Source organism: Streptosporangium sp. H16 (assembly GCF_051918855.1).
Taxonomy (GTDB): Bacteria; Actinomycetota; Actinomycetes; order Streptosporangiales; family Streptosporangiaceae; genus Streptosporangium.
In genome coordinates this window covers 281,703-339,373 of the sequence record NZ_JBPXMD010000001.1, presented here as the reverse complement: position 1 = coordinate 339,373, position 57,671 = coordinate 281,703, and the positions used below count along the sequence as shown (strand labels likewise).

At 71.3% G+C, this 57,671-nt stretch carries 46 protein-coding genes, 2 pseudogenes and 1 riboswitch (2 of these 49 cut by a window edge); of the genes and pseudogenes, 16 read left to right on the top strand and 32 right to left on the bottom strand.

Annotation, left to right across the window (positions count from 1 at the left end):
- Nucleotides 1-369 carry the 5' portion of a riboflavin synthase gene (locus ACTOQ2_RS01510; RefSeq protein ID WP_440065116.1) on the bottom strand. The gene continues 276 nt to the left of window position 1, outside the view, so only the first 369 of its 645 coding nucleotides appear in the window; it begins with the start codon at nucleotides 367-369; the stop codon falls past the left edge of the window.
- Nucleotides 370-781: 412 nt separating this feature from the next.
- Nucleotides 782-912: riboswitch (FMN riboswitch) on the bottom strand.
- Between the two features lie 132 nt (nucleotides 913-1,044).
- Nucleotides 1,045-1,860: an oxygenase MpaB family protein gene (locus ACTOQ2_RS01505; protein ID WP_440081948.1), complete on the bottom strand. Its 816-nt coding sequence runs from the start codon at nucleotides 1,858-1,860 to the stop codon at nucleotides 1,045-1,047.
- A gap of 342 nt (nucleotides 1,861-2,202) precedes the next feature.
- On the opposite strand from ACTOQ2_RS01505, the gene ACTOQ2_RS01500 reads away from it, so the two are divergent.
- The 5 genes and pseudogenes from ACTOQ2_RS01500 (at nucleotide 2,203) to ACTOQ2_RS01480 (ending at nucleotide 8,192) form a co-directional block, all read left to right on the top strand.
- On the top strand, nucleotides 2,203-3,204 hold the full coding sequence (locus ACTOQ2_RS01500) for an ABC transporter permease (protein ID WP_440065119.1): 1,002 nt from the start codon (nucleotides 2,203-2,205) through the stop codon (nucleotides 3,202-3,204).
- Between the two features lie 18 nt (nucleotides 3,205-3,222).
- The gene (locus tag ACTOQ2_RS01495; protein WP_440097806.1) at nucleotides 3,223-5,016 is read left to right on the top strand and encodes an ABC transporter substrate-binding protein; all 1,794 of its coding nucleotides are present in this window, start codon (nucleotides 3,223-3,225) and stop codon (nucleotides 5,014-5,016) included.
- A 123-nt stretch (nucleotides 5,017-5,139) separates the two neighbouring features.
- Nucleotides 5,140-6,120: an ABC transporter permease gene (locus tag ACTOQ2_RS01490; protein WP_440097805.1), complete on the top strand. Its 981-nt coding sequence runs from the start codon at nucleotides 5,140-5,142 to the stop codon at nucleotides 6,118-6,120.
- Nucleotides 6,121-6,134: 14 nt separating this feature from the next.
- Nucleotides 6,135-7,136: an ABC transporter ATP-binding protein gene (locus ACTOQ2_RS01485; RefSeq protein WP_440097804.1), complete on the top strand. Its 1,002-nt coding sequence runs from the start codon at nucleotides 6,135-6,137 to the stop codon at nucleotides 7,134-7,136.
- Between the two features lie 71 nt (nucleotides 7,137-7,207).
- A pseudogene (locus ACTOQ2_RS01480) lies at nucleotides 7,208-8,192 on the top strand (ABC transporter ATP-binding protein).
- A gap of 180 nt (nucleotides 8,193-8,372) precedes the next feature.
- Here ACTOQ2_RS01480 and rpe read toward each other — a convergent pair.
- Nucleotides 8,373-9,029: a ribulose-phosphate 3-epimerase gene (rpe, locus tag ACTOQ2_RS01475; protein ID WP_440065127.1), complete on the bottom strand. Its 657-nt coding sequence runs from the start codon at nucleotides 9,027-9,029 to the stop codon at nucleotides 8,373-8,375.
- Between the two features lie 333 nt (nucleotides 9,030-9,362).
- Between rpe and ACTOQ2_RS01470 the strand changes: the two genes are divergently transcribed.
- Genes ACTOQ2_RS01470 through ACTOQ2_RS01460 form a run of 3 tightly spaced genes read left to right on the top strand, consistent with a single transcriptional unit; the run spans nucleotide 9,363 to nucleotide 14,364 of the window.
- Nucleotides 9,363-10,976, top strand: coding sequence for an outer membrane protein assembly factor BamB family protein (locus tag ACTOQ2_RS01470; RefSeq protein WP_440097803.1), 1,614 nt, complete (start codon nucleotides 9,363-9,365; stop codon nucleotides 10,974-10,976).
- A complete protein-coding gene (locus ACTOQ2_RS01465) occupies nucleotides 10,973-11,827 on the top strand; it encodes a hypothetical protein (RefSeq protein WP_440097802.1) in 855 nt (284 codons plus the stop codon). The genes ACTOQ2_RS01470 and ACTOQ2_RS01465 overlap by 4 nt, the downstream gene beginning before the upstream one ends.
- Nucleotides 11,821-14,364, top strand: a complete 2,544-nt coding sequence (locus ACTOQ2_RS01460; RefSeq protein ID WP_440097801.1) for an outer membrane protein assembly factor BamB family protein — start codon at nucleotides 11,821-11,823, stop codon at nucleotides 14,362-14,364. Before ACTOQ2_RS01465 ends, ACTOQ2_RS01460 begins: the two co-directional genes overlap by 7 nt.
- A gap of 40 nt (nucleotides 14,365-14,404) precedes the next feature.
- On the opposite strand, the gene ACTOQ2_RS01455 is transcribed toward ACTOQ2_RS01460, so the two are convergent.
- The 9 genes from ACTOQ2_RS01455 to ACTOQ2_RS01415 all read right to left on the bottom strand — a co-directional run bounded on the left by ACTOQ2_RS01455 (nucleotide 14,405) and on the right by ACTOQ2_RS01415 (nucleotide 27,105).
- On the bottom strand, nucleotides 14,405-14,629 hold the full coding sequence (locus ACTOQ2_RS01455) for a twin-arginine translocase TatA/TatE family subunit (RefSeq protein ID WP_440097800.1): 225 nt from the start codon (nucleotides 14,627-14,629) through the stop codon (nucleotides 14,405-14,407).
- Nucleotides 14,630-14,745: 116 nt separating this feature from the next.
- Nucleotides 14,746-16,599, bottom strand: a complete 1,854-nt coding sequence (gene asnB, locus ACTOQ2_RS01450; RefSeq protein WP_440097799.1) for an asparagine synthase (glutamine-hydrolyzing) — start codon at nucleotides 16,597-16,599, stop codon at nucleotides 14,746-14,748.
- A gap of 162 nt (nucleotides 16,600-16,761) precedes the next feature.
- The gene (locus tag ACTOQ2_RS01445; protein ID WP_440097798.1) at nucleotides 16,762-18,393 is read right to left on the bottom strand and encodes an RsmB/NOP family class I SAM-dependent RNA methyltransferase; all 1,632 of its coding nucleotides are present in this window, start codon (nucleotides 18,391-18,393) and stop codon (nucleotides 16,762-16,764) included.
- Between the two features lie 5 nt (nucleotides 18,394-18,398).
- Nucleotides 18,399-19,328: a methionyl-tRNA formyltransferase gene (gene fmt / locus ACTOQ2_RS01440; protein WP_440097797.1), complete on the bottom strand. Its 930-nt coding sequence runs from the start codon at nucleotides 19,326-19,328 to the stop codon at nucleotides 18,399-18,401.
- A gap of 5 nt (nucleotides 19,329-19,333) precedes the next feature.
- Nucleotides 19,334-19,882 carry a peptide deformylase gene (gene def / locus ACTOQ2_RS01435; protein ID WP_440065134.1) on the bottom strand — a complete coding sequence of 183 codons (549 nt, stop codon included), beginning with the start codon at nucleotides 19,880-19,882 and terminating at the stop codon, nucleotides 19,334-19,336.
- A gap of 247 nt (nucleotides 19,883-20,129) precedes the next feature.
- Nucleotides 20,130-21,506 carry a hypothetical protein gene (locus ACTOQ2_RS01430; protein ID WP_440097796.1) on the bottom strand — a complete coding sequence of 459 codons (1,377 nt, stop codon included), beginning with the start codon at nucleotides 21,504-21,506 and terminating at the stop codon, nucleotides 20,130-20,132.
- A gap of 40 nt (nucleotides 21,507-21,546) precedes the next feature.
- Nucleotides 21,547-23,190, bottom strand: coding sequence for a hypothetical protein (locus tag ACTOQ2_RS01425; RefSeq protein WP_440065136.1), 1,644 nt, complete (start codon nucleotides 23,188-23,190; stop codon nucleotides 21,547-21,549).
- 64 nt (nucleotides 23,191-23,254) lie between these two features.
- Complete coding sequence (locus ACTOQ2_RS01420) at nucleotides 23,255-25,249, bottom strand: primosomal protein N' (protein WP_440098071.1); 1,995 nt, start codon at nucleotides 25,247-25,249, stop codon at nucleotides 23,255-23,257.
- A 389-nt stretch (nucleotides 25,250-25,638) separates the two neighbouring features.
- A complete protein-coding gene (locus ACTOQ2_RS01415) occupies nucleotides 25,639-27,105 on the bottom strand; it encodes an amidohydrolase (RefSeq protein ID WP_440097795.1) in 1,467 nt (488 codons plus the stop codon).
- Nucleotides 27,106-27,412: 307 nt separating this feature from the next.
- Here ACTOQ2_RS01415 and ACTOQ2_RS01410 point away from each other — a divergent pair, with 307 nt between their 5' ends.
- On the top strand, nucleotides 27,413-29,263 hold the full coding sequence (locus tag ACTOQ2_RS01410) for a hypothetical protein (RefSeq protein ID WP_440097794.1): 1,851 nt from the start codon (nucleotides 27,413-27,415) through the stop codon (nucleotides 29,261-29,263).
- Nucleotides 29,264-29,268: 5 nt separating this feature from the next.
- Here the strand turns inward: ACTOQ2_RS01410 and ACTOQ2_RS01405 are convergent, their stop codons facing one another.
- Nucleotides 29,269-30,849 (bottom strand): hypothetical protein, encoded by a 1,581-nt coding sequence (locus ACTOQ2_RS01405; protein WP_440097793.1) that lies wholly within the window; start codon nucleotides 30,847-30,849, stop codon nucleotides 29,269-29,271.
- Between the two features lie 230 nt (nucleotides 30,850-31,079).
- On the opposite strand from ACTOQ2_RS01405, the gene ACTOQ2_RS01400 reads away from it, so the two are divergent.
- Entirely contained in the window at nucleotides 31,080-31,553 is a 474-nt protein-coding gene (locus ACTOQ2_RS01400; protein WP_440097792.1) for an ATP-binding protein, read from the top strand.
- Nucleotides 31,554-31,575: 22 nt separating this feature from the next.
- Here ACTOQ2_RS01400 and ACTOQ2_RS01395 read toward each other — a convergent pair whose 3' ends face one another.
- The 16 genes and pseudogenes from ACTOQ2_RS01395 to pyrR form a co-directional block, all read right to left on the bottom strand.
- Entirely contained in the window at nucleotides 31,576-32,022 is a 447-nt protein-coding gene (locus tag ACTOQ2_RS01395) for a type II toxin-antitoxin system VapC family toxin (RefSeq protein WP_362845400.1), read from the bottom strand.
- A gap of 5 nt (nucleotides 32,023-32,027) precedes the next feature.
- Nucleotides 32,028-32,327 carry a FitA-like ribbon-helix-helix domain-containing protein gene (locus ACTOQ2_RS01390; protein WP_440097791.1) on the bottom strand — a complete coding sequence of 100 codons (300 nt, stop codon included), beginning with the start codon at nucleotides 32,325-32,327 and terminating at the stop codon, nucleotides 32,028-32,030.
- A 160-nt stretch (nucleotides 32,328-32,487) separates the two neighbouring features.
- Nucleotides 32,488-33,675: a methionine adenosyltransferase gene (metK, locus tag ACTOQ2_RS01385; RefSeq protein ID WP_440065146.1), complete on the bottom strand. Its 1,188-nt coding sequence runs from the start codon at nucleotides 33,673-33,675 to the stop codon at nucleotides 32,488-32,490.
- 258 nt (nucleotides 33,676-33,933) lie between these two features.
- Nucleotides 33,934-34,302 carry a hypothetical protein gene (locus ACTOQ2_RS01380; protein ID WP_440097790.1) on the bottom strand — a complete coding sequence of 123 codons (369 nt, stop codon included), beginning with the start codon at nucleotides 34,300-34,302 and terminating at the stop codon, nucleotides 33,934-33,936.
- A 113-nt stretch (nucleotides 34,303-34,415) separates the two neighbouring features.
- Nucleotides 34,416-35,648 carry a bifunctional phosphopantothenoylcysteine decarboxylase/phosphopantothenate--cysteine ligase CoaBC gene (coaBC, locus tag ACTOQ2_RS01375; protein WP_440065149.1) on the bottom strand — a complete coding sequence of 411 codons (1,233 nt, stop codon included), beginning with the start codon at nucleotides 35,646-35,648 and terminating at the stop codon, nucleotides 34,416-34,418.
- Nucleotides 35,649-35,656: 8 nt separating this feature from the next.
- Entirely contained in the window at nucleotides 35,657-35,920 is a 264-nt protein-coding gene (rpoZ, locus tag ACTOQ2_RS01370) for a DNA-directed RNA polymerase subunit omega (RefSeq protein WP_030909981.1), read from the bottom strand.
- Between the two features lie 12 nt (nucleotides 35,921-35,932).
- Nucleotides 35,933-36,505, bottom strand: coding sequence for a guanylate kinase (gene gmk, locus ACTOQ2_RS01365; RefSeq protein ID WP_440065464.1), 573 nt, complete (start codon nucleotides 36,503-36,505; stop codon nucleotides 35,933-35,935).
- 193 nt (nucleotides 36,506-36,698) lie between these two features.
- Nucleotides 36,699-37,022, bottom strand: coding sequence for an integration host factor, actinobacterial type (gene mihF, locus ACTOQ2_RS01360; RefSeq protein ID WP_030909986.1), 324 nt, complete (start codon nucleotides 37,020-37,022; stop codon nucleotides 36,699-36,701).
- Nucleotides 37,023-37,469: 447 nt separating this feature from the next.
- Nucleotides 37,470-38,183: an orotidine-5'-phosphate decarboxylase gene (gene pyrF / locus ACTOQ2_RS01355; protein ID WP_440065151.1), complete on the bottom strand. Its 714-nt coding sequence runs from the start codon at nucleotides 38,181-38,183 to the stop codon at nucleotides 37,470-37,472.
- Nucleotides 38,180-39,154, bottom strand: coding sequence for a dihydroorotate dehydrogenase (locus ACTOQ2_RS01350; RefSeq protein ID WP_344749601.1), 975 nt, complete (start codon nucleotides 39,152-39,154; stop codon nucleotides 38,180-38,182). The genes pyrF and ACTOQ2_RS01350 overlap by 4 nt, the downstream gene beginning before the upstream one ends.
- The gene (locus ACTOQ2_RS01345) at nucleotides 39,144-39,989 is read right to left on the bottom strand and encodes a dihydroorotate dehydrogenase electron transfer subunit (RefSeq protein WP_362845387.1); all 846 of its coding nucleotides are present in this window, start codon (nucleotides 39,987-39,989) and stop codon (nucleotides 39,144-39,146) included. Before ACTOQ2_RS01345 ends, ACTOQ2_RS01350 begins: the two co-directional genes overlap by 11 nt.
- Before the next feature lie 56 nt (nucleotides 39,990-40,045).
- Nucleotides 40,046-43,342: a carbamoyl-phosphate synthase large subunit gene (gene carB / locus ACTOQ2_RS01340; protein ID WP_440097789.1), complete on the bottom strand. Its 3,297-nt coding sequence runs from the start codon at nucleotides 43,340-43,342 to the stop codon at nucleotides 40,046-40,048.
- A gap of 340 nt (nucleotides 43,343-43,682) precedes the next feature.
- A pseudogene (carA, locus tag ACTOQ2_RS01335) lies at nucleotides 43,683-44,786 on the bottom strand (glutamine-hydrolyzing carbamoyl-phosphate synthase small subunit); the annotation flags it as partial.
- A 241-nt stretch (nucleotides 44,787-45,027) separates the two neighbouring features.
- A complete protein-coding gene (locus ACTOQ2_RS01330) occupies nucleotides 45,028-46,347 on the bottom strand; it encodes a dihydroorotase (RefSeq protein WP_440065154.1) in 1,320 nt (439 codons plus the stop codon).
- Entirely contained in the window at nucleotides 46,347-47,276 is a 930-nt protein-coding gene (locus tag ACTOQ2_RS01325; RefSeq protein WP_344749604.1) for an aspartate carbamoyltransferase catalytic subunit, read from the bottom strand. The genes ACTOQ2_RS01330 and ACTOQ2_RS01325 overlap by 1 nt, the downstream gene beginning before the upstream one ends.
- Entirely contained in the window at nucleotides 47,273-47,854 is a 582-nt protein-coding gene (gene pyrR / locus ACTOQ2_RS01320) for a bifunctional pyr operon transcriptional regulator/uracil phosphoribosyltransferase PyrR (protein ID WP_440065156.1), read from the bottom strand. Before pyrR ends, ACTOQ2_RS01325 begins: the two co-directional genes overlap by 4 nt.
- A gap of 331 nt (nucleotides 47,855-48,185) precedes the next feature.
- Here pyrR and ACTOQ2_RS01315 point away from each other — a divergent pair, with 331 nt between their 5' ends.
- The 4 genes from ACTOQ2_RS01315 (at nucleotide 48,186) to ACTOQ2_RS01300 (ending at nucleotide 53,458) form a co-directional block, all read left to right on the top strand.
- Complete coding sequence (locus ACTOQ2_RS01315; protein ID WP_440065157.1) at nucleotides 48,186-49,430, top strand: arginine deiminase; 1,245 nt, start codon at nucleotides 48,186-48,188, stop codon at nucleotides 49,428-49,430.
- Between the two features lie 228 nt (nucleotides 49,431-49,658).
- Entirely contained in the window at nucleotides 49,659-51,083 is a 1,425-nt protein-coding gene (locus ACTOQ2_RS01310; protein ID WP_440065158.1) for an amino acid permease, read from the top strand.
- 514 nt (nucleotides 51,084-51,597) lie between these two features.
- Nucleotides 51,598-52,092, top strand: a complete 495-nt coding sequence (gene bldD, locus ACTOQ2_RS01305; RefSeq protein ID WP_329424589.1) for a transcriptional regulator BldD — start codon at nucleotides 51,598-51,600, stop codon at nucleotides 52,090-52,092.
- Nucleotides 52,093-52,309: 217 nt separating this feature from the next.
- Nucleotides 52,310-53,458, top strand: coding sequence for a PP2C family protein-serine/threonine phosphatase (locus ACTOQ2_RS01300; RefSeq protein WP_440097788.1), 1,149 nt, complete (start codon nucleotides 52,310-52,312; stop codon nucleotides 53,456-53,458).
- 174 nt (nucleotides 53,459-53,632) lie between these two features.
- Here ACTOQ2_RS01300 and ACTOQ2_RS01295 read toward each other — a convergent pair whose 3' ends face one another.
- Nucleotides 53,633-54,082: an SAV_6107 family HEPN domain-containing protein gene (locus tag ACTOQ2_RS01295; RefSeq protein ID WP_440097787.1), complete on the bottom strand. Its 450-nt coding sequence runs from the start codon at nucleotides 54,080-54,082 to the stop codon at nucleotides 53,633-53,635.
- A gap of 406 nt (nucleotides 54,083-54,488) precedes the next feature.
- Nucleotides 54,489-55,292 carry a L,D-transpeptidase family protein gene (locus ACTOQ2_RS01290; protein WP_440097785.1) on the bottom strand — a complete coding sequence of 268 codons (804 nt, stop codon included), beginning with the start codon at nucleotides 55,290-55,292 and terminating at the stop codon, nucleotides 54,489-54,491.
- 119 nt (nucleotides 55,293-55,411) lie between these two features.
- On the opposite strand from ACTOQ2_RS01290, the gene ACTOQ2_RS01285 reads away from it, so the two are divergent.
- Together ACTOQ2_RS01285 and ACTOQ2_RS01280 are read left to right on the top strand one after the other, a co-directional pair.
- Nucleotides 55,412-55,888, top strand: coding sequence for a YbaK/EbsC family protein (locus ACTOQ2_RS01285; RefSeq protein ID WP_440097784.1), 477 nt, complete (start codon nucleotides 55,412-55,414; stop codon nucleotides 55,886-55,888).
- 95 nt (nucleotides 55,889-55,983) lie between these two features.
- Entirely contained in the window at nucleotides 55,984-56,532 is a 549-nt protein-coding gene (locus ACTOQ2_RS01280) for a GNAT family N-acetyltransferase (protein ID WP_440097782.1), read from the top strand.
- 222 nt (nucleotides 56,533-56,754) lie between these two features.
- Here the strand turns inward: ACTOQ2_RS01280 and metF are convergent, their stop codons facing one another.
- Nucleotides 56,755-57,671: the 3' portion of a methylenetetrahydrofolate reductase [NAD(P)H] gene (metF, locus tag ACTOQ2_RS01275; protein WP_440065165.1), read on the bottom strand. It continues 16 nt past the right edge of the window; 917 of the gene's 933 nt are visible here — the last part of the coding sequence; its start codon lies beyond the right edge, outside the window — the gene reads right to left on this strand; the stop codon is at nucleotides 56,755-56,757.

Genomic DNA, 57,671 nt, shown 5'->3' with positions numbered 1-57,671 from the left:
GGAGATCCGGACGACCTCCCAGTGCTCGGCGGGCTCCCGCGACAGCAGGACACCCGTCCCGTCCACGTGGCCCTGCACGATGTGGCCGCCCAGCCGCTGGTCGGCGCGGACCGCGCGCTCCAGGTTGACCGGGGAGCCGGGGCTCAGCGCGCCGAGGGAGCTGCGGTCGAGGGTCTCCTTCATCACGTCGGCGGTGAACACCTCGCCCGCGACGTCCACCACGGTCAGGCAGACGCCGTTGACGGCGATCGAGTCACCGTGCCCGGCGTCCGCGGTGACCGTCTTGCCGCGGATCGACAGCCGGGCCGCGTCGCTCAGCGGCTCGATCCCGGCGATCTCCCCCAGTTCTTCGACGATTCCGGTGAACATTCACAGCTCCTTCTGGGGGATCGCCCGGACGGCCGGGCACGGGAAAGTCGTCCGAGGTCCGGAAACGCGGGGCCCGGAAACGCGGGGCCCGGGAGTACGGGGCGCGGAAGGGCGTGCGCCGGGAAAGCGGGGCGCGCCGGAAAAGAGGGATGTGCCGCCGCGCCCGGACCGGGTGCGGCCGGACGGGGAGTGCGGGGAATGTGGGGAATGTGGGGAATGTGAGGAATGTGAGGAATGGTGGGGGCCGACGGCGCCGCGCCCGTGAGGGGCACGCCCGACCGCCTGGCGCGTCCGCGCCGGATCAGTCACCCGAGGTCTCCTACTCGCCAGTAGCTTTTTGCCACGGCGGGCCCCGGGGGATCAACGGGTGCATACACCCGATCAGCGGAGGGTGCCCGAAGACACTCTCCGCTCGCGCGCTTCCTCCCATCCGGACTTTAACCGTCGGTCCTGGAGTTTCACCAGGTCAACCGGTCGATGGCTTCGACCGGGTCGCGGACTGTAACCGCCGGCTCGGAATTTCACCGACCCCGGAGCACGCTGCTCTGTCTCTCTCGTTCTCGCGGAGGGCGCACCGCGGACGGTTCACCCTCCACTACCACTACCAGTGTGCCATGTCCGGAAAACCGGACGACACACCTTCCATGATGTGGAACAAGCGGGCACCTGGTGTGATCACGCCGCGCGCTCCGCGACCGCCTTCCGCGCCCTTCGCGCGTCCGGGGAGTAGCGCACCGGCGCGGGCACCAGGCCGATCCCGGTCTGCAGGGCCCGCAGGGAGGCCGTCGCCCACAGGTCGCCCAGCGGGGTCGCGGGCAGGCCGTACAGCCTGCGGGCCCAGCGCGGCAGGGTCGCGAAGGCGAGCACGGTGAGCATGGGGAACATCGGCTTGAGCGGGGTCAGGCGGGCCGGGAGCGGCGCGTTGAGCGACCGCCGGAGCGGGTGGGGCACCTCGGGGGCGAAGTAGAGGCCGGGGCGGCAGGCCCGGATGTAGTCGTCCATCTCGCCGACCGAGCCGGGCACGTCCTCGGGACGCAGGCCGACCACCTCGGCCGCGCGACGCCACTCGGCGACGAACCTGTCGGCCTCGTCGTCCGTCAGGCGCACTCCCGCGCGCCGGGCGACCGACAGGTAGGAGTCGACCTCGCCGACGTGGACCCAGAGCAGCGCGTCGGGGTCGTCGAGGCGGAACCGCTCGCCGGTGTCGAGGTCGAGGGCGGTGAGACTCGCGTGGATCTTCCTGACCCTGGCCCCTGCGCGGGCGACCTCCCTGGTCGTGCCGTAGGTGCGCACCCGGACGAACTCGGTGGTGCGCACGAAGCGGGACCACGCCTCGGCCGGGTCCATGAGCGACGAGTTCTGGGCGACCCCGCGCATCGCCCGGGGGTGCAGGCCCTGCATGAGCAGCGCGCGGAAGCCCCCGACGAGCAGGATCGGCTCGCCCATCACCTTCCAGGTCACCGAATCGGGTCCGAACAGGCCGTGATCCATGCTCCACCTCCCGGCGAGTGGAGGGTTACCCCGCGAAGCGGTCTGACACACCCCGCGTATTAAGCCTGTAACACTGTATCGGGCTTGTGACACAAGCAGGGTCAGACCCGGACAAAGCCGTCACGGCCGCGTCATGAATGTGTCACAAATCCGTGAATATCAGCCTTCGGGAGCCCTATCCTCCCACGTCACCCCCCATCTGCGTCAACGGAATTGCAGCCACAAACAGGTGGACGTTATACAACAAAAAAATGAGTAATGACCAGACCATTGATTGTCCTGGTCTGCTTTGCAATGGTTCCAGGGATCCCGCTCACCATGCTCGTTGGGAGCCCCCGCACGATGACCATCCCTGCACCAGCCACGACCACGACCGGGGAGGTGCCGGCGGCGAAGACACCGGAGACGGTGGGCCGCTCACCCGGGCAGCTGATGTGGCTGCGCTTCCGACGCGACCGCACCGGCATCGTCTCGGCCGCGGTGGTGATCTTCTTCTTCCTGGTCGCGCTCCTCGCTCCGGTCATCGCCTGGCTGTACGGCAAGGATCCCTACGTCCTGTACGGCCAGGACATGCCGGGCCTGCTGAACGACTACGGCTACCCGATCCTGCCCAACGGCGGCATCAGCTCGGAGTTCTGGTTCGGCATCGAGCCCGGCCTGGGCCGGGACGTGTTCACCCAGCTCGTCTACGGGATCAGGACCTCCCTGTCGATCGCGGTGACCGCGACGGTCATCGCGACGGCGATCGGCATCGTGATGGGCATCGTCGCCGGGTACGCCGGAGGCAAGACCGACTACTTCATCGGCCGCCTGATCGACATCGTCCTGTCGTTCCCCTCGGTGCTCTTCATCATCGCGTTCATGCCGGTCGTGGAGAACCTGTTCGTCAGGCCGGACGAGGAGACGCCGATCTGGCTGCGAGCGGTCACCCTGGTGATCGCGCTGACCGTGTTCCAGTGGGCCGGCCTCGCGCGGCTGCTGCGCGGCCAGGTGCTCTCCCTGCGCGAGCGGGAGTTCGTCGAGGCCGCGAAGGTCACCGGGGCCTCTCCCGCCAGGATCGTCTTCAAGGAGCTGCTGCCGAACCTCTGGACGCCGATCCTGATCCAGTCGACACTGCTGCTCCCCGCGCTGGTGACGGCCGAGGCGGCGCTCTCCTTCCTGGGCGTCGGCATGATCGAGCCCATCCCCGACTGGGGCCGCATGTTCCGCCGCGGCACCGAGATCTATCAGAACGACATCACCTATCTGATATTCCCCGGTGTCGCCCTTCTGATCTTCGTGATCGCGTTCAACCTCCTGGGTGACTCGGTCCGCGATGCCTTCGACCCCAAGCTCAAGCGCTAGATCGGAAATAGGAGAAAGATGAAAGTCCGTACGCGGTCAGCGATGGCCGTCCTCGCCATAGGCGCGCTCGCACTCACCGGTGCCTGCGCCCAGGGCAACCAGGGCGCGCCCGCGGCCCCCAGCGGCGCGGCGTCCGGCGCGTCCGGCGCGCCGGCCCCCGCGGCGTCCTACAAGCCGCCGACGATCACCGTCGGCACGGCCGACGACTCCAAGGGCCCGGCCATCGAGCCCGAGGGCGTCGTCAAGGGCGGCACCGTCACGATGATCGACCGTGACGACATCGGCCACCTCGACCCCGCGCAGGTCTACGTCAACACCATGTCGAACTTCGGCCTGCTCATCGGCCGTACCCTGACCGGCTACAAGCGCGTCGGCCCCGGCGACTACAAGCTGGTCGGCGACCTGGCCACCGACTCCGGCACCTCGTCCGAGGGCGGCAAGACCTGGACCTTCACCCTCAAGGACGGCGTGAAGTGGGAGGACGGCACCCCGATCACGTCCGAGGACGTGAAGTGGAGCATGGAGCGGACGTTCGCCCCGTTCGTCACCCAGGGCCCGACCTACATCCAGCAGTGGCTGACCGAGGTCGACTACAAGAAGGCCTACCAGGGCCCGTACGACGGCAAGCGTCTTGACAGCATCGAGACGCCGGACGACAAGACGATCGTCTACAAGTTCAAGACCCCGCACGCCGACGCCAACTACGCCTTCGCCATGGGCGGCTACGGCATCGTGCCCAAGGAGAAGGACACCAAGGAGGCGTACGACAAGAAGCCCGTCTCCAGCGGCCCGTACATCATCAAGAGCCACACCGTCGACAAGTCGATGGACCTGGAGCGCAACCCGAACTGGGACCCGGCCACCGACCCGATCCGCGGCGCCTACCCCGACAAGTGGCGCCTGGAGTTCGGCCAGGAGAACCTGCAGATCACCGACCGCCTGATCGCCGACACCGGCCCGGACCAGACCGCGTTCACCTTCTACGCGACCGTCCCGCCGGAGCGTCTGCAGCAGGTCCTCGGCGACGCCAGCCTGGCCCCCCGCCTGATGAAGAGCCCCTCGCCGTACGGCAACTACTACTACTTCAACCTTGACCGGGTGAAGGACATCAAGATCCGCCAGGCCATCAACCACGTGTGGCCGTCCAAGCAGATCCAGCAGGTCATGGGCGGCCCGGCCGCGGCGGCGCTGCCCACCACGATCCTGAACGAGAACACCACGGTCGGCTACGAGTCCTACGACCTGTTCGGCAAGGAGGCCAAGCCCGAGGGTGACGTCGAGAAGGCCAAGCAGCTGCTCGCCGAGTCGACCAACCCGACGCCGACCATCGTCTACGCCTACAACCAGACGCCCGTCCAGGAGCAGGTCACCGTCGTGATCAAGAACGCCCTGGAGAAGGCCGGCATCAAGGTCGTGGTCAAGCCCCTGGACCGTAAGACCTACTACGACTCCATCGGCAAGGTGAAGAACGAGTTCGACCTCTACTGGGGTGGCTGGGGCGCCGACTGGCCGTCCGGCACGACGGTCCTGCCCGTCATCTTCGGCCCGGTCGCCGACGGTGCGCCGAACTACTCGCACCTGAAGGACGAGGCCATCACCAAGGAGATGGACGAGATCACCGCCATGACCGACATCGACGCCCAGAACAAGGCGTGGATGGCGCTGGACAAGAAGATCCAGGAGACGATCACCCCGCTGGTCGTCGCCGAGAACCGGATCGCCAACACCCTGCACGGCTCCAAGGTCGGTGGCGCCGAGATCGACCCGCAGTCGTGGGTCGTCTCGCCCAACAGCATCTTCGTGAAGCCGTAGCGGCTCACGAAACCGTAGGAGAACCGGCGGCCGTGGTCTCGCGGGGATGACGACATCCCCGCGAGGCCACGGCCAGGGGCCTCCCCGGCCCCGACGGTCCCAGCCACCTCGGGAAAACAGGCAATGCTTCCATTCATCACTCGCCGCGTGCTCGGCGCCGCGGTCACACTCGTGATCATCTCCGCGGTCACGTTCTTCCTCTTCTTCGCCGTGCCCGCCGACCCGGCGAGACTCGCCTGCGGCAAGGTCTGCCCGCCGGAACTGCTGGAGCAGGCGCGGCACAACCTGGGACTGGATCAGCCCCTGTTCGCCCAGTTCGTGGCCTGGCTGGCCGGAATCTTCGTCGGCCGCGACTACGGGGGCCTGGGTGACTGCCCCGCCCCCTGCCTCGGCTTCTCCTTCGTCAACCGCGCGCCGGTGTTCGAGACGATCCTGGACCGGCTCCCGCTGACCATCTCGCTCACCATCGGGGCGGCGGCCGTCTTCCTCACCTTCGGCGTGGCCACCGGCATCATCGCGGCGCTCAAGCAGGGCAAGCCGCTGGACAAGATCGCCAGCGTGTCGTCCCTCATCGGCGCCTCCGTGCAGATCTACTTCGTCGGCACCCTCGCCCTGTACTTCCTCGTCTACCAGAACCAGATCTTCTGGCGTCCCAAGTATGTGGAGTTCACCCAGGACCCCGTCGGCTGGGCCACCGGCCTGTTGCTGCCGTGGCTGGTGCTGGCGATCATCTTCACCGCCAACTACACCCGCATGACCCGCTCGACGATGGTGGAGCAGCTCAGCGAGGACTACGTGCGCACCGCGCGGGCCAAGGGCATGTCCGGCCGCAGCGTGGTGATGCGTTTCGCGATGCGCGGCACGCTGACCCCCATCATCACGATCTTCGGCGTGGACCTCGGCGCGCTGATCGGCGGCGCGATCATCACCGAGCAGACCTTCGGCCTCCAGGGGCTCGGCCAGCTGTCGGTCAAGGCGGTCACCAACTCCGACCTGCCCATGCTGATGGCGACGGTGCTCGTCGCGGCCGCCGCGATCGTCGTCTTCAACATCATCGTCGACATCATGTACGCCTTCATCGACCCCCGCGTGCGGCTGAGCTAGGAGCCTTGAAGAAAGTGTCAACTCCGTTCCTCTCGGTCCGTGACCTGACCGTCGACTTCCACACCGAGGACGGTGTCGTCCACGCGGTGGACGGGCTCTCCTTCGACGTGGAGAAGGGCACCACGCTGGGCATCGTCGGCGAGTCCGGCTCGGGCAAGTCGGTGACCAACCTGACCGTGCTCGGCCTGCACAACCCGGAGACCACCAAGATCGGCGGGGAGATCCGGCTGGACGGCGAGGAGCTGATCGGCGCCTCCCGGTCCACCATGGAGAAGCTGCGCGGCAACAAGGTCGCGATGATCTTCCAGGACCCGCTGACCTCGCTCTCGCCGTACCACACCATCGGCAAGCAGATCTCCGAGGTCTACCGCAAGCACACCGGCGCGAGCCGCGCCGAGGCCAGGGACCGCGCGATCGAGATGCTGACGCGGGTCGGCATCCCCCAGCCGAAGACCAGGGTGGACGACTACCCCCACCAGTTCTCCGGCGGCATGCGGCAGCGCGCGATGATCGCGATGGCGCTGGTGTGCGACCCCGACCTGCTGATCGCCGACGAGCCCACCACCGCCCTGGACGTGACCGTGCAGGCCCAGATCCTGGACCTGCTCAAGGAGCTCCAGGACCAGACGGGGGCCTCGATCATCCTGATCACCCACGACCTCGGCGTGGTCGCCAACACCGCGCACGACGTGCTGGTGATGTACGCCGGGCGGGCGGTGGAGCGCGGGACCGTCAGGGAGGTCCTCCACGAGCCCCGCCACCCCTACACCTGGGGCCTGCTGGCCTCCATGCCCCGCCTGAACGCCTCGGTGGACATACCGCTCCGGCCGGTCCGCGGCACCCCGCCCAGCCTGATCAACGTCCCGCCCGGCTGCCCCTTCCACCCCCGGTGCGACTACATGGAGCTGGCCGGTCCCGGGCTGTGCCGCTCCGAGCGGCCCGAACTGTCCCCGCACCGCGGCCACGGCGACGCGTGCTACCTGACCCTCGCCCAGAAGAGGGAGATCCAAAAGTGAGCGAGACAACCGGTGAACCCCGCGGCGAGGCGCTGCTGGAGCTGTCCGGCCTGAAGAAGCACTTCCCGGTGATGGGCGGTGTCATCTTCAAGCACCAGGTCGGCAAGGTCCACGCGGTGGACGGCATCGACCTGACCGTGCACGCCGGCGAGACGCTCGGCCTGGTCGGCGAGTCCGGCTGCGGCAAGTCCACCGCCGGACGGCTGGCGTCCCGGCTGCTGGAGCCCACCGAGGGCAGCATCAAGTACGCCGGACGGGAGATCGGCCACGCCAGGCGCAAGGAGCTGAAGCCGATCCGGGCCGAGATCCAGATGATCTTCCAGGACCCGTACTCGTCGCTGAACCCCCGGCACACGGTGGGCACCATCGTCGGCGGCCCGATGGAGATCAACGGCATCAACCCCCCGGGCGGCAGGGACAACCGGGTCCGGGAACTCCTGGAGATCGTCGGGCTCAACCCCGAGCACTTCAATCGCTTCCCGCACGAGTTCTCCGGCGGCCAGCGGCAGCGCATCGGGGTGGCCCGCGCGCTCTCCCTGAACCCCAAGCTGATCATCGCGGACGAGCCGGTCTCCGCCCTCGACGTCTCCATCCAGGCTCAGGTCGTCAACCTGCTCCAGCAGCTCCAGCGGGACATGGGCATCGCGTTCCTGTTCATCGCGCACGACCTCGCGATCGTGCGGCACTTCTCCCAGCGGGTCGCGGTCATGTATCTCGGCAAGATCGTCGAGGTCGCCGACCGTGCCTCCCTGTACGAGCGCCCCCGCCACCCCTACACCCACGCGCTGCTGTCGGCGGTGCCCGAGGTGATGGAGGACTCCGAGCCGCGCGAGGCGCATCCGCCTGGCCGGGGACGTCCCCTCTCCGATCAACCCGCCGTCCGGCTGCCGCTTCCGCACCCGCTGCTGGAAGGCCCAGGACAAGTGCGCGACCGAGGAGCCCCCGCTGGTCAGGCTGGAGGGGAACAAGGAGGGTCACCTGACCGCCTGCCACTTCCCCGAGCAGCCGACCGTGCACGGCCGGGACGTGGTGCTGGACCCGGCGCTGCAGGGCTGACCGCGCCCGCGTTCCCCTGCCCGCGTCTCCGGTCCGCCGTGTCCGATCGCGGTCTTCCGAAGGTCGCGGCGGGCCGGAAGGTCGCGGTGAGTCTCCGACGACGAAGGGCGGGCCCGCCCGGGCCCGCCCTTCGTCGTTCCATCGTCGCTCGGCCGGTCTCCCGGTCTCCCGGTCTCCCGGTCAGCTCCCGGTGGCCAGGGCGCGCAGGCCGTCGACCGCGCGGGCCGGGTCTTCGGCGCCGTAGACGGCGTTGCCCGCCACGAAGACGTCGGCGCCCGCCTCCGCGCAGCGCTCGATCGTCTCGTCGGAGACGCCGCCGTCCACCTGGAGCCACACCTGGCCGCCGTGCCGGTCGACGAGCTCGCGGGTCCTGCGGATCTTGGGCAGCACCATGTCGAGGAACCTCTGCCCGCCGAAACCGGGGTCGACGGTCATCAGCAGCAGCATGTCGAGCTCGCCGAGCAGGTCCTCGTACGGCTCGACGGGGGTGGCGGGGTTCAGTGCCAGGCCCGCGCGGGCGCCCGCCCGGCGGATCTGACGCAGCGTGCGAACCGGTGCCTTGGCCGCCTCCACGTGGATGGTGACGCTCCCGGCCCCCGCCTCGGCGTACGAGGGGGCCCAGCGATCCGGGTCTTCGATCATGAGGTGGCAGTCGAGTGGCGTCGAGGTCGCCTTGAGCAGGGACTCGACGACCGGCAGCCCGAGGGTCAGGTTGGGCACGAAGTGGTTGTCCATGACGTCCACGTGCAGCCAGTCGGCGTTGGGCACCGCCGCGGCCGCCTCGGCGAGGCGGGCGAAGTCGGCGGACAGGATGCTGGGCGAGATCTGTACGGCCATGATTCGCCGATTCTAGCGGCGAGGGCCCGCCGCCCGTCCTCCCCGTGGGGCGGAGCCGGGCCGAGGCGCGAAGACCTCGCGGGCCGGTCGGCGCGGCGGGCGAACGACCGCGCCCACCAATCCCTATTTACCTAAAAACACCATAAAAAAGACATTTTAATTATCAAATCCACGCGCGGCCGGAAATTCCACCGGTGCGATTTCGCAACTCTCCCGGCGGACCGCGAGCCGCTGGGGTAATTTCCCTTCCGGATTATCCGAAAGTCATCGAAAGAGACGGGCGCGAGGTCCAGCGACCTCCGCCCCCGTCCCGCCCACCGGAACCGGACGGCAATGTCCCCTCCCCGCCACCGCCTGCGCTCGGCCCTCGCCCTCGCGGTCATCGCCGCCGCCCTCCTCGCCGTGCCCGCCGGGGCTCCGGCATCCCGGCCACGCACCGTCGAACCGTCACCGATCGCCGGAATCCGCGTCTCCAAGAAGGACGGGATCGTCAGCGCGAGGGTTTCCGGCACCGGCCGGGTCCTGTGGAAAAGCGCCTGGGAAGGCGATTCCCCGGACGCGTTCGACGTGCTGGTGGAGAAGTTCGGGAAGTCCATGAACGTGGGGGAGGACCGCGGGGAGGGAGAACCGAACACCGCCTCCACCGGCCGCCACCTCGTGATCGAGACCACGTCCGGGTCGGGCAACCCGCACCGCCCCGACGACCGGCGGCGCATCACCGTGATCGATGCCCTGACCGGCCTGCGGACCTGGAGCGTCCTGTCGGGCTACGCCGGGGACGGCCCGGCACGGCCGTTCTTCCACCTCGTGGGCGCGGCGGCGGGGAAGGTCCTCGTCGAGGTTCCCGCCCTCCGGACGATCCGCGCGCTGGACCCGCGCGACGGGACGGTCGTGTGGGAGACGGCCCTGCCCGGCGACTGCGTGAGCGCCTCCCTGCCCAGGGCCGGAGAGAACGTCGTCCGTTCGTACTCGCTCGCGGACGAGAGGCTGGCGGTCGCGATGGGCCGGTGCGAGGACCGCCACACCACGCTCACCGGCCTCGACCCCGCCACCGGACGCGTCCGCTGGCGACACCGGCTCCCCCCGCCCGGCGACCCGGAGCTGGTCCTGGACGAGGGCGTCTCCTTCGTGACGTTCCCCGGCGCGATCACGGTCGTGGACGGGAGCGGCCTGGTCCTCGCCGACGCCCTCGTCCACTATCCCCCCTCCCGGATGGTCACCGACGAGGCGGTGATCCTCTCGGGCGACGGGCCGGGCGATCTCGCGGGGGTCAGGTCGATCAGCCGGTCGTCGGGACGGGTCGTGTGGTCCCGGCCCGAGGTGTCGGGCGAGGTCGGCGTCGCCGCGGGGAAGATCTACGTGCGGAGCGGCGGGGTGAACCCCTGGCTCGGCGACGGGCTGACCGTTCTCGAACCCGCGGACGGGCGCACACTCGTGACGCTCTCCGCGCCGCTGACCGAGGAGGACATCGAGGCCGCCCTGGCCGCCCCGCCCGGCTGGGGCGAGCGCGGCGGAGTGCCCGCGACCGCCTGGCCCGATCCCTGCGCGCTGCTGCCCCCCGCCGAACTCGTCTCGCGCGCCGGCACCGGCCGGTACGCCGCCACCCCGATCCCCGCGCCCCCCGAGATGAGACTGACCACCCCCCTGTCCTGCGAGCTCACCCCGGCGCGAGGGGGAACACCGGTCACCGTCACCGTCGTGTGCGCGTACGCGTCGGCCGGGAAGGCGGCGAAGGGGATGGAGGAGCTTCCGAGCGAGGGAGAGGCCCCGGACGTGGCGGAGCACGCCGGCTACTTCGACGCGGCCGAGGACGCGGTCATCCTCAGGGAGGGCCGCGTCATCGTCACGGTGGAGGCCTTCGGCGACCGCGCCCTGCTCCGGCACGCCGGGCGGATCGTGAGCGGGCGCCTGCGCGAGCCGGACCCGGCGGGGAAGGGGAATCCGTGACGGCGCCGACGTCCTCCGGGCAACCGGCCGGGGACGAGCGACCGGCCAGGGACGAGCGACCGGCCAGGGACGAGCGACCGGCAGGGGACGCCGCCGAGGAGACCCCACTGGCGAAGGCCGCCCGGCCGTTCAAGTGGCTCGGGCTCACCGTCGCCGGAGGACTCGCGACGATCATCGCGGGTGCCGTGGTGACCGGCTGGTCGTGGGCGCAGGACCAGTGGCGCGAGTTCCACCGGGAGCCTCGGATCAGCGCGATCGTCCACTCCCCGGAGAACGAGGGGATATCGTTCGCCCTCCCCCGCACCGTCACCTCCGGCCCCGACCGCCGCCGCCTGCTCGCCGGCGACTACGAGGAGGTGCTCCGGTCCGGCCGGGGAGCGCGCATCGGCGAGACGAAGATCCTCCTGGTGCTGCGGGGACGGCGCAACGACCCGATCCGCGTGCTGGACGTCCGTCCCCGGATCCTGTCCTCGGGACCCGTCGCGGCCGGCACCTGCCTGTCCCTGTCCAACGCCGGCGAATCGCCCGTGTTCCCGGTGAAGGCCGACCTCGACCGGCTGGCCGGCGCTGGGAGCGGCTCCTCCGGGCGGCTCCTGGAGAAGAACCTCGACCTCGTCTACGGGGAACGGGCGTCGGTGGAGCTGACCGTGACGGCGCGAAAGCGCAGCTACGAATGGGACATCGAGGTCTCCTACGTCTACGGCGACTCGCCCGGGGTCCAGCGCGATCACTTCACCCCCGAGGACGGGCCCTTCCGGCTCACCGGCCCCGCCCGCAGATACGCCATGGCCTACGGAAATCCCACGATCTCCCGTTTTCGCGAGATCGGCAGGAACGTCAAGAGATGCTGACGGGGCCATGGAGAGGTGGCGGGCGGGCGGCGATCCTCACCGTCCTCGTCCTGCTCGTCGCCGTGCCACGCTCCGCCCTCCCCTCCGGCGACCCGGCCAGGACCGGGTTCTCCGAGGTGTGGAGCCTGGAGGCGCCCGGCCCGCTGGACGGCTCCGCGGTGAGGTTGTCCGGCGGGGACCTCCTCGTGCCCACCCGTACGGCGCTGCGGGTCCACGATCCCGCCACCGGTGCCGAGAGGTGGCGGTACGCCCCCGCCGGAGCCGCCGTGCGGGAGTGGGCACCGGCGGGACCCGCGGTGGTCGCGGAAACCCGCCGCCCGACGCCGTCCGGGGACGTCACCGCCCTGACCGGACTCTCCCGCCGGACCGGCGCCGTGCTCTGGCACCGGGAGGAACTCGGCCTCGGCGCGCCGATGTCCGCCCGGGCGGGGGCGGAGGAGACCCCGCCCGTCGGGCTCGCCCGGGACCCCGTCTCCCGGGCCCTGCTCGGCCTGGACCCCGCGACCGGACGGACCCGGTGGACCCTCCCGCTCCCCCCGTCGTGCGATCGGATGATCGCGGCGGGCTCCGGCGCGCGGACCGCGGTGATCGCGACGCGCTGCGGGAACGGGATCCGGGTCAGCGCGCTCGACCCGGCCGGTGGCGCCGAACGGTGGAGCACGAGGATCACGAGTTTCTCCGCCCTGTACGTCGGGGGCGGCACGGTGGTCGTCTCCCGCCCCGAGAGGCTGACGGTCCACGACGCCGCGACGGGGCGGGTGATCACCGAACGCGGGGACTGCTGGGACGGGTGCGTGCCGGTGCACGCCGGTGGACGGATCGTGGTGGCCAGCGACCAGGACGGCGCCTCGGCCGTCGAGGGGATCGACCTCACCCGCGGCTCGGCCGCGTGGAGGTGGGCCCAGCCGAACGGGCCGCGCTACGACCGGCTCGTCCCCCTCGGCGCGGCGGTCTACGCGACACCGTACGGCGACGACCTGGGCAGGGTCCTGGACGTGATCCAGGCGCCGACGGGGCTGCTGCGGCGGACGATGATCCCGGCGGCGGGCCCGCTGTTCGGCGCCGACCGCGACCGGCTCTACTTCGTCCGGACGGTGCGACCGGCCGCCCTGCCCGCGCGGCTGCGGGTCACCGCGCTGCGCGTCCCGGACCGGTTCACCGGTTCCTCCCTCGCGGCCGAACCCGCCACAGTGCCCGTCGCGGCGCCCGGGGCCGACCTGTGCGGCCCGCTCCGCGCGGCCGGGTTCACCGTGCTCGGCAGGGCCCGGTACCGGCGGGCGGTCCCGCCGTTCACCGCCTGCGAGTTCGGCGAGGCGCGCGGGGAGCCGATGACGGCCGAGTTCTGGCGCCTGGCCACGGAGGCGGAGGCCGCCCGCGTCCTGACGGAACTCGGCGCGGAGAGCGGAGGGATGTCCGTCCCCGGGGTGGGGGACGAGGCCCGCCTGCTGGACGACCGGGGGCGGGCGGTCGTCGTACGCACCGGCCGTGATCTGCTCCGGATCCGGTCACCGTACCTCACCGCACGCGACAGGCTGGTCCCTGTCGCCCGCGCGCTGGCCGGGCGGCTCGGCGCGCTGAGATGGGCGGTGCCGGCGAGCTGGTCGCCCCCGGTGGAGTACGGCGTGACACCGGCCGGCCGGATCCGCAGGCTGCCGGGGACCCGGTTCCAGGTGCGCGACGCCCCCGGCTCGCCGCTCTCGCTCACCGCCTACCAGCTCGGGAAGGACGGTCCCGCCTACCTTGGGAACGGCGACGGATTCACCGTGAGGCGGGAGCGCGTGAAGGCCGTCTCTCAGGACGGCCGGTGGGCGGTGAGCGATTTCAGGGACTACGTCGACGGCCGTGACGGCGTCGTCCTCCTCGACCGGCGCGGTGGCGGGGTCCGGCGCATCGCCACGGTGAGGCGCCCCTGGTCGAACACCGCCCCCGTCTGGTCCCCCGACGGCCGCGTGCTGCTGACCCTGTGGCACACCGACGAAAGGGACTACTCGACCGCGCGCGGGTTCGTCGTCGTCGACCCGGCGCGGGGAACGGTCGAGGTCACCCTCACCGGGGACGACCAGCCCCACGAACCCCCGTACCGGTGGAGCGCCGACGGGACCGGGGTGAGCGGTCATTTCGGTCTCGGCGACCTCTACACCGACCTGGGTGAGGGGTACGACTCCTACGAGCTGCGCACGTTCGGCACCGACGGCGCCCCGCTGTCCGCCGCGCGCGGGCTGGGAAGGCCGGACGGGGAGATCCTCGACCCGTACTCCCCCAGTGGACGGCGGCTGGCCGGGTGGTGCCCGGACCGTCCCCGGGATCTCTGCGTGCACGACGCAGCCACCGGGGCCGCGCTCGTCCGGATCGAGACGAACATGCGGTATCCGATCCGCTGGTACGACGAGCACCATCTGCTGGTGTGGCGCCGCCACGGCGAGGGCCACGCGGCGAGCGTGATGGATCTCCACGGCCGGATCCTCACCGACCTGGCCCGGGACGGCCTCGCCGGCCGGAGCGAGATGAAGCTCTTCTACACGCCCCTGCCGCGCTGACGATCCGGGGTCACCCGGGGTCAACCGGGGTGACCCGGGATCATCCGGGGGAAGCGGGCGGAACGAGCGGCGGCTCGTCCCGCCCGCCGGTCTCTCCGGTCTCGCCGGGAGGCGGTGGAGCGTCGTCCGGCCTGTTCACCTCGGTCTTGAAGACGCGCAGGGAGCGGCCCACCGACCTGGCGGCGTCGGGCAGCCTCGCGGAACCGAACAGCAGGACGAACACCGCCACGATGATGAGCAGCTCGGGCAGTCCCAGGTCGGCCATGAGGTGACCTCCTTCCGGTGGTGCGTCCCCGCCCCCGGGGGGCCGAAGCCGGCCGGGGCGGGGGTTCGGCGCGGTGCCGCCGCGGGCGGGCGGCATGGGGGCACTGGGGGCGCGGGTCAGATGTCGACCCGGACGCGGTATCTCTCCAGCCAGGCGTTGAACTGGAGCAGCCCCTCCAGCGACGCCCGGCCGCCCGGGGGGCCACCGGCCGCCTCGGGCCAGTCGATCACGGCCCGTACCTTGTCCGGATCGATCAGCGGCGCGGCGGCCAGGTTCCCGTCGCCGAGCAGCCGGGAGGCCTCCGCGCGGACGGCCTCCTCGTAGGAGGGGTCCTGCGTCGAGGGGTAGGGGCTCTTGCGGCGCCCGACGACCGAGGGCGGCAGGACGTCCGCGGCGGCGGCGCGCAGCAGGCTCTTCTCCTGCCCGTCGAAGGTCTTCATCGCCCAGGGGGCGTTGAAGACGTACTCCACCAGCCGGTGGTCGCAGAACGGCACCCGGACCTCCAGCCCGACGGCCATGCTCATGCGGTCCTTGCGGTCCAGCAGGATCTGCACGAACCGGGTGAGGTGCAGGTAGGAGATCTCCCGCATGCGCCGCTCCAGACCCTCCTCGCCCGGCAGCCGGGGCACCTCGTCGAGCGCCTGCCGGTAGCTGTCCGCGCGGTAGCCGGGAATGTCCAGTTTGTGGGTCAGGTCCTCGTCGAGGAGCGCCCCCACCCCGGCGAACCGCCCGAACCCGGGGGACACCAGCCACGGGAAGGTGTCGGCGGCGACCGCCTCGGGGTCGAAGAACCACCGGTAGCCGCCGAAGACCTCGTCGGCGGACTCGCCGGACAGCGCCACCGTGGAATGGCCCCGGATGGCGCGGAACAGCAGGTAGAGGGAGGTGTCCATGTCGCCGATGCCGATCGGCAGGTCACGCGCCCTCAGGACCGCGGCGCGCACCGCGGGGTCCATGAGATCGGAGGAGTCCAGGACGATGTCGGTGTGGTCGGCGCCGATGTGCCGCACGACGTCGTGCACGTACGGCGTGTCGGGAGTGTCGCGCAGCTCGTCGGGCTTGAAGTTCTCGCTGTATCCGGTGAAGTCGACGGAGAACGACCGGACCTTCCCCGCACCGTGCCCCTCCAGGCCGAGCGCGGCGAGCGCCGTGATGGCGCTGGAGTCGAGGCCGCCGGAGAGCAGGGTGCACAGCGGCACGTCGGAGATGAGCTGGCGGGTGACGATGTCGTCCAGCAGCTCGCGTACCGTCCCGACGGTGGTGGCGAGGTCGTCGGGGTGATCGTGGGACTCCAGCCGCCAGTAGGGGCGGCGGCACAGGAAGTCGCGGGTCACTCGGACGGTGTGGCCGGGGCGGACCTCGTACATGCCCTGGTAGACGGCGCGTTCCGGGGTCTTGACGAAGGCGATCAGCTCGCGCAGGCCGTCCGCGTCGACCGTGGGCGTCCCGATGAGGGGGTTGGCCAGGATCGCCTTGGGCTCGGAGCCGAACAGCACGCCGCTCGGGAGCGGGTAGTAGTACAGCGGCTTGATGCCCATCCGGTCCCGGACGAGCAGCAGCTCCTCCTTGCGGGTGTCCCAGATCCCGAAGGCGAACATGCCGTTCAGCCGTTCGGCGAGGCCCTCGCCCCATTCGAGGTAGGCCCGCAGGAGGACCTCGGTGTCGCTCCGCGTCCGGAAGCGGTGGCCGTGGGCGGTCAGCTCCGCGCGTAACTCGACGTAGTTGTAGATCTCGCCGCTGTAGGTGAGGACGACGAGCGGTTGCCCGTCCTCATCGGCGATCATCGGCTGGCGTCCGCCCTCGATGTCGATGACGGCCAGACGGCGGTGACCCATCGCCGCGTGCGGGGCGAGCCACAATCCCTCGTCGTCGGGTCCGCGGCAGGCCATGGTGTCGGTCATGGTTTGCGCGACGGCCCCTGATTGCCGGAGATCGCGCTCGAAGTCCACCCATCCACAGATTCCGCACATCCGGACACCCCCGCGTCCCGTTCGGAAGCAGTTATATCCAGTCGAACAGCGCCCAGTGCCCATATATGCCCAGGTAGAACGCCCTGAGCTGCGACGATGCTCCGCTCCCGGCGCTCCCGGCGGCCCTCTCCGGGGAGCGGGGTCCGGGAGCCGGCGCCCCGCTCAGCGGCGGCGCAGCAGGGCCAGGAACATGGCGTCGGTGCCGTGCCGGTGCGGCCAGAACCGCGCGTACGGCCCCTCCCCCAGCCCCTCCACCTCGGGGAGGTGGTCGCGGGCGTCCAGCGCCTCGACGTCGTCGCGGCGGCGCAGGACGTCGCCGACCACGGTGACGGTCTCGGCCAGGTGCGGCGAGCAGGTCACGTACGCGACGACGCCACCGGGCCGGACCGCGTCGATCGCCGAGTCGAGCAGGGCGCGCTGGAGCCTGCCCAGCTCGGGGAGGCTCCGGGGATCGCGGCGCCAGCGGGCCTCGGGGCGGCGGCGCAGCGCGCCCAGGCCGGTGCAGGGGGCGTCGAGCATGACCCGGTCGAAGGCCCCTGGCCGCCAGGCGGGCACGGTGCCGTCCGCGGTGATCACCGCGGCCTCTCGGGTCGTCTGCCACACCAGCCGCGCCCGGTGGTACTGCAGCTCGGCGGCGAGCAGCCGCGCCCCGCCGGGGAAGGCCACCGGCCCGGCGTCCGGACCGGAAACCGCGGCGGGGAGCGCGCCGGAACCCGTGACCGTGCCTGTGACCGTGCCTGTGACCGTGCCTGTGACCGAGGCCGTACCCGCGACCGGGGCGGGCGTCGCGGCCGGCACGGGCACCCCGGCACCGGAGCCGCCCAGGCCCGCCTCGTCGCCGCGGGTCGCGATGGCGTCGAGCAGGCCCGCCTTGCCGCCGGGACCCGCGCACAGGTCGAGCCAGCGGGAGTCGGATCCCTCCACCGGGACCCGCGTCAGGGCGAGCGCGACCAGCTGGCTGGCCTCGTCCTGGACGGCCGCGCGCGACTCGGCCACGGCGAGGACCGTACCGGGGTCGCCCTCGGGCAGGTAGGCCGCGTACGGGGAGTATCTGGCGGGTTCGGCGCCCGCGTCGAGGAGCTCCTTCACCGACGAGCGGCCGGGACGGGCGACCAGGGTCACCTTGGGACGCTCGTTGTCGGCCGCGAGCAGGGCGGCCGTCTCGTCGAAGTCGCCGCCCACCGCGTCGCGCAGGGCGTCGACGATCCACCTCGGGTGGCTGTGGGCCACCGCCAGATGCCCCACCGGGTCGTCGGCCGGGTCGGGCGCCACGATCGGGATCCACTGCTCCAGGGAACGGGTGGAGACCTTGCGCAGCACGGCGTTGGCGTACTTCGAGGCGCCGATGCCCACCCGCAGCCGCACCAGGTCGACCGTGGTGCCGACGGCGGCGTGCGGGGGGACCCGCGTCTTGAGCAGCTGGTGCACGCCCAGGCGGACGGCGTCGAGCAGCGGCGGGTCGACGTCCTCCGGCGCCCGGTCGCTGCAGGCCGCGATGATCTCGTCGTAGGTGCCGAGGCCGCGCAGGGTGCCGTAGGCCAGCTCGGTGGCCAGGCCCGCGTCGCGCCCGGAAAGGCGGCGCTCGCGCAGCAGCGCGGGCATCAGCAGGTTGGCGTAGGCGTCCCGCTCGTCGACGGCGCGCATCAGGTCGTACGCGGCGTTGCGCGCCTCGTCGCGGACCGGCTTGGGCGGGCGCCCGCCTCTGCCGCCGCCCCTGCCTCCGGCGCCGCGTGAGCGGCCCGCCGGGCCGTGATCCCCGCCGCGCGGGACGTTACGGCCGTTACCACTGCTCATGATCTTCAGGCCAGCCGATCCTCGTCGGTGGGCCGCACGCCGCGGGCCCACTCCCCCGCGCCCATCAGGCGCTTGCCCTGCGGCTGCACCTCGCCCAGCTCGACCGGGTAGGTGGCGGTGCCCACCAGGACGGAGTTCTTGGACGCCGCGATCTGGCCGGGGGCCAGGCCGGAGGCGTCGGGAACCGGTCGCACCGGACCGATCTTGACGCGCTGGCCGCGGAACTCGGTCCACGCCCCCGGGGCGGGGGTGCAGGCACGGACCAGGCGGTCGACCCGCATGGCGGGCGCGGCCCAGTCGATCCTCGCGTCGTCGACGCCGATCTTGGGGGCGAGGCTCACCCCCTCCGCGGGCTGCGGCACGGCCTCCAGCTTGCCGTCCTCGATCCCGTCGAGGGTGGCGGCCAGCAGCCCGGCGCCTGACTCGGAGAGCCGAGCGAGCAGCCCGCCGCTGGTGTCGGCGGGGCGGATCTCCTCGGTGACCACACCGTAGACCGGGCCCGCGTCCAGCTCCTTGACGATCTGGAAGGTGGCCGCGCCGGTGATCGCGTCACCGTGGAGCACGGCGTGCTGCACCGGTGCCGCGCCGCGCCAGGCCGGCAGCAGCGAGAAGTGGAGGTTGACCCAGCCGTACCGGGGGATGTCCAGGGCGGCCTGCGGCAGGAGCGCGCCGTAGGCGACCACCGGGCAGCAGTCGGGACCGAGCTCCCTGAGCCGGTCGAGGAACTCCGGGTCACCCGCCTTGGGCGGCCTGAGCACCTCGATGCCCGCCTCCTCGGCGAGCTCGGCGACGGGGCTCGGATGGACCTTGCGGCCCCGGCCCGACTGGGCGTCCGGGCGCGTGACGACGGCGACGACGTCGTGGCGAGGCGAGTCGATCAGTGCCCGCAGCGAGGGCAGGGCGGTGTCCGGGGTTCCGGCGAAGACCAGGCGCAAGGTTCCTACAGAGCCTTCCCTTGGGTGGCGTGCGGGGAGATCTTGAACGCGGGGGCCGGCACCCCGTTCCAGTCGGCCTCGCGGATCGCCTTCATGGCGAGTTTGCGCTGCTTGAGGTCCAGCCGGTCGATGAACAGCACGCCGTCCAGGTGATCGGTCTCGTGCTGGAAGCAGCGGGCCATCAGGTCGGTGCCCTCGAGGGTCACCGGCTCGCCGTGCATGGTGAAACCGGTCGCCACGGCCCGGATCGACCTGGGCGTGGGGAAGGACAGGCCGGGGAACGACAGGCAGCCCTCCTCCCCCTCCTCGTCCTTGTCGTCCGACAGGTCGAGGCTGGGATTGATCAGGTGCCCAAGCTGGTCGTCCACGTAGTAGGTGAAGACCCGCAGCCCGACTCCGATCTGCGGCGCCGCCAGACCGGCTCCCGGCGCGTCCATCATCGTGTCGGTGAGGTCTTTGACGAGCTTGCGCAGCTCCTTGTCGAAGTCCTTGACCGGCTCGGCCGGAGTGCGCAGCACCGGATCGCCGAAAAGGCGGATCGGCTGAATGGCCAACAGGGATCTCCTCACGCTTCAGGGGATTGCCCCAGTCTAAGGGCGGCGGCCGCCTTCCCCGGGCCTTCACCCGGACCGGGCACGGGCTCTCTCCGAAATCGGCCCCGAGCCTTCACCCGGAGCGGGCACGAACCTTCACCCGGACCGGCCCCGGATCCTCACCTGGACCGGGCACGGATCTTCTCCCGGACCGGGCACGGGGACCGGCCCGGCGGGCCGCCGGGAAGCGGGAGGAGATCCGGTCAGGTCAGCGGGAGCGGGCCTTCATGGCGGCCTTGCGTGCGGACTTGGCCACCGCCGCGTCGCCGTGGCGGGAACCCAGCAGGTCCAGGACGGCGAAGGTGTCGGGATGGTCCACCAGGGCCATCTCCTCGATCACGCGGACGAGGTCCTCGCCGGGTTCGAGGGCGTCGAACTCGCAGATCGCCTCGGAGGCGTCGCCGCGCTCCAGGAGCGAGGCGAGCGAGTCGACCGCCAGCCAGGTGTTGTCGGCGGGCGTGAGGGCGGGCGCGGGCAGGTCGCGGATGTGCAGCCAGGAGGCGGCGTAGCGCCACATGGCGGGCTCGGAGAGCGCCTCCCTGAGCGGGGCCTCGGCCTCGGGGCCGAGCTCCTCCAGGATCGTGCCCGCGGCGCCGCGGCGGCCGGCCGTGCCCGAGGCGGCGACCTTGACCAGCTCGCGGGCGGCGGCCTCGGGATGGCGGGACTCCAGCCACACGGTGACGGCGCTGGGCGCGGCGGAGCCCTTCATGATCGCCTCGACCAGCTCGGCCGCGCCGAGGTCGGTGAAGACGGCGACCTCGGCGCCCGTCGGCGCGTCGTGGCCCTCGCGCATCAGGTCCTGGCGGACGGCCCACATGCCGAGCGGGGTCAGCCGGGGCCGGCCCTCCTGCGAGGTCTCGACCAGCCCGCAGTAGCCCAGGAGCGACAGGGCCGACTCCAGCTGGGCCGGGAGCGCGCGGGCCAGCACCCGTATCTCCGCCCGGCGGGCCCCGCAGGCCACCTGGTGCGACTGCAGGATGCCCTTGACCAGGGTCGCGGTGGACAGCCCCTCGCGCACGGCGTACAGCGTGGCGAGCATCTCGGCCAGGTGGTCGTCGATCACCGGGGATCCGGTGAGGTCGTCGTCGGCGCGGTCGAGGACGTCCATGACCACCCCGTCCCAGAACCCCAGCAGCGCCCGGGGCGGCAGGTCGGGAGAGAGCACGAGCGGGCCGGGCGTCACCCGGCCCCGGGAGATGCGGAGCATCCCGGTGTTGACGGCGACCACCCAGAGCAGGTGCAGCCGGGCGGGGCCCGGCAGGCCGAGCTCGGCGCACGGCGCGAACGGGTCGGGCAGCAGGCCCTCGGGGGTCACCTGGCGAGCGCCGGTCCAGGCGGCCAGGCGCTGGGCGTCGATCACCAGCGGCACGTGCGGCACCAGCGCGGCCAGCTCCGTGTCGGCGGCGAGGTCGACAGGGGGGAAGCTCAGCGCGTCGCCGCGCGGGGGGCACTCGCGGCCCGTGGCGGTGACGGACTCCTCCAGAACGGCCGCCCGCAGCTCGCGGGGTGCCGTTCCCAGCTCGTCGACCAGCCTGCGCAGTTCGCCGATGTCGAAGACGTTCCCACTGTTCCCGCTCTTTGCCACCCGTGAAACTTACTGCACTCGCGCCTCACGCATACACGGCTCAGCCGATGGCGCGGGAACGTGCCTTGAAAGCCGCCTTGCGGGCCGCCTTGGCCGCTCCGTGATCTCTCAGGGAGCGTCCGAGCAGCTCAAGGACGTCGACGACCTCGGGATGGTCGACCCGCCACATCTCCTCGATCACGTGTGACGGGGGGCCGGAGGCGGACATGTTCTCGGCGAACGTCTCCGGATCCTCCTCGGCGGCGGGCATGGCCAGGGCGAGCATGTCCACGCTCATCCAGAGCACCTCCTCCTGGGTGAGGGCGGGGGCCGCCAGGCCTCGCGTGCTCAGCCAGTGGATGGCGTGCGGGCGCAGCTCCGGCTCCTCCAGGAAGGCGCGCACCGCCTCCTCGGCGTCGGGGCCGAGGCGGTCGACGATCGTCACCGCGACGCCCCTGGCGACCGAGGGCGCGCCGGAGACGGAGCCGAGCAGCTCGGTGACCGCCTGCGCCGGGGTCCTGTTCTCCAGCCAGCCCCCGATGTCGGCCTCGGCCATCTCGGCGGGCATGCCGGAGAGCAGCCCCTCGATGAGCTCGGGCGCGTCGGCGGTCGTCAGGTCGGGCGCCTCGGGCGCCTCGATGCCCAGGTCGGTGTAAAGCTCGTGCAGTCCCCACAGGGCCAGCGGGGTGAGCTCGAGCAGCTCCTCGCCCGGCTCGGCCATCCCGCAGTAGGCGAGCCGCCTGACGGCCTCGGGGATGTCGATCTCGCCTCCCTCGACCAGGCCGATCTCCTCCATGTACTCCTTGACGAGGGGGATCGGCACGGGCGCCTGGAGGCGGTAGAGCATGTCGCACAGGCCGTAGAGCTCCTCGTCGAGGGAGACGTCGCCCGTCACGGCGCCGCCGGTCTCCTTCTCGACGACGAACTCGACCGTCGCGGCCCAGATGTCGAGCGGGTCGAAGTCCTCGCCGTCGAAGATGGCGGTGCCCTCGACCGTGACCAGGCCGGTGTGCACCGCGAGCTCCCACAGCAGGCCGGGGTCGGTCACCGAGAGCTGGGCGGTCGCCTCGGCGGCGTCGCGGACCCTGAGCCGGCCCTTGACGGTCGGGGTGCGGCCCCCGGCGAGCATCCACTGGACCAGCCTGCGCGCGTCGACGATCAGCGGCACCCGCAGGGCGCTCCGGGTGAGCACCTCGCGGGGGGCCAGGCGCACGGCGGGGAGTGGCGAGCAGCCGGGGCAGTCGCAGTGCTCGACGGCGGGTTCCTCCTGCACCGCGGAGACGGAGAGGATCGCGCTGCCGGCGTCCTGCTCCAGCGAGTCGGCGCCCATCGCGCTGAAGAGGCTCTTGGCCATGCCGAACCGGGAGGTGTCGGCGAGGGCGATGGGCATCTCGGGCTCGATGCGGTCGAGGACGCTCCTCATCCGGACCGCCATCTTGCCGCCGATCTCCTCGGTGGCGAGCAGGAAGTCGACCAGGGTACGGGCGGCGGCGACGGTCTCCGGGGCGCTCTCCGGGGGGGCGATGACCTTGCGCGGATAGATGTTGAGCAGCAGCTCCTCGAAGGCGACAGGGGTGAAGTCACCCAGCTCGTTCACGTCCAGATAGTCACTCGCGTAGTCGCAGAGCAGCCGTACCTCGTCCACGTCAACGTCAAGGCCGTGCGCACGCCCCCACGCGCGCAGGTCGTCTACGGCCCGATTCACCCATTCGATCGACACAGGGGAAAATTAACGGCTTACTGCCAGCACCGCGAATCGGGGAAACAACTCAAATCACATCTAGAGGGTCAATGCATACCTTGACCACCTCCGAAGCCTTGCGCGCGGAGCGTACTCCGGCGGCCCCTTTCAGCGCCGCGGCCAGTGTCGATCCGGAGCCCCGCGCGATCCGCACCATGGCGCGTTCCCGCACTTGATCCCCCTTGGGAGCGGCCACCGGGACGGGACCGAGCACCTGGGCCTCCGGTGGCAGGGTCATCTCGCCGAGCATTTCCCTGACCGCGGCCGGGGATCCGGTGAGCGTCGCCATTTTCACCGCCGGGGGGAAACCGAGTTCTGTCCTGTCAGCTAGTTCCCTCTCGGCATGGGTGACCGGGTCCCAGCGCAGCAGAGCCTGTACGGCGGCGAGCGAGGAGTCGGCCAGCACGACCAGCTCGGCCGAGGGCCGCAGCAGGGCCGCCGCGTTCATCCACCGGCGCAGCGTCTCCTCGGCGGCGCGCAGGTCGGGCCGGCCGAGCAGCGCCCAGCCGTCCAGCAGCACCGCCGCCGCGTACCCTCCCTCGGGCACCGGCTCGGCCCCCGGGGTGGCCACCACCAGGGCGCGGCCCGCGCCGACCGTGGCGAGCACCCCGTCCCTGCCCGACGTCCTGACCGGCACCGAGGGGAAGGCCCGCCCCAGCTCCTCGGCGGTGCGCCGGGCGCCGACCACCTGGGCCCGCACCCGGGCACCGCCGCAGGACGGGCAGCGCCACTCACCGGCGATCCGGCCGCACCAGCGGCAGTACGGGGCCACGTGGCCGGCGCGCAGCGCGAACGGGCCGCCGCAGTGCCCGCAGCGGGCGGGGGCCCGGCAGCTCTGGCAGGCCAGCGCGGGCAGGTAGCCCCGCCGGGGGACCTGCACCAGCACGGGGCCGCTCTCCAGCCCGGCGCGCAGGGTCCGCCAGGCGAGGCTGGGCAGCCGGGCGGCCCTGGCGGCCTCGTCCCTGGCCAGCTCCGCGTCCTCCCCCGCCGGGCGGACCCTCGGCGCCCTGGTCCTGACCGTCCCGCGGGCCGCGACGATGGGCCCGGCCCAGCCCGCCGCGATGAGCTGGGTGGCCTCCGCCGTACGGGCGTACCCCCCGATGAGCAGGCCCGCCCGCGCCCGGTGGGCGCGCAGGGCGAGGACCTCCCTGGCGTGGGGGTAGGGGGCGAGCCGCTCGGAGTGCAGGTCGTCGCCGTCGTCCCAGATGATCGCGAGCCCGAGGTCCCTGACCGGGGCGAACGCCGCGCCCCTGGTCCCTGCCGCGACCCGTACCTGCCCCCTGGCCACCCGCAGCCACCGCCGGTAGCGCTCGGCGGGCCCGAGGTCGGCCGTGAGCGCCACGTGCGCGCCGGGCTCCAGGACGTCGCTCAGGGCCGCGTCGAGCAGGGCCACGTCCTTGCCGTCGGGAAGCACCACGAGGGCGCCCCTGCCCCCGCGCAGCGTCTCCCGTACGGCGACGGCGACCGCCTCCGGCCACCCCGGCCCGCTCTCCCCGGTTCCCGGCAGGGCGGTCCACACCGCGCGGGGGGAGCCTCCCTTCGCCAGGGCGGCCAGGAACGCCTCTCCCTCCGGGTAGTCCGCCCACGGTCCCGGTCCCGCCCCCACCGGCTGTGCCGGGTCCGTGGGGACCGGGGCGGGGGTCTCCGCCTCGACCCTGGCGTGGCGGGGCGGGACGGCCAGGCGCAGGACGTCGGCCATGGTCCCGGCGTAGTGGTCGGCCACGGCGCGGGCCAGCGCGACGATCTCCGGGGTGAGCACGGGCTCGGCGGACACGACCCTCTCCAGGCGGGTCAGCCTGCCCTCGTGCTCGGTGCTCTCCGCCCGTTCCAGCAGGAAGCCGTCGACGAGCTTGCCCGCGAACCGGACGCGGACCCTGACCCCCGGCACGGCGGTGGCGTCCAGGGGGGCGGGGACGAGATAGTCGAACAACCGGTCGAGGTGCGGCAGCGGCGTGTCGACGACGACCCGGGCGACCGGCAGCTCGGCGGCCGGCTCCGGCACCCCCCTGACCGGCTCGGCCACCCGGGCCGTCCTGGCCGTCCCTGCGGCCCTGACGACCCTGGAGGTCCTGCCGGACCTGGCGGACCTGACGGCGCCGCCCCGCGCCCTCGCCGGACCACCGGACGCGGACCGCTCACGGACGGCGTCGAGCGGCAGCAGGGCGTCGTCGTCCGGCGAGGGGCTGGCGTGGGTCACCCACCTGTCCTACCAGACCCGGGCACCCGCCCAGACGACGGCGGGCGAGGCGGCCGGCTCCCGCGCGGGGAAGACGGGGGCGGCTCCGGCGGGATCGCCGTCGGAGCCGGTCGGACGGATCAGGTGGAGCTTGAGGACGCGTTCACGGCGGCGCCCGGCGAGGCTCGGCGGCGCCCGGCGACGACGAGATCGCCGCCGGGGGCCGGCCGGACGGATCAGATGGAGCGGCGGTGGGTCCAGCGCCCGCCGAGCAGGGTGCCGAGGATCGGCATGCGGCGCAGGCCGTCCCCGTCCAGCCCGGCCGGATCGTACTCGGTGATCACCAGGTCGGCGGGATCGCCGGGACGCACGCCGGCGCGCCCCCTGGCCGCCGCCGCGAGCGCCGCCGGCAGCGGGATCGCCTGCTCCGGATGCCACGGCGGCCGCTCGTCGTCGGTCCTGGCCACCGCCGAGGCGATCCCGTCCCACGGGTCGAGCGGCGCCACCGGGGCGTCGGAGCCCAGCTCGATGACGGCGCCGGCCGCCAGCAGGTCGGCGTAGGCGAAGGCCCTGCCGGTCCGCCCGGACCAGTGCAGGTCGGCCACGTCGCGGTCGTCGGGCGCGTGGGCGGGTTGCACGCCCGCGACGAGGCCGGCCCTGGCGAACCTCCCGAAGTCCTCCGGGCGGACCAGCTGCGCGTGCTCGATCCTCCCCGGGCAGCCGGTCCGCTCGAAGGCGTCCAGCGCGATGTCCACCGCCAGGTCGCCGATCGCGTGCACCGCCGGGTCGATCCCGTGCCCCGCGGCCAGGGCCATGACGCCGTACAGCTCCTCGGGCGCCGTCTCCAGCAGTCCGCGCGCGTCGCCGCCGGGGTACGGGTCCTCGCAGTAGGCGGTCCTGGTGTTCAGCGACCCGTCCACGAACGTCTTGACCGGCCCGACCTCCAGCAGGCCCCCCGAACCGGCGACGGGCTCGCCGGTGCGCAGCCCGCGGCCGATCGCCTCCTCCAGCCGGTTCACCGGGATCGAGCAGCCGACCCGGACGTCGATCCGCTCCGACCGGACCCGCCGGGTCCAGTCGGTGACGTTGTCGGCGAACTCGAAGTCCAGCACGCCGATGACGCCCCTGGCCGCGGCGGCGGTGGTGGCCTCGGCCACCCAGCGGTCCAGCTCGTCCCGGGGCGGCGGGGGCATCTCCGCCATCGCGTCGTAGCAGTCGCGCTCGCGCAGCACCCCCGTCGGGTGCTCGCCCCTGCCGATCGCCGCCAACGCGGCCGGGCTGAACCAGGCGGTGTGCAGATCATTGCTGACCAGGACGATCGGCCGGCCGGGCGCCGCCGCCTGGAGCAGCGACTTGTGCGGCGTGTCCGGCCACAGGGCGTCGCGGAAGCCGTAGCCGACGGTGAACCCGGAGGCGCCGGGCGCGCCGGAGCGGGGCGCGACGAGGTCGACCGCCGACCGCGCCGACCGCGCCGAGGTCAGGTCGATCCTGCGCCGGGCCTGCGCCCACTGCGCGGAGTGCACGTGCGCGTCCCACAGGCCCGGCAGGAGGGTGGCGCCCCCGGCGTCGACCGACTCGTCACAGGGGGGCGGCTCCGCGGCCACCTCCGCGACCCGGCCTCCGGCGATCAGGACGTGGCGGAGCGGGCCGCCGGGACCCAGCCGCGCGTTGCGCAGCAGCAGACGGGGGGACGGTGAGGACATAAGCAGAGATTAGGCGCACAGCCGACGCGCGCTCCCCCGGGTACCGGATTCTTCCCGGCCACCGTTCTTTCCCGTGTCGTCAAGTCTTTCCCGTGTCGTCGAGCACAGCGCCCGTCGCTCGTGCGAAAGACAGGAACCGGCGGTCCACGCTCCCAGGCGATCGAACTCCTATCAGGCTGCGATCCGGGTGCTTAAGGTAAACGTGGATCGCCTTCGGCAGGAGACTTTCGATATGGGGCCGACACCGCCCGCGTCATCGGAAAACGGGTCATCTCCGGATGAATACTCGGGAATCAATCCGGAGTTGATGGAGCGATTCATCGCGTCGCTGGAGCAGGCGCGGAAAGTGGTGGGCGAGGAGCTCTCGGGAATCCTCAGGGCGCTTTCCTCGGTGGACGCCGACCGGTCCGCGGCCCTGCGGATCCGCGAGATCGAAGGCTGGCTGGACCAGGAGATCCCGCGCCTGCGCAGGCGCAACCAGCTGATCCAGGAGCCCGACCTCCTGAAGGAGTGGGCCGCGGACCTGGTAGGGCTCGGTCCGCTGGGACTCACACCGGGGCCCGGGGGCGGAGGGCTCACGGCCTTCGACGAGAAGGCTCTCGCGACACGCACTCTCGCCACCGACGAGGGCGAGAAGCTCGCGGAAAACCTCAGCGCCCTGGGACACCCGACTCCGTACTCCTCGGAAAACGTATACGACGGCATCTTCGACCGGCTCGCCGGCAGGCGGAATGACGCCGACTTCACCGCGGGATTCTTCTCCGCCCTCGGCCCGAAGGGCGCGGCGGCGGCGCTTCGGAAGTTGAATCACTATCACGGAGAATCCGCTCGAAAACACTGGAAGACCATGGGGGAGGCTCTCGCCACGGCGGTGGCCCGGCGGCCGAGAACGCTCGGCCCGGCCTGGGAACCGGAGAACCTCGGGAAGACGCAGGGGGCCGATCTGGGCCTGGTGCTCGGCCACGGCAGGTTCCCTTCCGGGTGGTTCACCGAGGTGATACGTCCCCGCGTCCAGAAAGCCGCCGAGGGCGGGGGTCCGGCACGCTGGACCCCCGACCTGAGCCATTTCCTGTCCGCCCTGGCCAACAATCCGGAAACGGCCAGAGCCCTGTTCAACGACCTGTCCCCCGGAGATCTGAGGAAACTGTTCTCCGAACTCAACGAGCAGGTCTCGCTCTATCCCAACGAGCATGACGCGATCGCCTTCGACCTGGAGAAGGAGTTCGGCCGGATGCTCGCCGCCGGAGCCGGTGTCTTCGAGAAGCGCCCCCCCGGCCCCGAGGCGGTGCGATTCGCCTTCAACACCATGACGACCATGGGCGACCTCCGGACCAAAGCGGACTTCCGCAATCCGGAGGGGCAGCCGATGGAGGTGGCGAAGGGCGCGAGAATCTTCATGTCGATGCTCGCGGGCGCCTACGCCGCCGAGATCATCGAGGGCGCCGACGCCAGTGACGCCAACCGGACACAGGACAGCGCGTTCGAGAAAACCGCCACGCTCACCGCCGGCCTGGCGGAGACGACAGCACCGTCGGAGAGGCGGCCACCCGGCTCAACAACGCTTTCGGCGGAGCCAAGGACAACACGCAAACAAACCCAAGCCCTTTGGGGTAGTTCACAAAGCGACCTTAAGGCATTGAGTCTCGCCGGAGAGCTCGAAGTGCTTTTTACGCGAAGAATCAACAGTGATTTTGACACGCGATTCACCCTTGACGGACTCATTGCTCGGCGTTTTCCAGTCGACAGAAACAACCTTGTATCCGCGCTTCCCCAGGCCGCCGGTCAGCATGTTGAAGATGATGACCGGTTCGTCGACGCTGGAAGCGTCCACTCCGGCAACCCCATACGTTCGTTTTGCCTTCCCCTCTCCGCAGGGGATGTCCTTGCCACCCTCGTCCGTCACCGTGACATCTTTTGCGTGGGTCGACTTCACCAACCAGTCGATGTCGGCCTTCAACATCGCTTCGGCCTGAGCCGCCGTCGGCCCCGGAGGCTCAGAAGAGCACGCTCCCAACGCCAATATCCCCAAGGCGACGATCACAGCCGACCCGACACGGGCGGAAGCAAGGCGCACCATGGAGCTCTCCGTTCACGTCGGCCAACATCCCCAGACCCAATGATGTCTGATAACCAAGCGATTTCCGGGAAGAGTGCCTGAACACGTCAGACCACGATGGACAGCGAGCGCAACCGTTCATCCAGATCCAGAACATGCTTGTTGCCCTCCCACGGCTGAAGCTGGACGCGAGTTCGCCGTACGGAGTGAACGAGTCTGGCAGAGCTGTGTCGCACGGTGATTTGAGCAGCCTCACCGATCATGGCGGTGGCCGCCGGAATCTCTTGTTTTTGAATCAGCGCGGTCGCGTATTCGAGATTCAGGATGCCCCGCTCGCGATTCCAGCCGGATCGATTCGAGCCGGACCCCATCTCCGTCATGATCGGATCCGCCGCGCTGATCGCTCGATCGGGCTGTTTGAGCCCGACCAGACAGAAGACGGCATGGCGTGCGACACGATCCTGGTTACACCAGAAGAGGTGCCGAAAATCACTGGCCTCCCGATTTCTTCCCGCCAGTGAGATGGCACGGTCGAGCACGCGGAGACTTTCATCGTCGGACCTCGTCCTCGAGAGCACACGGGCGATAATGAGAAAAGTCGCCGCTTGCTGCAGACGGTTACCACTGCTCTTGGCCCAGCCGTCAGCCGCGAAGACATGGTCCATGGCGACCGTGGGCTTTCCCTGGTGAAGTGCCATATCAGCCAGCAACCCGTGCATATGAGCCAGGAGGGCCGGCGCATTCAGCTCGTGCGCCGCAGCCAGTCCCTCCTCGTATCGACAGGCGGCCGCGGCATGATCCAGCAGATCAAAGTGACACCAGCCCGTCATGTGGCTCAGGCTCCAGTAGACGCGGAGCAGGCGCTCGCGCAGGGCCGGGGTGAGGGAGCCCCGCTTGAGGAGGTCGTCGACCATGGCGCGTTTGGCCTCGGCGACCGGCAGGACTCGCCGGGGGCCCGATGATTCGTCCATGGTCCACAGGCGGGCGGTGAGCCGTTCCAGCACGTCGATGGTGGCCGCGTCGATCGGGCCCTGGTGCCGGGCGGCCGCTGCCAGGCGTTCCCGCTCCGGCGGGGTGAGGTGGCGCAGCAGGCCCAGGGCCGGTGTCCCGCCCAGGAGCAGGGCCAGTTCGAAGAGCAGTTCGCGGCGTTTCACGTCGGCCTCCTCTGCGCCGACCGCGCGCAGCAGGTCGGCACAGCGGGCGGGCGCGGGAACGAGCGGGGAAAGTACCTTCGTTCCCTTGGTGCCCGGGACGGCCGGTGCGGACACCTGGCGGCAGTGGTGCGCGTCGAGGTGACGGTGATCCGTCTGGTCGATCAGGTCGCGGTCGCGCACCCCGTAGGAGGCGTAGACCTCGTCGGTGACCAGGCGGCGGGCGGTGGTCTGGTAAATGCGGGCGAAGATGGCGACCGCCCCGGCGCCGGGACGCCGCCCGGCCTGCGGCCATGCCTCGTAGTCGTAGAAGCGCGCGGCACGCAGGGTGGCGGTGCCCGCCGGGTCGAGGTCGTTGTAGGCGGCCACCACCTCACCCGCCGTGCGCCCGTGGGCGTAGCGGTACAGGCGCAGCGGGCTGACCGCGTGATCGAGGGCGAACACGCCGGCGATCTGGTCGAACGTGAGGCGGCAGGCCCGCAGTGCCTCGCTGCGCCGCCTGCATCCCAGCAGGATCCGGTATCCCTCTCCGGGCATCCTCAACTCCCTTCCCCGAGCACACACGGATCGTATGACCACGGTCACGGAGAATGACAGTGCGTGAGGGAAGTGGGGATCCTCGGCCACCGGATGCGATGTTCTCGCAGGTCGGCGGCACTGTGTGCGGAGTATCTCGCTGACGCCGTCCCGGAGGGCTACCGCACGGGAGTGCCGGGCCACTGTTCTGCTGACGATTTTCCCCTGACCAGGAGACCAGGAGAACGCACATGACCGCTACCCACGACGGCGTGGCCCCGGAGTTGATCGAGGCGATGGTCCGGCTCCGCCCCGGCGGCATGACCTGGCGGCGGACCTTCCCGGGCCGTCCCTGCCAGGTTCCCGAGGCTCGACGCTTCGTCCGGTTTCTCCTGGTCGACTCCCCATTCGGCCAGGACGCGGAGCAGGTCGTCGCCGAACTCGCCGCCAACGCGGTCCGCCACACCGCCAGCGGACGGCCGTACGGCACGTTCGTCGTCGAGGTCGTCCGCAAACCGGAGGCCACCCGCGTGACGGTCTACGACTCCGGCCAGGGGCCCGTACCCGCTCTCCCCCACCCCGCCCTCCTCGGCGAGAGCGGCCGGGGCCTCCTCCTCGTCACCGCCCTGGCTTCCCAGGTCGGCTGCCAGGGCACCCGAACCCACGGCCACGCCGTCTGGGCCCAGTTCACCGGCGAGAGACTCCCCGCACCCCCGGGCGCATGACACCGGCGGACCCTCACGACCTTCAAACGGGAGTGAACCCGAGCGCCGCGGCGGCCTCGCTCTGGGCGGTGTCGCGGCTGGCGAAGCCGAGCTTGTCTCCCGGGTCCTCCAGAAGCGGTACGGCTGCCAGCTCGGCCGTGGCGAGATGCATGGCGTCCAGCGCGCGAAGGGCATGAGCGTAAACGATCTCCACGGCCCGGCGTTCCACGGCGTCGCGGGGGGCGCTCAGCAACGTGACCGGGCCGTTCTCCCCGAGATCCGCCGCCAGTACGGCGATCCTGGTGTCCAGTTCCGGCAGCCGCCTGGCACGGGAGGCACGGACCAGCACGCCGGTCACCTCCACCACGGTCAAGGTGCTCGTGACGAGGAGATGTTCGGGATCTTCGAGAAGTTCCCTGGCCCGGTCGTGACCGGGTTCGTCGCGGAGATAGGCGCAGGCCAGGACCGAGGAGTCGACGTAGGTGAGCATCGGGGTCAGCGGCCCTCCGCCCAGAGGTCGTCGAGAACCGGGCCGGCGCCCTCGGTGGCCGCGAGCGCACGCTCCCGGTCGGCTTCGGTCATGAGAGGAGCGGGAGGAGAGAGAGGCCGCTCGGCGAGCACCCCGAGCCTCCGTGCCCGAGCGCGAAGCTCCGCCCGGGCGTCCAGTGCTTCGTCGGACACGCCGTGGGCGAGGATCTCCCCGGCGGTCGCGTTGATGGAGCGGCCGGTGCGGCGGGCCCTTCGCGTTATGCGTTGATGAAGATCGTCGTCGATTCGAAGAAGGAGTTGCTTCATGCGTCGACGATATCAATCAAGTTCAGGAGAGTGATATCACTTACCGCCGGCGACGTGCCCCGTGACCGCGCTCCGGCGTCCCGCCGGGCGGGACGGGACCGGGAACGCGGACGGCCCCCGCGAAGGAGTTCGCGGGGGCCGTACGGAAAAGCGGTGCGGGTCAGAGACCGGCGGCGCTGCGCAGGGCGTCGGCGCGGTCGGTGGACTCCCAGGAGAAGCCCTCGCGGCCGAAGTGGCCGTACGCGGAGGTGCCCGAGTAGATCGGGCGGAGCAGGTCGAGGTCGCGGATGATCGCGGCCGGGCGCAGGTCGAAGACCTCCAGCACGGCCTGCTGGATCTTCTCGACGTCGGTCTTCTCGGTGCCGAAGGTCTCGACGAACACGCCGACCGGGTGGGCCTTGCCGATGGCGTAGGCGACCTGGACCTCGGCGCGGTCGGCCAGACCGGCGGCCACGATGTTCTTGGCGACCCAGCGCATGGCGTAGGCGGCCGAGCGGTCGACCTTGGACGGGTCCTTGCCGGAGAAGGCGCCGCCGCCGTGTCGGGACATGCCGCCGTAGGTGTCGACGATGATCTTGCGACCGGTCAGGCCGGCGTCGCCCATGGGGCCGCCGATCTCGAAGCGGCCGGTCGGGTTGACCAGGAGGCGGTAGCCCTCGGTGGCGATCTCCAGGCCGGCCAGGACCGGGTCGACCACGTGCTCCTTGATGTCGGGAGCGAGCATCTCCTTGAGGTCGATCTCGGCCGCGTGCTGGGTGGAGACCACCACGGTGTCGAGCCGGACGGGCCTGTCGCCGTCGTACTCGACGGTGACCTGGGTCTTGCCGTCGGGACGCAGGTAGGGCACCGTGCCGTCCTTGCGGACCTGCGACAGGCGCTCGGCGAGGCGGTGCGCCAGCTGGATCGGCAGCGGCATCAGCTCGGGGGTCTCGCGGCAGGCGTAGCCGAACATCAGGCCCTGGTCGCCGGCGCCCTGGCGGTCGAGCTCGTCGCCGGCCTCGCCCTCGCGATTCTCGTAGGCGTCGTCGACACCCTGGGCGATGTCGGGCGACTGCGCTCCGATGGACACCGACACGCCACAGGAGGCGCCGTCGAAGCCCTTGTGCGAGGCGTCGTAACCGATCTCGAGGATCTTCTCCCGGATGAGACCGGGAATGTCGACGTAGGTCTCCGTCGTCACCTCTCCGGCGACGTGGACCTGACCGGTGGTGATCAGCGTCTCGACCGCGACACGGCTCTTGGGGTCACCCTTGAGCATGGCGTCGAGAATCGCGTCACTGATCTGGTCGGCGATCTTGTCCGGGTGGCCCTCTGTGACCGACTCGGAGGTGAAAAGGCGACGGGACAAGTCAGTGGCTCCTCATGCAGCGGCTGCTGGCGTCTGGGGGCTCTGGCGTCGGCGGACACCAGTAGCGCTCCGGCGAATTCTAGCCCCACCTGATGTGGGGCCGCGAAATCGTCTCAGATCATGTCACCCTAAAGTCTCAGATCGCGTATGGGAAAGAACCCCGGCCCGCCGCGATCCGGATCCGGATCCGCCCACGACGGCGACACGAGCGGGGCTCGATCGCGGCACGAGCGGAGGCCCGCCGGAGCGGTGTCCGGCTCACAGATCGGGCAGCGGGTCGGGGGGAAGCGTCTCCGGCGCGAAGACCTCGGCGTCGGCGGCGGCGACCACCGCGGCGTACTCCTCGTCGATCTCGAACACCATGCCGCCGAGCTCGATGGCCGCGCCCGCGGAGAACTCCAGCGGGCCGAGCCGGGTGCGCCGGGAGTGGGTGGCGTACACCGAGGTCGGCGCGTCGTGGTCGAAGAACTTGGTGGACATCACGCAGATGGTGCGGTCGGTGACCACGATGAGGAAGGTCGCCATGACCGGGGTGCCCACCGACAACGCGGGCAGGACGTAGTGGATCTCCTCCCCCGGAGGGAGCAGCGCCCGGCATCGAGCCCTGACGGCGGCGGCGACCGGCATGATCGAAACCCCTCCAAGCCGCGACATCGCAGGTCATCTCGGAGGCAGTATCCGCCGGGAGGCGGCCGACGGCAAGTGGTCGGATCCGCCGGAAGGTGGGCTACGGCGAGTGGTCAGGCCAGGCGCGCGGCGACGAGGTCCCAGACCGTGTCGGCGAGGGCCTCCTTGGGGCCGCGGGGGATCTCGACCTGCTCCCCGCCGGCGACCAGGACCACGGCCGCGTTGTCGGGCGTGCCGAAGGCGAGGCCGTCGCCGACCTGGTTGACGACGAGCAGATCACAGCCCTTGCGGGCGAGCTTGGCCCGCCCGTTGGCGAGCACGTCGTCGGTCTCGGCCGCGAATCCCGCGATCACCCGCGGGTACGGCTTGAGCCCCTCGCGGCGCCGCTCACCCAGCTCAGCCAGGATGTCAGGATTTTTCACGAGATGGATGGCGTCAGGCTCGTCGGCGGTCTTCTTGATCTTCGATCCGCTCCGCGCCGCGGGCCGGAAGTCGGCGACGGCGGCGGCCATGACCACGGCGTCGGCGCCCTCCACCGCGTCGAGCACGGCGGCGCGCAGTTCCAGGGCCGACTCGACCCGGACGACCCTGGCGCCCGCCGGATCGGGCAGGCCGACGTTGGCGGCCACCAGGGTGACCTCGGCCCCGCGGGCGACGGCCGTGCGGGCCAGCGCGTAGCCCTGCAGGCCCGAGGAGCGGTTGCCGATGAAGCGGACCGGGTCGATGGCCTCGCGGGTGCCCCCGGCGGAGATCACCAGGCGGCGCCCCGCCAGGTCGGCGGAGCGTCCGGCGAGAACCGCGCGGCAGACCTCGAAGATCTCCTTCGGGTCCGGCAGCCGGCCGGGGCCGGTGTCGGCGCCGGTCAGGCGGCCCACGGCGGGGTCGACGACGATCGAGCCGCGCTCGCGGAGCGTGGCCACGTTGGCGCGGGTCGCGGGGTGCTCCCACATCTCGGTGTGCATCGCCGGGGCGAACACCACCGGGCAGCGCGCGGTGAGCAGGGTGTTGGTCAGCAGGTCGCCCGCCAGCCCGTGGGCGGCCTTGGCGAGCACGTCGGCGGTGGCCGGCGCGACGACCACCAGGTCGGCGCCCTGCCCGATGCGGACGTGCGGCACCTCGTGCACGGACTCCCAGACGTCGGTCGTGACAGGGTTGCCGGACAGCGCGGCCCAGGTCGGCTCACCGACGAAGCGGAGCGCCTCCCTGGTCGGGACCACGCGAACGTCGTGGCCCGACTCGGTGAACAGGCGCAGCAGCTCGCACGCCTTGTAGGCGGCGATGCCCGCGCTCACACCGAGGACGACCCTGGGTCTGCCGGGAGACCCGGCTTCTTCTGGGGTCCGCACGAGGTGGTTCAGCCCTCGATCGGCTCGGAGGTCAGCAGGCCCTCGCTGACCTCGCGCAGCGCGATGGACAGCGGCTTCTCCTGCGCGTGGGTCTCGACGAGCGGGCCGACGTACTCGAGCAGGCCCTCGCCGAGCTGGGAGTAGTAGGCGTTGATCTGACGCGCCCGCTTGGAGCCGAAGATCACGAGACTGTACTTGCTGTCGACGATGTCGAGCAGGGCGTCGATCGACGGGTTGGTGATGCCTTCGGAGTAGGCGGCGCTGGTTGCCACGTGTGATTTCCCCTAGCTAGGTGAACGTCCGAGGCGCGAATCCTCGGGAGCATCAGCCAATAAGGCTATCAGCCGATGGCATACGCCCTGGACGGACGTGTTGACGAGTGTCAGGTCGAACTCCTGCTCGGCCGCCATCTCGATCCGGCCGGCCGCCAGGCGGCGGGCGATGACGTCCTCGGGCTCGGTGCCCCGGCCGCGCAGCCGCTTCTCCAGCTCTCCCCAGGTCGGGGGGGCCAGGAAGACCAGCAGCGCCTCGGGCATGGTCGCGCGGACCTGCCTGGCGCCCTGGAGGTCGATCTCCAGCAGCGTGGGCACCCCGGCGTCGAGCTTCTCGAGCACGGGGCCGCGCGGGGTCCCGTACCGGTTGCCGGCGAACTCGGCCCATTCCAGCAGCTCGCCGGAGGCGGCGAGGCGGTCGAACTCCTCGTCGTCGGCGAAGAAGTACTCGACCCCGTGGGTCTCCCCCGGGCGGGGCTTCCTGGTGGTCACCGAGACCGACAGCCACACCTCCGGGTGTGCCCGCCGAAGCTCGGCGACGACCGTGGACTTGCCGACGCCCGACGGCCCGGACAGGACCGTCAGGCGCTTACCGGCCGAGAGGCCGGGGAAGGCTCGCGCCCCCTCCGGACCTCCGGCTGGGGATGTGAAGCGACCGGCCCCGCCCTCGGCGGTTGCCTCCGGAGTCCGACTCTCGTCGGACCACGACGTTCCGGTCACTCCAAACCCCCCGTGATGCCGTCCCCATGCGGGGCGAGCGTGGTCGTATGAACCGAGACTAGCTCTCGGCCCCGCCGAACTCACGCTCGAGCGAAGCTCGCTGGTTCGTACCCAGGCCCCGCACGCGGCGGGACTCTGCGATTCCAAGCCGCTCCATGAGCTGCTTGGCGCGGACCTTGCCCACGCCGGGAAGCGACTCGAGAAGGGCCGAAACCTTCATCTTGCCGATGACGTCGTCGGCCTGCCCGTCTTTGAGCACCTCAGCCAGAGAGACCGCACCGTGCTTCAGGCGGTTCTTCACCTCGGCACGCTCTCGGCGGGCCTTGGCAGCCTTCTCTAGGGCTGCGGCGCGCTGCTCAGGGGTAAGGGGAGGAAGAGCCACGCCGGGTCACCTCGAATTTCCTGTCGATGTACTCGGACGGGATGGGAAACTAGCTGGTCATGGCGCTTCAAGCAACGTCAAGGCCACTTTATCCCCCCAGAAAATCTACTTCGTGACTTTCCGTGCTCGCCGCGTTGCTCTACGTCGACGAAACTGCTCTCAACGCCGAGTTTTCAGGGGTTGTCCCACCCGCGACGCCCGGCGGTCTCCAGCGTCCCCTCACACGCGAAACCGGGTGGTTCCCGGCGTTACCCCACCCGCGACGCCCGGCGGCCTCCGGACCCCGTCACGCGTGACGCCCGGCAGGGTTGCGGGCGCGCCGCCCACGACCGCCCGACGGTTTCGCGGACCGCCTCACGCGTGACGCCCGACGGGTTCACGGATCGCGTCGTACGCGACTTTCCGGATCGCGTCGTACGCCGACGCCCGGCGGTTTCCCGGACCGCGTCACGCGCCGTGCCCTGAGGCGGCGGAGACGCGCCGGAGGGCGGCGGCGATGCCCGCGGCCGTCGCGCCGGGATCGGCGGAGCCGGTGATCGGGCGGCCGATCACGAGAAGGTCGGCCCCGTCGGCCAGCGCCTGCTCGGGAGTCGCTACTCTTGCCTGGTCCTGGCTCGCGGCGCCGGCGGGGCGGACGCCGGGGGTGATGAGGGTGATGTCGGGCCCGACCTCGGCGCGCACCGCGGCGACCTCGCGCGGCGAGCAGACGAGGGCCTGGGCGCCCGCGGCGACGGCCAGCGCCGACAGGCGGCGCACGGCGTCCTGCGAGGGGCCGTTGACGCCCAACTGGTCCAGGTCGGCCTCCGAGAGCGAGGTGAGCAACGTCACCGCCGCGATCTGGGTGTTGGGCATGGCCTCCACGGCCGCGCGGATCATCGCGGGGCCGCCGGCGGCGTGCACGGTCAGGATGGCGGGCTTGAGGCGGGCCACGGCCCTGGCGGCGCCCGCGACGGTGTTGGGGATGTCGTGGAGCTTCAGGTCCAGGAAGATCCGTACTCCGCTCGCCCCGCGGACGGAGGCGATCACGTCGGGGCCGTAGCGGAGATAGAGTTCCAGCCCGACCTTGACGGTGGTGACGTGCGGGGTCACCAGGCTCGCCCAGTGGGCCGCGGTCTCGAGGTCTGGCGCGTCCAGGGCGACGGCGATGGGTGCGGGCGTCACAGGGAACTCTCCTCAAGATCTATCCGATGCCGGGAGGACGCCCCCGGCGGGCGGTGGGCCAGTCCGACCGCGTCGGCCAGCCGGTGGAACCCCCGGGCCGCCAGAAGCTCCTCCAGCTCGCGGAGGATGCGCAGGCAGGCATAGGGGTCGTGGAACAGCGCCGTCCCCACGGCGACGACGCAGGCGCCGGCGAGGATGAGCTCGAAGGCGTCCCTGCCGGTCAGCACGCCGCCCATGCCGATGATGGGCACGCTGGGCAGGGCCGCGTGGACCTGCCACACGCAGCGTACGGCCAGCGGCCGGATGGCCGGTCCCGACAGGCCGCCGGTGACGGCCGCGAGCGCGGGGCGCATGGCCTCGGTGTCGATGCTCATGCCGAGCGGGTTGTTGATCATCGAGAGCGCGTCGGCGCCGCCGTCCACGCACGCGCGGGCGACGCTCACGATGTCCACGACGTCCGGGGAGAGCTTGGCCACCACGGGCACGTCGTAGCGCATCACCGAGCGCACCGAGGCGATCACCTCGGCGGAGGCCGCGCCGTCGCGGGCGAAGACCCGGCCCCGGTCCTCGATGTTGGGGCAGGACAGGTTGACCTCCACCGCGGTGACCCCGGGCGCGTCGGTGAGCCTGCGGGCCAGCGCGGTGTACTCGGCCACGGTGCCGCCGCCGATGGACACCACGGTCCGCACGCCCCGCTGGGCCAGCCAGGGCAGCTCGCGCTCCAGGAAGGCGTCCACGCCCGGCCCCTGGAGCCCGACGGCGTTGAGCATGCCCGAGGGCGTCTCGGCCATCCTGGGGGTCGGGCGGCCCGCCCTGGGGGCCATCGTGATCGACCGGGTGGTCAGCGCGCCGATCCTGGCGAGGTCGAAGAACTGGGCCAGCTCAGAGCCCGACGCCGCGCACCCGGCGGCCGTGGTGACGGGGTTGACCAACTCCACGTGCCCCAGGTACGTCCGCATGTCAACCGGCATTCCGCGTTCCCCCACCGGGCGCTCCCAGCGCGTCGAACGGGATCGTGCCGACGTCGTCGAAGCGGACGCGCTCGCCCCTGAAGACCGGTCCTTCGACGCACGAGCGCACCATCCGGGTTACACCGTCGTCCCCGATGACCGGGAGCACGCACGTCATGCACACGCCGATCCCGCACGCCATCCCCTCCTCGACGGCCACCTGGACGGGGATGTCGAACTCGACCGCCACCGCGGTGACGCCGCGCAGCACCGGCATCGGGCCGCAGGCGTAGACGGCGTCGGCCCGCACATCGGCGATCACTCCGGGCAGCACGTCGGTCACCCGGCCGCGCATGCCCAGGGAGCCGTCCTCGGTGGTCAGCGTGGTGGTCTCCCCCATCCTCCTGGCGCGCAGGGCGCCGAACACCCGGTCTGCGGAGACCGCGCCCAGGACGAAGTCGACGCGGCAGCCGCGCCCCTGGAGGGCGTCGGCCACGGTGAACAGCGTCGCCGAGCCGTGCTCGGCGCCGACCAGGACGCAGGTCACCGGGTCCCTGGGCAGCGGGAACGGGCGGCCGAGCGGGCCCACCAGGTCGAGGGTGTCGCGGGCGCGGCGCTCGGCCAGCCAGGCCGTGCCGGGACCTCGTACGGAGAAGACGAACTCGACCGTACCGCCGTAGTCGGGCTTGACGTCGTGGACGAAGAAGGCACGGCGCGTCAGCATCGACGTCCGCGCCCCGCCGACGGCCACCCCGACGAAGTGGCCGGGGCGGAAGCGCTCGGCGATGCCGGGCGCCACCACGGTCAGCGCATGGTAGGCGTCGACGCGGCGCGTCGTCAGCACCGTGCCGGTCACCTGTACCGGAGTAACAGGCGTCTCCCTCACCTCCGCTAAGGCACCGGCCCCGCTCCTCAGCCGCTCCGCAAACGCTTCGCGTGCTCCTGGAGGGACCGTACGCCGATGTCGCCGCGGACGATCGCCTGGATGCCCTGTACGGCCGCGGCGAGTCCCTGGACGGTGGTGATGCAGGGGATGGCGCGCAACACCGCGGCGGTGCGGATCTCGTAGCCGTCCAGGCGCGGCCCCGACTGGCCGGGACTGCCGAAGGGGGTGTTGACGATGAGGTCCACCTCCCCGTCCAGGATGCGCCGGACGATGGTCTGCTCGCCCTCGGGGCCGGTCCCCTCGCTGTGCTTGCGCACGATCTTGGCATGGACGCCGTTGCGGCGCAGTACTTCGGCGGTGCCCTCGGTGGCGAGGATCTCGAAGCCGAGGTCGGCGAGGGCCTTCACCGGGAAGATCATCGCGCGTTTGTCACGGTTGGCCACCGAGACGAACGCCCGCCCCTTGGTGGGCAGCGAGCCGTACGCGGCGGCCTGCGACTTGGCGTAGGCGGTGCCGAAGAACTCGTCGATCCCCATGACCTCGCCGGTGGAGCGCATCTCGGGGCTGAGCACGATGTCCACGCCGCGGAAGCGGTTGAACGGCAGCACGGCCTCCTTGACCGCGATGGGCGCGTCCAGCGGCATGGTGCCGCCGTCGCCGGTCGCGGGCAGCAGGCCCTCGGCGCGCAGGTCGGCCACCGTGGCGCCCATCATCACCCTGGCCGCCGCCTTGGCCAGCGGCACCGCCGTGGCCTTGGAGACGAACGGGACCGTACGGCTGGCGCGCGGGTTGGCCTCCAGCACGTACAGGATGTTGGCGGACATGGCGTACTGCACGTTGAGCAGGCCGCGCACGCCCACCCCCCTGGCGATGGCCTCGGTGGCGGCGCGGATGCGCTTGATGTCGTAGCCGCCCAGCGTCATCGGCGGCAGCGAGCACGCCGAGTCGCCGGAGTGGATGCCGGCCTCCTCGATGTGCTCCATCACGCCGCCGAGGTAGAGCTCCTCGCCGTCGAACAGGGCGTCGACGTCGATCTCCACGGCCTCGTCGAGGAACTTGTCCACCAGCACCGGGTGGTCGCTGGCCGCGCCCGCCTTGGCCATGTAGGCGGCCAGGGTGTCGTCGTCGTAGACGATGGCCATCCCGGCGCCGCCCAGCACGTAGGAGGGCCGCACCAGCACCGGGTAGCCGATCTCGGCGGCGATGGCCAGCGCCTCGTCCTCCGTCACCGCGACACCGTGCTTGGGCGCGGGCAGGCCCGCCTCGGCGAGGACCCTGCCGAACGCGCCGCGCTCCTCGGCGAGGTGGATCGACTCGGGCGAGGTGCCGACGATCGGGACCCCCGCGTCCTTGAGCGACTGGGCCAGGCCGAGCGGGGTCTGGCCGCCGAGCTGGACGATGACGCCCACCACGGGACCGGTCTGCTGCTCGGCGTGGACGACCTCCAGGACGTCCTCCAGGGTGAGCGGCTCGAAGTAGAGGCGGTCGGAGGTGTCGTAGTCGGTGGAGACCGTCTCGGGGTTGCAGTTGACCATGACGGTCTCGTACCCGGCGGCCGACAGCTCGAAGGAGGCGTGCACGCACGCGTAGTCGAACTCGATGCCCTGGCCGATCCTGTTGGGCCCCGAGCCAAGGATGAGGACCTTGGGACGCTCCCCGTAGGGGACCTCGGTCTCCTCGTCGTAGGTGGAGTACAGGTAGGGGGTCTGGGCGGCGAACTCGGCGGCGCAGGTGTCGACCGTGTTGTAGACCGGGCGGACGCCGAGCGCGTGGCGCAGGTCGCGCACCCGCGGCTCGGTCATGTCGCGCAGCTCGGCGATCTGCGCGTCGCTGAAGCCGTACCGCTTGACCCGGGTCAGCACCTCGGCGGTCAGCTGCGGCGCGTCGCGCAGCTCGGCGGCGACCTCGTCGATCGCGATGAGCTGGTCGAGGAACCAGGGGTCGACGGAGGTGGCCTGCGACAGCTCCTCGATCGTGGCCCCGGCGCGGATGGCCTGCTGCATGGTGAACAGGCGCCCGTCGTGCGGGACGCGGCAGGCGGCCAGGAGCTCGTCCTTGGCGCCCGGCTCCCCGGCCCAGGTGAAGGAGGCGCCCTTCTTCTCCAGCGAGCGCAGCGCCTTCTGCAGGGCCTCGGGGAAGGACCTGCCGATCGCCATGGCCTCGCCCACCGACTTCATGTGGGTGGTGAGGGTCTGGTCGGCCCCGGCGAACTTCTCGAACGCGAACCTCGGCACCTTGACCACGACGTAGTCGAGCGAGGGCTCGAACGACGCCGGGGTCTCCTTGGTGATGTCGTTGGGGATCTCGTCCAGGGTGTAGCCGATGGCCAGCTTGGCGGCGATCTTCGCGATCGGGAAGCCGGTGGCCTTGGACGCGAGCGCCGAGGAGCGCGAGACGCGCGGGTTCATCTCGATGACGACCATGCGGCCGGTGCGCGGGTCGACGGCGAACTGGATGTTGCAGCCGCCGGTGTCGACGCCGACCTCGCGGATGACCGCGATGGCCACGTCGCGCATGTTCTGGTACTCGCGGTCGGTCAGCGTCAGCGCGGGGGCCACGGTGACGCTGTCGCCGGTGTGCACGCCCATCGGATCGATGTTCTCGATCGAGCAGACGATCACCACGTTGTCGGCCCGGTCGCGCATGACCTCCAGCTCGTACTCCTTCCAGCCGAGGATGGACTCCTCCAGGAGCACCTCGGTGGTCGGCGAGGCGTCGAGGCCCGCCCCGGCGATGCGGCGCAGCCCCTCCTCGTCGTGCGCGAAGCCCGAGCCGACCCCGCCCATGGTGAAGGAGGGCCGCACCACCAGCGGGTAGCCGAGCTCGCCGGCGGCGGCCAGGCACTCGTCCATGCTGTGGCAGACGAACGAGCGCGCCGACTCGGCGTTGAGGCCGCGCTCGGCGGCGACCTTGGCCACGATGCCCTTGAACAGCTCGCGGTTCTCGCCCGCCTGGATGGCGTCGACGTCGGCGCCGATCAGCTCGACGTCGTAGCGCTCCAGGACCCCGGCCTCGTACAGGGAGATCGCGGTGTTCAGCGCGGTCTGCCCGCCCAGGGTGGGCAGCAGCGCGTCGGGCCGCTCCTTGGCGATGATCTTCTCGACGATGTCGGGGGTGATGGGCTCGACGTAGGTGGCGTCGGCGAACTCGGGGTCGGTCATGATCGTCGCCGGGTTGCTGTTGACGAGGATCACACGGAAGCCCTCGGCACGCAGCACGCGGCAGGCCTGGGTGCCCGAGTAGTCGAACTCGCAGGCCTGGCCGATCACGATCGGCCCTGAGCCGATCACCATGATCGACTGAATGTCCGTGCGCTTAGGCACCCTTGTTTCCCCCCGTGCTCATGGTCGCGCTCGGCTCCTCACCGGCTGCGCGGACGACTCGTCCCTCGTCGGCCACTCCGCCCGCTCGTCCCCTCGACCGCTCCGTGCTCATGGTCGCGCTCGGCTCCTCACCGGCTGCGCGGACGACTCGTCCCTCGTCGGCCACTCCGCCCGCTCGTCCCCTCGACCGCTCCGTGCTCATGGTCGCGCTCGGCTCCTCACCGGCTGCGCGGACGACTCGTCCCTCGTCGGCCACTCCGCCCGCTCGTCCCCTCGACCGCTCCGTACTCATGCTCGTGGTCGCGCTGGTGTTAGCGCTCACCTCGCTGACCGTTCCCCGCTCGCCCGCCATCAACGCGCAGAAGTCGTCGAACAGGCCGGCCGAGTCGTGCGGGCCCGCCGCGGCCTCGGGGTGGTACTGGACGCTGAACGCCGGGCGGTCCAGCAGTCGCAGCCCCTCGACGCAGTCGTCGTTGAGGTTGACGTGGCTGACCTCCGCCGACCCGTACGGCGTGTCGAACACGCCCTCCAGCGGCGCCCGTACCGCGAAGCCGTGGTTGTGCGCGGAGATCTCCACCTTGCCGGTGCCCCGGTGCTGCACCGGCTGGTTGACGCCCCGGTGGCCGTAGCGCAGCTTGTAGGTGCCCAGCCCCAGCGCCCGCCCGAAGAGCTGGTTGCCGAAGCAGATGCCGAAGAACGGGACGCCCGCGTCGAGGACGCCGCGAAGCGCCCGCACCGGGCCGTCGGCGGTGGCGGGGTCGCCCGGGCCGTTGGAGAAGAACACCCCGTCGGGGCCGAGCGCGAGGATCTCCTCGGCGGTGACGGAGGCGGGCAGCACGTGCACCTCGCAGCCGCGCTCGGCCATCCGGTGCGGCGTCATCGCCTTGATGCCGAGATCGACGGCGGCCACGGTGAACCGCCGGGGACCGATCGCGGGCACGACGTACGGCTTGGGGGTGGAGACCTCCCCGGCCAGGTCGGCGCCCTCCATCGCGGGGCTGCCCAGCACGCGCTCCAGCAACTCCTCGACCGGCGCCAGGGCCTTGCCGGAGAAGACCCCGGCCCGCATCGCCCCCCGCTCCCGCAGGTGGCGGGTGAGGGCGCGGGTGCCGGTGATGGCGATGCCGACGACGCCCTGCTCCTTGAGGTAGTCGTCCAGGGAACGGTTGGAGCGCCAGCTGGAGGCCGTCCGGGCGGGCTCGCGGACCACGTATCCGGCCACCCACACCCGCGACGACTCCGGATCCTCGTCGTTGACCCCGGTGTTCCCGATGTGGGGCGCGGTCATCGCGACGATCTGGCGGTGGTACGACGGGTCGGTCAGCGTCTCCTGGTAGCCGGTCATCCCGGTGTTGAAGACCATCTCGCCGAAGGTCTCGCCCTCGGCGCCGTAAGGGATCCCGCGGAAGACGCGCCCGTCTTCCAGCACTAGCACTGCGGTCACTCACACACCCCGATCATCTCGGTTACAGCTCCGCAAAGTATGAAATATCCGGCATGGTGGGTCGCCATCCCTCCGCCGGGCGGGGCGCCTCGGCGCCCCGGGGCGGGAGGGAGGCCCCCGTGTTCCGGGGAGGGAAGGCGGAAGGTGCCCTCCCTGAAGGGCACGGCGGTCACGGCGATCACAGAGGTCACGGCGGTCACGGCGGTCACAGAGGTCGCCCGGGCGCGGCGGACGGGAGCCCTCACGTGAGCTTTCCGTCCAGGACGGTCGGCCTGCCGCGCAGGAAGGTCGCCACGACGCGGCCGGGCAGGGTCAGGCCCTCGTAGGGCGTGTTGCGGCTCTTGGAAGCGTAGCCCGCCGGGTCGACCGCGGCACGCACCGACGGGTCGTAGAGGGTGATGTTGGCCGGGGCTCCGGCCTCGATCGGCCGCCCGTGCCCCTGGAGCCTGCCGATCCTGGCCGGGGCGAGGGACATGCGCTCGGCGACGCCGGCCCAGTCGAGCAGTCCGGTGTCCACCATCGCCTCCTGGACCACGGCCAGCGCCGTCTCCAGGCCGATCATGCCCATGGCCGCGGCGGCCCACTCGGTCTCCTTGTCCTCGACCGGGTGCGGGGCGTGGTCGGTGGCCACGCAGTCGATCGTGCCGTCGGCCAGGGCCTCGCGCAGCGCCTCGACGTCCGCGCGGGTGCGCAGCGGCGGGTTCACCTTGTAGATCGGGTTGTAGGAGCCGACCGGGGAGTCCTCGACCAGGTCGTCGGTGAGGAGCAGGTGATGCGGGGTCACCTCGGCGGTGACGTCCCAGCCCTTGGACTTGGCCCAGCGGATGATCTCCACAGAACCGGCCGTGGAGACGTGGCAGACGTGCAGGCGCGAACCGACGTGGGCGGCGAGCAGGCAGTCGCGGGCGATGATCGCCTCCTCGGCGACCGCGGGCCACCCGGTCAGGCCCAGCCTGCCGGAGACCGCGCCCTCGTTCATCTGCGCGCCCGCGGTCAGGCGCGGCTCCTGGGCGTGCTGGGCGACGACGCCGTCGAAGGCCTTGACGTACTCCAGGGCGCGGCGCATGAGCACCGCGTCGGAGACGCACTTGCCGTCGTCGGAGAAGACCCTGACCCGCGCGGCGGAGTCGGCCATCGCGCCGAGCTCGGCCAGGCGTTCGCCGCCCAGGCCGACGGTGACGGCGCCGACGGGCTGCACGTCGCAGTGGCCCGCCTCCTGGCCCAGGCGCCAGACCTGCTCGACGACGCCCGCGGTGTCGGCGACCGGCTCGGTGTTGGCCATGGCGTGCACGGCGGTGTAGCCGCCGAGAGCGGCGGCGCGGGTGCCGGTGTCGACGGTCTCGGCGTCCTCGCGGCCCGGCTCGCGCAGGTGGGTGTGCAGGTCGACCAGGCCGGGCAGGGCGATCAGCCCCTCGGCCTCGACGGTCTCACCGCCGGTCAGCCCCTGGCCGATCTCCACCAGGAGGCCGTCACGGATCAGGATGTCGGCCGGCTCGCCGCCGAGGATTCTGGCGCCCCTGATGACGATGCCGTCACGCGTGGCCCCGATGCGGTCGTTCATCAGATCTCTCCCCCGAGGTCGGCGCCGCCGAGCAGCAGATACAGGACGGCCATGCGTGCGGTCACACCGTTGGCGACCTGCTCGACGATCGTCGAGCGCGGCGAGTCGGCCACCTCGGCCGCGATCTCCATGCCTCGGTTCATCGGGCCGGGGTGCATCACGATGGCGTGGTCGGGCATCTTGGCGACGCGGTCGCGGTCGAGCCCGTAACGGCGGCTGTACTCCCGCTCGGTGGGGAAGAACGCCGCGTTCATGCGCTCGCGCTGCACGCGCAGCATCATCACCACGTCGGACTTGGGCAGCACCGCGTCGAGGTCGTACGAGACCTCGCACGGCCAGGAGTCGACCTGGACCGGGAACAGGGTCGGCGGGGCGACCAGGGTCACCTCGGCGCCGAGCGTGGCCAGCAGCAGCACGTTGGAGCGGGCCACCCGGCTGTGCAGCACGTCACCGACAATGGTGATCTTCCTGCCGTCCAGCGGGCCCAGGCGGCGGCGCATGGTGAAGGCGTCGAGCAGGGCCTGGGTGGGGTGCTCGTGGGTGCCGTCGCCGGCGTTGACGACGCTGCCGCGCACCCAGCCGGCCAGCCGGTGCGGCGCGCCCGAGGCGCCGTGGCGGATCACGACGGCGTCGGCGCCCATCGCCTCCAGGGTGAGCGCGGTGTCCTTGAGCGACTCGCCCTTGGAGACGCTGGAGCCCTTGGCGGAGAAGTTGATGACGTCGGCCGACAGGCGCTTGGCGGCGGCCTCGAAGGAGATCCTGGTCCGGGTGGAGTCCTCGAAGAAGAGGTTCACCACCGTGCGGCCCCGCAGGGTGGGCAGCTTCTTGATGGAACGTTCCGAGATCTTCGCCAGCTCGTCGGCGGTGTCCAGGATGAGCAGGGCGTCGTCGCGGGTCAGGTCGGCCGCGGAGATCAGGTGCCGCTTCACCGGTCTTCCTCCTTCAGCAGCAGGACCGCGTCGCGGCCGTCGTTCTCCTCCAGGTAGACCTTGACGCTCTCGGACTTGGACGTCGGCAGGTTCTTGCCCACGTAGTCGGGGCGGATGGGCAGCTCGCGGTGCCCCCGGTCGACCAGGGTGGCGAGCTGCACGGCCTGCGGGCGGCCCAGGTCGTTGAGGGCGTCGAGGGCGGCGCGGACGGTGCGGCCCGAGTAGAGGACGTCGTCGACGAGGACGACCACCCTGCCGTCGATGCCGTCGGCGGGCAGCTCGGTGCGGCCCAGCGCGCGGGCGGGACGCAGCCGGAGGTCGTCGCGGTACATCGTGACGTCGAGGGAGCCGACGGGCACCGAGCGGCCCTCGAACTGCTTGATGTGGGCGGCCAGGCGGCGGGCCAGGTGGACGCCGCGGGTGGGGATGCCCAGGAGAAGGACGTTCTCACCGCCCTTGGTCCGCTCGAGGATCTCGTGGGAGATGCGGATGAGAGCCCGGTTGATGTCGGGCTCCTCGAGGACGGCGCGGGCGTTGCCCTGCGCATGCGGGAGCGAACGCGAAATGGCCTCGGCCACGGAGAAACACCACCTTTCCCGCCTCACGGGACGGGTCTTAAAGGAAGTCAACGCCTTCACGGTACCAGCCGCGTGAAGGCTCGCCCGAACAGGGGTCCGCTCCGCGAACGCCGAAGATCCGGCCCAGCAATCTTCTCAAAAGAGAATAAATATCCCGATCATCGCTGACTTCCCCTTGGTTCTTCCGGGTATGCGCTTTACATCCGCACCAAGGCGGAGCATGACGATCACACCCCGGGCGCGGCCGGCCCGGCGGCCACCAAAGGCCGCCGACGGCCTCTGATGGCCTCGTCACCGGCCGCGCCCGTCACCCAGCCGCGAAGGAAGAGAAATGGCCTTTCACGTCGACTCCGAGGTCGGCCGGCTCCACCAGGTCCTGCTGCACCGGCCGGAACTCGCCCTGAAACGGCTCACGCCGTCGAACAAGGACGACTTCCTCTTCGACGACGTGCTGTGGGTGCAGCGCGCCGTGGAGGAGCACGAGGAGTGGCAGAAGCTCCTGGTCGAACAGGGCGTCACCGTCTACATGCTCTCCGACCTGCTCCGCGAGACGGTCGAGATTCCCGAGGCGCGCAAGCACATCCTGGACGGCATCGCCGACGAGCGCTACTTCGGCCCGATGGCCGTCGACGCGATCCGCAACGCGCTGGACTCGATGGACTCCATCGTGCTCCAGCGCTATCTCACCGGCGGCATCACCAAGCGCGAGATGGTGGAGATGGGCACCGACCCCAAGAGCCTCGCCTTCCACACGCTCAAGCCGGACGACTTCGTCCTGCCCCCGCTGCCCAACCACCTGTTCACCCGCGACACCTCCTGCTGGATCTACGACGGCGTCTCGATCAACGCGATGAGGAAGAAGGCCCGCCGCCGCGAGACCGTCAACATGGAGGCGATCTACCGCTACCACCCGGCCTTCGCGCCCGGCTACGACCGGCCGGACGAGGGCGGCTACAACGTCTGGCTGCCGGGCATCCCCATGGCGCCCGCCACCATCGAGGGCGGCGACGTGCTCGTCATCGGCCGCGGCGCGGTGCTGGTGGGTATCAGCGAGCGCACGCAACCCCAGGCCGTCGAGATGCTCGCGCGGAGCCTGTTCAGGCGAGGGGCGGCGACGAGGATCGTCGCGCTGGACATGCCGAAGGCGCGGGCCTTCATGCACCTGGACACGGTCATGACCAACGTGGACGTCGGCGTCTTCACCAAGTTCGCGGGACTGGGCATGCTGCCCTCCTACACCGTCGAGCCCGGCGACAACGAGAAGGAACTCAAGATCACCGACCATCCCCCCGAGGACATGCACCGGGCCATCGCGCGGGCGATCGGGCTGGACGACATCAAGGTCCTCAGCGCGACGCAGGACGTGTACGCCTCTGAGCGGGAGCAGTGGGACGACGGCTGCAACGTGCTGGCCCTGCGTCCCGGCGTGGTGGTGGCCTACGAGCGCAACACCACCACCAACAACCACCTGCGCGAGAACGGGATCGAGGTCATCACGATCCGGGGCAGCGAGCTCGGCCGCGGCCGGGGCGGCCCGCGCTGCATGAGCTGCCCGCTCGAACGCGACGGCATCTGACCCCTGACTCCGGCCGCCGGACCGCCGTCCGGAAGGCCCGTCCGGAAGGCCCGTCCGACGGCTCGGCTCCCGGAAGCCGGGTCCGGCGGGACGTGTGCGGCGGGACGTGTGCGGAAAAGCTCCCTGTACCTCCCGGAGAGTCGGCGCCCCCCTGGAAGAGCGGGCCTGGTCCTCCCTCCCGGCAGGGCGGACCGTCACCACGCGGACCGCGGTGGAGGGGAGGAACGGATGGCCTCACCGGCTCGCCGGCTTCTCCGTACCAAGCCCGCCGAGGAGATCGTCGCCGAGGGCGGCCACGGCGAGGGCGGCGAGCTGCGCAGGAGCATGACCCTGTGGCAGCTGACCCTGTTCAGCGTCGGCGCCACCCTCGGCACCGGCATCTTCGTGATCCTCGGCCAGGCCGTGCCCAGGGCGGGCCCCGCCGTGCCGGTCGCCTTCCTGCTGGCCGCGGTCACCGCCCTGTTCTCCGCGCTGTCGTACGCGGAGCTGGCCGGCACGATCCCCGTCTCCGGGTCGTCGTACTCCTACGCGTACGCCACCCTGGGCGAGCTGGTGGCGTGGGTGTGCGGCTGGTGCCTGATGCTGGAGTACGCCGTCTCGGTGGCGGCCGTGGCGGTCGGCTGGGGCGAGTACCTCAACGCCTTCCTCCAGGACCTGTTCGGCTGGACGTTCCCGGCGGCCGTCGTCCACTCCCCCGGCGACCGGGGCGGCGTGGTCAACCTGACCGCGATTCTGATCGTCCTGCTCGCCACCTGGCTGCTGCTGCGCGGCGCCTCGGAGAGCGCGGGCGCCAACGCGATCTTCGTGCTCGTCAAGATCGCGGTGCTGGCGTTCTTCTGCGTCGTGGCGTTCACCGCGTTCGACGCGGGCAACCTGGCGCCGTTCGCCCCGATGGGGATCGCCGGCATCACCGCCGCCGCCTCGCAGGTGTTCTTCTCCTACATCGGCTTCGACGCGGCCTCCACCGCCGGGGAGGAGGCCAGGAACCCCAGGCGTGACCTCCCTTTGGCGATCATGCTGTCCCTCGGCGTCGTCACACTCGTCTACGTCCTGGTGGCACTGGCCGCCGTCGGCGCCATGCCGTGGCAGGACTTCGACCCGCAGAATACCGAGGCGGGCCTGGCCGTGATCGCGAAGCGGGCCGTGGGCGCCACCTGGCCCGGCGTCGTCATCTCCTTCGGCGCGGCCATCGCCATCGCCAGCGTGGTCCTGACCGTGCTGTACGGCCAGACCCGCATCCTGTTCGCCATGGCGCGCGACGGCCTGATTCCGAAGATCTTCGAGAGGGTGAGCCCACGCCGCCGGGTACCGGTCGCCAACACCCTCATCGTGGCCGCCTTCGTCTCCGTGCTCGCCGGGTTCGTCCCGCTGGGCCGGCTCGCCGAGGCCACCAGCATCGGCACCCTGTTCGCCTTCGCGATCGTCAACACCGGCGTGCTCGTCCTGCGCCGCACCCGCCCCGACCTGCCCCGCGGCTTCAGGACACCGTTCTTCCCGATCACGCCGATCCTCGGCGTGATCCTCTGCCTCGTCGTGATGGCCGGACTGGCCGGCGTCACCTGGCTGGCCTTCGGGATCTGGATGGCGGCCGGCCTGCTCGCCTACTTCCTCTACGGCTACCGCCACTCGCGTCTCAACCGGGGCGTCCGGTGACCGGGGCCGCCGGCCTCGGGGCGGGACGGCCCGGACGCGGCGGGCGGAGCCTCCCGGGGCGACGCCCGGACCGGCACGCGGGCGCGCCGAGCCTCGCCTCCGGCAGCGCGAAACCGTCGCACCGGGTATTGCCCGCCGCCGCGTCGTTCAAGATCATACGCCCGTCGCCGCGCCCGGGGGCGACGCCGTCCCGAATCCCGGAGAAGAGCCGGAAATCATGCGAAAGTCCCGGAAAAACCGGAGGTTTCGCGATGTGGGGTAGGACAAGTGCGGCGTTTGAGGCGGACCCCACCGGACCGGATTCGGCATCTTTTTTCCAATCAGCTTGACCTTAGGCGCCCACAGCTTTACCGTCACTGTCCGTAACCACACCTCGTGGCGTTATCGGGTGAACCCTGACGCATCGGTCACCGAAGGTGCCTACCCCGGGCGCCAACCCGGTGAACGGGGCATAAGTTGCGAGGTAGCACAATCATGTTGAGAGCACTACATAACAGAGCCGGGGGGCCACACCATGCCGTCTGAGTACGCCAAGTCGCTGGGTGCAAGACTCCGCGCCATCCGCACCCAGCAGGGCCTGTCCCTGCACGGGGTAGAAGAGAAGTCCCGCGGGCGCTGGAAGGCGGTCGTCGTTGGCTCCTACGAGCGTGGCGACCGTGCCGTCACCGTGCAGAAGCTTGCCGAACTGGCTGATTTCTACGGGGTGCCGGTCTCGGAGTTGCTGCCGGGAGGGGCCGCTCCGAGCCCCCTTGGCCCGACACCGAAGCTTGTGATCGACCTTGAGCGTCTCGCCCAGCTCCCCAAGGAGAAGGCGGGCGCGCTCGCCCGTTACGCGGCCACCATCCAGAGCCAGCGTGGCGACTACAACGGCAAGGTGCTGTCCATCCGCCAGGAGGACCTCCGCTCCCTCGCCGTGATCTACGACAAGTCCCCCAGCGAGCTCACCGAGGAGCTCATCAGCTGGGGCGTCCTGGACCCGGAGGCGCGCCGAGCCGTCGAGTCCTTCTGACGACCCCTGACCGGTCGTGGGTGCGCCGGAACCGGCGTGCCCACCCCGCAGAGCTTCCCGCTCTCAGTAGAACGTGTCCTTCGTCCCGCCCCGGGCTGACCGCCACTGTGGTAGGAAAAGGCAAACATGCGTTTAGCGAGATGTGGTGGACATGGCCTCGGGAGATGATCGGCTCGATCACTCTCGATCAAGCCGGAAAAGCGGTCTCCGCGCCGTCATGACGTCGCTGGGATCGACCAAGACGCATGCCTTCCTGCGGCTGCTGACCTCGATCGGCACCACCAAGACCCAGGACACCCTGAAACTCCTGCCGTTCGTCGTCATGGCCGTGGTGGCCCTGATCGACTTCGGCTCGGGCCCCACGTCCGGCCTCCTGCCGCTGCTCGCCCTCGGCCCGGCCTTCGCCAGCGTGGCGTGCGGCCTGGCCCGCACCACGGTGGTCGGCGTCGTCGCCCTGCTGCTGTGCTTCGCGCTCGGCGCCTACAACGACATCCTCTGGATGCCCCGCACCGACATCACCCTCATCGCCATCCTCGGCGTCACCATGGCCAGCGTGCTGGCCAGCGCCGGGCGGCTGCGCCACGAACACCAGCTCGCCGACGTGCGCTCGGTGGCCGAGGCCGCCCAGCGGGTGCTGCTGCGCCCGGTGCCCCGCCGCGCGGGACCGGGCATCGGCGTGGCCGTCTCGTACACCTCCGCCACGGCGGAGGCCAGGATCGGCGGCGACCTGTACGAGGTCGTCACCACCCCGCACGGGGTGCGGATCATCGTGGGGGACGTCCAGGGCAAGGGCCTGGAGGCCGTGGAGACGGCCGCCGTGGTGCTCGGGGCCTTCCGGGAGGCGGCCCACGACGAGAAGACGCTCCAGGGCGTCGTGGCGCGTCTGGAGAACGCCCTGACCCGCGAGCTGTCCGGCGAGCAGTTCGTGACCGCCGTGCTGGCCGAGATCAGCGGCGGTTCCACCATCACCGTCATCAACTGCGGCCATCCGGCGCCCATGGTGCTCGACGCCGAGGGCGGGATCTGGTTCGCCGACCCGCCTGACGAGGCGCTCCCGCTGGGCATGAGCGCCCTCAAGGCCAGTGAGCCGCAGCCGCACCACATCCCGTTCGAACCGGGCGACCAGGTGCTCTTCTACACCGACGGGGTCATCGAGGCACGCGACGGGGCCGGCGAGTTCTACCCGCTGCTGGAGCGGGCGCACCTGCTGGACGGCGACGACCCCCAGGGCTCGCTGGACGCCCTCCGCGCCGACCTGCTCGACCACGTGGGCAGGCCGCTGAGCGACGACGCCGCCATGCTCCTGCTACGTCACCGCGCCGCCCGCCAGAACTCCACGGCGGCGGCGGCCGAACGGACGGGGTGAGGAGCCCGGGGCGGCCTGGAGACCGGCCTGGGACAGGTGGCGCGAGGGGCAGGCGACGCGAAAAACGTCCCCGTACGTCTTCGTGCCGTCCGGGAGGACCGGTGGACACGGAGACGTACGGGGACGGCGCCGGTGAGCCCGGGCGGCGACCCCGGGTGGGAGGCCGCTCCGGCTCTAACCGGCTAGGGGGACCTGGCCGGGGAGCATGGGCTGGCTCGGCACGCCGAGCAGCTTCTCCACGGCGGTGACGAAACGCTCCGCCTCGGAGATGATCTCCTCGGCGTCTCGCGAGGACACCGTGCGGGTCAGGCCCGCCTCGGCGGCGGCCCGCTTGGCCGCGCTCGTCTCGAAGTAGGGTGCCCACTCGGCCAGGCGGGGCTCGGCCTCGGGCAGCATTTCCCAGGCGCTGCGCAGCCTGCGCCTCCTGCGGCCCTCCATGGGACGGGGACGGGCCGCCAGGACGGCAGCGGCCGCCCTGAGCGCGGCGAGGTGGGCCGCGACGTAACGCGCGGCGGAGGTCCGGGCGGCGGCGGCCTCTTCGAGGCAGTCGCGCGCGTCTGAGAGGTGCGCCCGCACCGTGGGGGACAACCGGGGCCCACCGGAATCGCTGAGCCGAGGGGTCATAGTGCTTCAGCCTCCTTGGTCGCAAGCGGCTCCGGCGTTTTCGCCGGTGGTATCACACTCGCAGACCCCACCGACAAATCCACCGGACGGCCGGACGAGGAGCTTCCCCTCTCCCCGCCCGCCCTGACCTGGCCCGATCGTCTCCGCCGACGACGTGGACCGGATCGGCCGCCCTCGGACACGAGCCGCGAGCCCCGTGTCATCACATCGAACATAAATTCGATCACTAATACTGTCAAGTAAAACGACGAACAAAAGTTCGATCTTCGGGTGTGTGAGGGCACATGCGGGCTCGGGGAGATCGGTGCGCGCGGAAACGCGAAAGGGCCCCGGGAGATCGTCGTCTCCCGGGGCCCCGGTTCACGACCGGCGGGGTCACGCCCGCCGGATCGCCCGTTCCGCCGCCCTACCGGACGAACCTGCCTCGGACGTGCACCGGCACTCCCGTACCGAGCAGGCCGGGAAGGACCTCCGCCACGTGCATCGGCAGCCGTACGCAGCCGTGGGAGGCGGGCGCCAGCGGCACCGACAGCGCGCCGTGGAAGGCGATGCCCCCGTTGAAGAAGATCGGGTTGTAGAGCTGGCCGAGGTAGGACTTGTGCCAGCCGTCCCTGCGCCAGGTGGTCTTGTAGTCGCCCGTCGGCGTGCGGGCGTCGCCGCAGAACCGCTGGGCCCTGCCCTCCCAGGTAGCCGTCTCGCAGTAGGAGATCCCGCTGCCCGAGGAGGTGTGGCTGACCAGTTTCACCACACCGCCGACGTAGAGGACCATCACCTGCTTGGCGAGGTTGACCTCCACCCGGGTCGGCTTCCCGTTGGGCACGAGCACCTTAGGCGCCAGCGGGGTCTCCAGGGCGGCCCAGGTCCTGCGCGCCACGGTGCTGGTCGGGGTGATGCCGTTGACCTTCTGGAAGGCCCAGACCGCCGCCAGGGTCGCCCCGCCGTAGCGGCCGTCGATCCTGCCCGGGGCGTAGCCGAGCTCGGCCAGCCGGGTCTGGAGCACCTTCACCGTGGCGCCCTTCGCGCCGAGCTTGAGCGTCTTGCCCGGTGCGGCGAACGGGCTCGCCCCCGTCGCCGTCACGGCCGAGACGGCAGGGGAAGCCGAGGTCCGGGCCGCGGCGGCGTCCGCGAAAAGAGTGACGCCCGCGGAAGAGAGGAGCACGGCCCCCGCCGTCATCAGCGCGGCCACTCCCTGCCGCTGTCCAACCCCCACTTTCAACCAACTCCTCATATCACTATGGATCAGGTCAAGGGACCATAGCGCACGGGTTCCCCGTGCAGGCCGCCGGTTATGAAGCGGCAATCAACGGTCAATCTGTTTAGAGTGGCCGCGTGCCAGAAAAGTTGCATCCGAACATCGAGAAGGTCGCCGCCGTCCTGCGCGAGCACGGCGTCCCCGGCGAGATCGTCGTCTTCGCGGAGGCCACCCCGACCGCCGCCACCGCGGCCGCGCAGCTCGGCTGCGAGGTCGGCGCCATCGCCAACAGCCTGATATTCGACGCCGACGGCGAGCCGCTCCTGGTGCTGACCAGCGGAGCCCACCGGGTCGACACCGACCTGATCGCCAGGACGGCCGGCGTGGCGAAGGTGCGGCGCGCCGACCCCGCCTTCGTACGGGCGGCCACCGGCCAGGCCATAGGCGGCGTCGCCCCGATCGGCCACCCCGCGCCGGTCAGGACCCTGGTCGACACCTGGCTGGGCAAGCACGAGGTCGTCTGGGCCGCCGCCGGCCATCCGCACACCGTCTTCCCGACCTCCTTCGAGGAGCTCGTCCGCATCACCGGCGGGGTTCCCGTCGAGGTCGAATGACGGCCTTCAACGGCGCTTGAGCGCCGCCCTCACCAGGCGCCGCACTCTCGCCTCGTGCCGACCCGCGTCACGTTCGCACTGCTAGGGTGCGACGCGTGATCGGACTGCGACGGATCGGACCCGACGAGTTCAGGCTCCGGCTGGACGCGGTCCTCCACGTCTACACCGAGGCGATGAACCCGCCCACCGACCAGATCGCCGGCCGCAGGCTCATCATGGGAAACCACGCCACCCACCCCGCCTTCACCTGCCTGTTCGCCGAGCTCGCCGACGGCACACCGGTGGGCATCGCCTACGGCTTCCACGGGGTTCCCGGCCAGTGGTGGCACGACGTGGTCAGGCGGGCCCTCGTGGAGAAACACGGCGAGGGCAGCGCCCGCGGCTGGCTGGGCGACGCGCTGGAGCTCGCCGAGATCCACGTCCACCCCGACTACCAGGGGAAGGGCATCGGCCGAGCGATGATCACGGGCATGTGCGCAGGCCGCCTGGAGCGCACCGCCGTGCTGTCGACCCGCGACCAGCCCACCGCGGCCCGGCACCTCTACCGGAGCATCGGCTTCGTGGACCTGCTCACGCAGTTCGTCTTTCCCGGCGGGCACGAGCGCTACGCGATCCTCGGGACCGTCCTGCCGCTGGACGGCTGAGCCACCGGCCGGAGCTCCTGGTCCCCGCAGGAACGCCGCCCTCCCCGGACGTCCCGCACCTGGGAGTCCCGCCCCGGGAGCCGGGCCACCCGGCCAGGCCGGACGCGCCGGGCGGGCCGCGAAGGGCCACAACGGGCCACGGCGACCGGGGCCCGGCCGGACAAGGACCACCCGCCGGCCGCCGCGTCCCGGCGGGAGCGGGGCAGCCGGGACGCGACGGCGTCAGACCGGCAGCGGGGCGGCCTTCTGCGTGTGGTCGAGGGCCTGGAAGACCTCTCGGGTCGCGCTGGAGCGGTTGAAGGTGATGAAGTGGATGCCGGGCGCCCCCTCGTCGAGCAGGGTCTGGCAGAGCTCGGCGGCGTGCTCGATGCCGAGGCTGCGCACGGCGGCCGGATCGTCGGCGACGGCCGCGAACCTCTCGGCCACCTCCGGCGGGAACGGCGCGCCGGAGAGCTGCTCGGACCTGGCGATGGTGCTCATCTGCGTGACGGGCATGATCCCGGGAATGATCGGCGTGTCACAGCCGCCGGCCGCCACCCGGTCGCGCAGCCGCAGGTAGTCCTCGGCGCGGAAGAACATCTGGGTGATCGCGTAGTCGGCGCCCGCGCGGCACTTGCGCACGAAGTACTCGGTGTCGGACTCGATCGAATCCGACCTGGGGTGCTTGTACGGGAAGGCGGCCACGCCCACGCAGAAGTCGCCGGACTGGCGGATGAGCCGGACCAGGTCCTCGGCGTACTGGACGCCCTCGGGGTGGCGCACCCACTCGCCCGTCACGTCGCCGGGCGGGTCGCCCCGCACGGCGAGGATGTTGCGCACGCCCGCCCCCGCGAAGCGGCCGATCAGGTGGCGCAGCTCGCGGACGGAGTGGTTGACGGCGGTGAAGTGGGCCACCGGGGTGAGCGTGGTCTCGTGGGCGATCCGCTCGACGATGTCGACGGTGCGGTCGCGGGTGCTGCCGCCCGCGCCGTAGGTGACGGACACGAAGGTGGGGTGCAGCGACTCCAGCTCACGGACGGCGCGCCAGAGCTGACGCTCTCCCTCGTCGGTCTTCGGGGGGGAGAACTCGAAGGAGAACGAGCGGGCACCGGCGGCGAGGAGTTCGCGGACGGTGGCGACACGATCGGGGAGGACAGATG

What these genes read in the sequence shown, in the direction of transcription:
- ACTOQ2_RS01500 (WP_440065119.1), top strand. Translation starts at nt 2,203, where the DNA reads ATGACCATCCCTGCACCAGCCACGACCACGACCGGGGAGGTGCCGGCG.
- ACTOQ2_RS01295 (WP_440097787.1), bottom strand. Translation starts at nt 54,082, where the DNA reads ATGACCCCTCGGCTCAGCGATTCCGGTGGGCCCCGGTTGTCCCCCACG.
- ACTOQ2_RS01460 (WP_440097801.1), top strand. Translation starts at nt 11,821, where the DNA reads ATGCTGACGGGGCCATGGAGAGGTGGCGGGCGGGCGGCGATCCTCACC.
- ACTOQ2_RS01495 (WP_440097806.1), top strand. Translation starts at nt 3,223, where the DNA reads ATGAAAGTCCGTACGCGGTCAGCGATGGCCGTCCTCGCCATAGGCGCG.
- ACTOQ2_RS01315 (WP_440065157.1), top strand. Translation starts at nt 48,186, where the DNA reads ATGGCCTTTCACGTCGACTCCGAGGTCGGCCGGCTCCACCAGGTCCTG.
- ACTOQ2_RS01410 (WP_440097794.1), top strand. Translation starts at nt 27,413, where the DNA reads ATGGAGCGATTCATCGCGTCGCTGGAGCAGGCGCGGAAAGTGGTGGGC.
- ACTOQ2_RS01310 (WP_440065158.1), top strand. Translation starts at nt 49,659, where the DNA reads ATGGCCTCACCGGCTCGCCGGCTTCTCCGTACCAAGCCCGCCGAGGAG.
- ACTOQ2_RS01415 (WP_440097795.1), bottom strand. Translation starts at nt 27,105, where the DNA reads ATGTCCTCACCGTCCCCCCGTCTGCTGCTGCGCAACGCGCGGCTGGGT.
- rpe (WP_440065127.1), bottom strand. Translation starts at nt 9,029, where the DNA reads ATGGCCGTACAGATCTCGCCCAGCATCCTGTCCGCCGACTTCGCCCGC.
- ACTOQ2_RS01445 (WP_440097798.1), bottom strand. Translation starts at nt 18,393, where the DNA reads ATGAGCAGTGGTAACGGCCGTAACGTCCCGCGCGGCGGGGATCACGGC.
- ACTOQ2_RS01330 (WP_440065154.1), bottom strand. Translation starts at nt 46,347, where the DNA reads ATGAACGACCGCATCGGGGCCACGCGTGACGGCATCGTCATCAGGGGC.
- ACTOQ2_RS01400 (WP_440097792.1), top strand. Translation starts at nt 31,080, where the DNA reads ATGACCGCTACCCACGACGGCGTGGCCCCGGAGTTGATCGAGGCGATG.
- ACTOQ2_RS01300 (WP_440097788.1), top strand. Translation starts at nt 52,310, where the DNA reads ATGACGTCGCTGGGATCGACCAAGACGCATGCCTTCCTGCGGCTGCTG.
- ACTOQ2_RS01470 (WP_440097803.1), top strand. Translation starts at nt 9,363, where the DNA reads ATGTCCCCTCCCCGCCACCGCCTGCGCTCGGCCCTCGCCCTCGCGGTC.
- bldD (WP_329424589.1), top strand. Translation starts at nt 51,598, where the DNA reads ATGCCGTCTGAGTACGCCAAGTCGCTGGGTGCAAGACTCCGCGCCATC.
- ACTOQ2_RS01405 (WP_440097793.1), bottom strand. Translation starts at nt 30,849, where the DNA reads ATGCCCGGAGAGGGATACCGGATCCTGCTGGGATGCAGGCGGCGCAGC.
- ACTOQ2_RS01380 (WP_440097790.1), bottom strand. Translation starts at nt 34,302, where the DNA reads ATGCCGGTCGCCGCCGCCGTCAGGGCTCGATGCCGGGCGCTGCTCCCT.
- ACTOQ2_RS01505 (WP_440081948.1), bottom strand. Translation starts at nt 1,860, where the DNA reads ATGGATCACGGCCTGTTCGGACCCGATTCGGTGACCTGGAAGGTGATG.
- ACTOQ2_RS01490 (WP_440097805.1), top strand. Translation starts at nt 5,140, where the DNA reads ATGCTTCCATTCATCACTCGCCGCGTGCTCGGCGCCGCGGTCACACTC.
- ACTOQ2_RS01390 (WP_440097791.1), bottom strand. Translation starts at nt 32,327, where the DNA reads ATGAAGCAACTCCTTCTTCGAATCGACGACGATCTTCATCAACGCATA.
- asnB (WP_440097799.1), bottom strand. Translation starts at nt 16,599, where the DNA reads ATGTGCGGAATCTGTGGATGGGTGGACTTCGAGCGCGATCTCCGGCAA.
- ACTOQ2_RS01455 (WP_440097800.1), bottom strand. Translation starts at nt 14,629, where the DNA reads ATGGCCGACCTGGGACTGCCCGAGCTGCTCATCATCGTGGCGGTGTTC.
- ACTOQ2_RS01350 (WP_344749601.1), bottom strand. Translation starts at nt 39,154, where the DNA reads ATGCCGGTTGACATGCGGACGTACCTGGGGCACGTGGAGTTGGTCAAC.
- ACTOQ2_RS01395 (WP_362845400.1), bottom strand. Translation starts at nt 32,022, where the DNA reads ATGCTCACCTACGTCGACTCCTCGGTCCTGGCCTGCGCCTATCTCCGC.